The sequence below is a fragment of the Vulcanococcus limneticus LL genome, assembly GCF_002252705.1.
In the GTDB taxonomy this organism is placed as follows: domain Bacteria; phylum Cyanobacteriota; class Cyanobacteriia; order PCC-6307; family Cyanobiaceae; genus Vulcanococcus; species Vulcanococcus limneticus.
The window spans coordinates 161,364-216,851 of the sequence record NZ_NQLA01000001.1; the positions used below are offsets into that span (position 1 = coordinate 161,364).

Consider the following 55,488-nt stretch of genomic DNA (forward strand, 5'->3'; position numbering starts at 1 on the left):
TCGCCCCAGCAGCACCATGCGGCGCTTATGGATCCGCATCTCCTGGTGCAGGGGCTCCCGTTCGGTGGGGTCGCCGCCGCTCGCCTCGCTGCGACTGAGCTGGTCCTGCATGGTGCGGGCCCGGTCCACCACGCGAGAGAGCCGGCCGGCCAGCACCCCCAGCAGGCCGGAGATGCCCGTCAGCAGGAACACCGGGCCCACGGAGAGCTGGATCGCCCGCGCCAACCCCAGCACCGGCGCATTGGCACTGGGCTCGGCGATGAAGGCCAGCAGGGCGAGTGGATCGGGCAGTGGCGGCATGGGCAGGGCGGCTGCTGGGCGACGAACGGTGGCGGTCAGGGCGTGCTCGCGGGTGCCCGCCCGCCTCGGGACCCAGCGCACCTGGAATGGCTGCTGCCAGTGTGGAGCCCCCGTCCCATTGCTGCCGGGCCAGGGGGCTGCAGCCCCTCGCCGCACCCTCCTGCCCCCCGTCCCGCCCCCGCGCCCATGACCACGATCGACACCCGCTACGACGGCCAGCTGCGCTGCCATGCCGTCCATGGCCCGTCCGGCTCGGAGCTGGATACCGATGCCCCCACCGACAACCAGGGCCGCGGCGAGCGCTTTTCCCCCACGGATCTGGTGGCCACGGCCCTCTCGACCTGCATCCTCACGGTGCTCGGCATCACCGCCGAGCGCCAGGGCTGGCACCTGGAGGGCGCCACCGCCCGGGTGGAGAAGACCATGACCCGCAGCGGCGTGCGCCGCATCGACCTGCTGGAGGTGTGGATCCAGTTGCCGGCGGATCTCAGCGCCGAGCAGCGCCAGCAGCTGATCCGCGCCGGTGAGACCTGCCCCGTGAAGGAGAGCCTGGAGGGGGCGGTGCCGATGCGGCTGCACTGGAGCTGAGGCCCCGGCCGGCCAGCCGCGCCGCCAGGCCTAGGGTCGCGCTATGGACCCCTCTGCGAGTGCGCCACCTGCCGCCAGTGGCACGCGTCCCCTGCCCCGCACCGGCGCGGTGAGCGGGATTCTGGAAACCCTCGCCTTCTTCCGCGATCCCGGCTTTGCCGAGCGCCGCTTCGATCGCCACGGCGACGTGTTCGAGACGGTGCTGCTGGGTCAGCCGATGGTGTTCATCCGCGGTGGCGCGGCGATCGGCGATCTGCTGGCCCAGGGGGAGGCGGTGGAGGGCTGGTGGCCCGAAAGCGTGCGTCAGCTGCTGGGGAGCCGATCGCTGGCCAACCGCAACGGTCCGGCCCACCGGGCCCGGCGGCGGGTGGTGGGTCAGCTGTTCTCGGCGGCGGCCCTGCGGCGCTACAGCCTGCAGATCGTGGCGCTGGTGGATGAGCTGGCCTCGGAGCTGCGGGGCGCTGGCCAGCCGCTGCCCCTGGCCGGGCGGATGCGGCGCTTTGCCTTCTCGGTGATCGCCACGGTGGTGCTGGGCCTGGAGGGCCCCGATCGCGACGCCCTCTTCACCGACTTCGAGATCTGGACCCGGGCCCTCTTCTCGTTGCCGCTGCCCCTCCCCGGCAGCCCCTTCGCCCGGGCCCTGGCGGCCCGCGCCCGGCTGCTGGCGCGGCTGCAGCAGGTGCTGGAGCAGGCGCCCCAGGGTCGCGGCGGGCTGGACCTCCTGGCGGGCGGCCTGGATGAGGCCGGCCTGCCCCTCGGCGATGCCGACCTGGTGGAGCAGCTGCTGCTGCTGCTCTTCGCCGGCTACGAGACCACGGCGTCCTCCCTCAGCTGCCTGATGCGGGCGCTGCTGCTCGATCCGGCTCTCGAGGACTGGCTGAGGGTCGAGCTGGACGCCCTGCCCTGGCCGCCGCCTGGGACGGAGGCCCCCACCGCCTACGACCCCGCCCAGGCGCCGCGGCTCGATGCCCTGGTGCAGGAGGTGCTGCGCTTCACGCCGCCGGTGGGCGGTTTCTTCCGCCGCACCGTCCGGCCCGTGGCGCTGGCCGGGGTGGCGGTGCCGGCTGGGCGGGTGGTGCAGGTGGCCCTGGCCGCCTCCCATCGCCATGCCGACGGACCGGAGGCTGGCGACGGGGAGGGCTCCCGCAAGGAGCGGCTTGATCTGGAGACGTTCCGACCCCAGCGTCACCTCGAGGCTGACGGCGGCGTCACCCTGCTGCCCTTCGGTGGCGGCGAGCGGGTGTGCCTGGGCAAGGCCCTGGCGGAGCTGGAGATCCGGCTGATGGTGGTGGGGCTGCTGCGCCAGGTGAGCCTCGGCCTGGCCCCCCACCAGGACCTCAGTCTGCAGCGCCTGCCCAGCCCCTCGCCCCGGGATGGGCTGCTGGTACAGACCCGTTCCTGATCTGTAAAACAGTCGTCAACATCCATTCGGTCAGCTGTCCTGCCCGGGCCTAGTATCCGATCGAAAAGTGTGGCCGTCGCGAGCCGCGAGACCCGATGGCCCTTGACCTGACGACTCCTTGGCTGTGAACCGCCAGGTCACGGCTCGTCTGCTCCTGATGGCTGGAGTGGTGGCGGCGTTTGTTGCTGCCTGGCAGCACTACAGAACCATCCCGCTGCTGGTCCTGGGTCAGCCCCAGTCGGTGGGTCTGCTGCAGCGGGACCAGGAAGCTCCCTTTTTTCGCCATCTGGCAGAAACCACGGATCTGCCGTTGACGATCACCTATCAAACGGCTGATTCCTTTGGCTTGAAGGATACCCACCAGCTGGAGGCCCTGCGTGATGGGCGTGTGGATATCGTGTCCCTGCGTTTCATGCAGAACATCGCCAAGGAGCCGGCCTTGGAGGGCCTGGATTTGCCAGGAATGATTCCAGATTTTCAGAAGGCCCGACGGGTTGTTGAGGCCTATGCCCCAACGCTGGACCGCTATCTGCAGGACAGCTTCGGAGCCAAGCTGCTTGGACTCTGGAGTTTCGGTCCCCAGGTCATGGTCTGCCGAAGCCCTCTAGGGAAGCTGAGCGATCTCAAGGGACGCAAGGTGAGGATCGCCAGCCCTGGCTTGGCGCAGTTGATTGCAGCGATTGGCGGAATCCCCGCGATTCTTCCCTTTGAAGACACCAAGAAAGCCCTGGAGCTTGGTCTGGTCGACTGCGCCGTGACCAGTGCCGCCTCCGCCAACTTCGCCGGCTGGACGGAGCACACCCGCTACTATTACCCGCTCGCCTTTCAATTCGGCTTCAACGGCTATGCCATCTCCCTGGCCAAGTGGAAGGCGCTGCGGCCTGAGGAGCAGGATCGCCTGACGAAGGCCTTCAGGGCGTTCAGTGTGAAACTGTGGCGCTACTCCGAGGACCTGCAACGGGAGTCGGAGCGCTGCATTCTGGGCGGACCCTGCCGTCAGCTGCGACCCTCTGCCCTGCGCCGTGTTCCGGTCAGCAGCCAGGACGTTCAGCTTCTCCAGCGGCTCTCCCGGGAGGTCGTCCTGCCCAGCTGGTCCGCCCGCTGCGAAGCGCATCGTCCGGGCTGTCGTGCCACCTGGGACGCGATCGTGGCGCCCGTGACGGGATTCGACCGTCCTGCCCGGTCCATGCCGTGATGCCCAGTCGCCTTGCCGATGGGAGCCCTGCGGAGCGCCGCTCCATCACCCTGCCGCTTCAGAGTGCGGGCCTGCTTTCAGCGTTGATCTTCCTGATCAACGCCATCTTTGAAGTCCTGGTGATCAACCATCTGTATGGATCCCAGTATGTCCTGATTGCCCTGCTGCTGGCCGTGCTCTCGCTCTGGGCCTTCCTGGAGGTGGCCCTGATCGGCCGACGGGCCGTCGTGCCACCTCTGCGGCTCCTCAAGCTGCTGCTGGCCAGTCAGATCGTCTTGAGCCTGGTCCGTCATGCCGGCGACTTTTCGTCCCGTTCCGCGGCTTTGTCAAGTGCTGCGCTTCCGGTTCAGTCTCCGCAATTCGGCCTGGCCATCGTGTTCCTGCCGATCGATGTGCTGCTGTTTCTGGCGATCAGCCGCTGCCTGATCGATGCGTTCGCCGACGCGGAGCGTCGCCGCGCGAAGCAATTGCAGCGCCAGATGGCGATCCTCCAGCAGACCAAGGCAGAGCTGCAGGCCAGTGAACGGCGGTATCGGCTGATTGCCGACAATGTGGATGATGTGATCTGGACCCTGGATTCCCAGGGACTCTTCACCTTCATCAGCCCCTCCTTGAAATCCCTTCTGGGCTATGGGGCCGAGCAGTGGATCGGCAAACCCCTGAACAGTCTGCTGACTCCAGCTTCGGCCTCCTCCCTGCAGGGTGCCCTCGCGCAGTGGCTCCAGCAGCGGCAACCGGTCGATCCCCTCCTGCCGTCCTACCGGGCGGAACTCGAGCATCTCCATCGGGATGGTTCGCGGCTCTGGACCGAGATCACCATGACGCCGTTGCGTGAGAAGGACGGGCCGCTGATGGGTTTTGTTGGTGTCACGCGGGATATCCGCGTTCGCAAGCTCTATGAGCGCAATCTCAGCGAAGCTCGCGATGCCGCCGAAGAGGCCAACAGCGCCCTGCTCTCAGCCAACGCGTTGCTGCACGGTCGTGCCACGACCGATGGGCTCACAGGCCTCTTGAACCGCCGTCATTTTGAGGACATTCTGCGGGCGCAGATGAAGACGAGCCTAGAGCATGGGAAGAGCCTGTCTCTTCTGGTGATTGATGTGGATCACTTCAAGGAGATCAATGATGGTCTGGGTCACACTCTGGGTGACAAGATTCTGATTGAGGTGTCCCACTTGCTTGCAGCCAGCCTGCGTGAGTCGGATCGAGTGGCTCGCTGGGGTGGGGATGAATTCATCATGGTGATGCCGCGGGTGCAGCCTGACGAGGCTCTCCAGGTGGCGAACCGTCTGTGCGCGAGCGTCTCCAGCCACCCATTCCCCGGGGGATGGGTGGTCACGCTGAGCATCGGCGTGGCGGAGCTTCGTGCCCACGAGAGCCTGGAGCAGTGGTTCGACCGCGCCGATGCCGCGCTCTATGCCGTGAAGAACGCAGGGCGCAACGCCGCCAGGCTCAGCACCTGATCCAAGCCTGGTTCGGGGTTCCGAGACGGCTCGGCTCCCTTGGCTGGGGCGGCATGCTGACGCCATCGCTGCTCCGGCCCCATGGCAGTTTCGGCATCCGCCCTCGATCGGCTGCATCAGCACCTGCACCAGACGCGGTTGCTGGGCTCGATCAGCAGCGCCCTCTACTACGACCAGAACACCGTGATGCCGGCGGCCGGTGCGACCTGGCGGGGCGAGCAGCTGGCCCTGCTGGCGAGCCAGCTGCATGGGCGGCAGAGCAGCAGTGCCTACGCCGAGCTGGTGGCGGCAGCGGAAGGCGAGCTGGGCGCCGATGCGCTGCCTGAGCAGCGCCGCAACCTGCAGCTGCTGCGCCTGGAGCTGGAGCGCCAGCGCTGCCTGGATCCCGCCCTGGTGAGCGCCCTGGCCAGGGCCCAGTCCCGCGGTAATGCCGTGTGGCAGGAGGCCCGCGCCAACAACGACTATGCCGCCTTTGCCCCGGCGCTCCAGGAGCTGATCGACCTGCGCCGCCAGCAGGCCAGCCAGCTGGCCGCCGCCGAGCCGGTGGCCCGCAGTCCCTGGGAAATCCTGGCCCAGCCCTTCGAGCCCGACATCAGCAAGGCCCGCCTCGAGGAACTCTTCGCCTCCCTCAAGGCTGAGCTGCCGCCCCTGATCGCCCAGGTGGCCAGCGGCAGGGCCGCCGCCGCTGCCACTCCCCAATCCTCGGACCCCATGGATCTGCCGGAGGCCCTGCAGGAGCGCCTCTGCGCCGATCTGCTCGACAGCTGGGGCTACGACCCACGGCACTGCCAGCGCTCCCGCTCGGCCCACCCCTTCTCCTGCACCCTCGGCCCCCAGGACTTCCGCATCACCACCCGGGTTGTGCCGGGCCAGCCCCTCTCGGCCTTCCTGGCCACCGCCCACGAGTGGGGCCACTCCCTCTACGAGCAGGGCTTGCCCCGCACGGATGACCACTTCTTCCCATGGCCCCTCGGGGAGGCCACCTCGATGGGGGTGCATGAGTCCCAGTCGCTGTTCTGGGAGTGCCGGGTGGCGCGCAGCCGGAGCTTCGCCGAGCGTTGGCATGGGCGCTTCGCCGCTGGGTTGGCTGCCGACCCATGGGGCGGTGCCCCTGGGTTCTGGCGGGCGCTCAATCCGCTGAAGCCCGGCCTGATCCGGGTCGAGGCCGATGAGCTCAGCTACGGCCTGCACATCGTGCTGCGCTTCGAGCTGGAGCTGGCCCTGCTCGAGCAGGGGATGCCGGTGGACGAGCTGCCGCAGCAGTGGAACCAGCGGATGCGCGATCTGCTCGGAATCCAGCCCAGCACGGATGCGGAGGGATGTCTGCAGGACATCCACTGGGCCGAGGGGCTGTTTGGCTACTTCCCGTCCTATGCGCTGGGGCATCTGATCAGCGCCCAGCTCTCCGAGGCCATGGAGCAGGACATCGGGCCCATTCAGGGCCTGATTGCCTCGGGGCGTGAGGACGCTCTGCAGGGTTGGCTGGGCCGGCATGTCTGGCCCCTGGGTCGCCTGGTCAATGCGGAGGAGCTGGTCCACCAGGTCACGGGCAGGCCCCTGAGCGCCCGGCCCTTTCTGGACTACCTCGGTGCCAAGGTCGCGGACCTGGGCGGTCTTGGCTGAGGTGGCGCCGCTGGAGTGGGGCCCCCGGGCCGCGATCCGTAGGATGCCCCCCAGCTGTTTTTCAGTCGCTTCATGGCGAACATCGACCACGCTCCGAGCCGCACGATGCTCAACCTGCTGCACGTGCTGCCGGCCTTCGCCGATGAAGCCGAGCTGCGCCTCAACGCAATCGTGGAGCTGAACTCCAACACGATCAACAAGTACGAGCTGATCACCGAGACCGGCCATCTCAAGCTCGATCGCGTCGGCTATTCCTCGCTGGCCTATCCCTTTGCCTACGGCTGCATCCCCCGCACCTGGGATGAGGACGGCGACCCGCTGGATATCGAGATCGTGAATGTGACCGAGCCCCTGGTCCCGGGCTCGGTAGTGGAGGCCCGCATCATTGGCATCATGACCTTCGACGATGGCGGTGAGGTGGACGACAAGGTGATCGCCGTGCTGGCCGACGACAAGCGCCAGGACCACATCACCAGCTTCACCCAGCTGGGTGAGCACTGGATCAAGGAAACCCAGTACTACTGGGAGCACTACAAGGACCTCAAGAAGCCCGGCACCTGCCGTGTGAATGGCTTCCTCGATGTCGCCGAGGCCGTGCGGATCATCAAGGAGTGCGAGCAGCGCTACCTCGACACCATCGAGGCCAAGCTGGTCAACTGAGCCCTGGGTGGTGGCCGCTGGTTCTGGGACCCATTCCCCCAGGTGGTCTTCCAGCGACTGGCGTTGGCGATTGGGTGTTGGCGGCTAGCGTGAATCCACGCGTCACGCAAGCCCTGTCCATGCTCCGTCTCTCCCTGCGCAGTGCCGTGGCCAGTTCCATGCCCCTGCTCGTGGTCGGGGGCTTTGCCCTGCCCTTGACGGGATCGCTGGATCCGGCAAGCGGTGCCAGGGCCGCCGAGTCTGGCGGCCCAGCCCCGGCCCCCACCGTCGAGTCGGCGCCGGCAGCCGGGGTCGTGCCGGCCGCGCGTCAAGCTCCAGCAGCTGCCGTGGCCACGGGTTCCGACGCCGCGGACAGCAGGACCGAAATCAGGTTGGTGCTGAGTAAGCGTGAGATCAGCTTGCTCCGCGACGGCAAGGTGGAGGGCAGATGGCCCGTGGTGATCGGCGCTCCCAAAACCCCCACCCCCACCGGCACCTACAAGGTGATGACCAAGGTCGTGAACCCGGTGTATCGCAGCACCGTGAGCGGCCAGGTCAAGGGTGCCGTGGGTCGCAATGGTCCCCTGGGGCACCGCTGGATCGGTTTCCTGCGCGCCGGCCAGGACGACTACGGCATCCACGGCACTCCCTGGCCCTGGTGGGTGGACGCTCGGGCGGCCGTGAGCCAAGGCTGCGTGCGCATGCGCAACGAGCACGTGGAGAAGCTCTTTGAATCCGTGAGCATCGGCACGCCGGTGGTGATCAAGCCCTAGGGATGGCTCGCCCGTCGGGCCAGGGCCCGGGCCATGCCGTCGCGGCTGGCCAGGCCCTGCAGGCTGCCCAGGGCCAGGCCTCCGCCGGGCAGCCCGGCCGGCAGCTTTGGCAGGCTGGGATCGGGCACGGCGAACACGGGCAGCTGGCGCAGGCCGTTGGGGCGCAGTTGGTCCTCCAGCTGGGCCAGGTTGGCACTAGCCGGCAGCCAGACCATGTCGCTGCGCCGGCAGTCCGCCAGGCTGAGGCTGCTGCCATTGGCAGCTGTCAGGCCCCGCTGCAGATCTCCCAGGGTCACCAGGCCGATCACCCAATCGTCCTGGCTCACGATCAGGCAGTGCCCATGGGCCGCAAGCAGCTGCTCCAGGGCCTCGCTGGCCGGCAGCGTGCCCGCCAGCACGAGCGGAGCCTCGGGTTCCAGGGCCTCCCCCACGCCAAGGGACGTCAGCTCACGCCGCCGCTCCTCCTCCAGCGCGTCGGGCCCCAGCAGCCCGGGATCGCTCAGGCCCTGCCAGCGCTCCACCAGAGCGGCGCTCAGGCCAGCCGCCGCCATCAGGGGCAGCACGATGCGGATGTCGCGGGTCAGCTCAAACAGCAGCAGCAGGGCCGTGAGCGGTGCCCGGGCGCTGCCCGCCAGCACCGCAGCCATGCCCACCATGGCGTAGGCCGGCGGCTCGGCCACCGGCAGGCCGAAGCCGCTCTCGCCCAGGAGCTGGCCATAGACATTGCCGAGCACCGCCCCCAGAAACAGCGAGGGCGCAAAACCACCGCCCACAAAGCCGGTGGCGCTGCTCAGGCCCGTGGCCAGCAGCTTCACGCCCAGCAGGGCCAGCAGGGTGGTGAGGGCGATGCCGCCGTCGCTGCCGAGCAGGGCCTCGATCGTGTCGTAGCCCACCCCCAGCACCTGGGGAAAACCGAGCGCCATCAGCCCCACCCCCAGGCCCCCCAGGGCCGTGAGCAGCCAGGTCGGCACCCGACTCAGGGCCCGCTGCACCGGTCCGCTGCGGCCAGCTGAGAGCACGCTCACCAGGGCCCAGCTCACCAGGCTCGCCACCAGGCCCAGGCCCAGATACAGCGGCAGCTCCAGGGGTGAGCGCACCTCGTAGGCCGGTAGCCGGAAGATCGGTTCGTCCCCCAGGCACAACTGGGTGACCAACTCGGAGGCCACCGCCGCCACCAGCACGGCGCGCACGCTGGGCCGGCCGGGGATGGTGCTGTAGCTGCCCTCGAAGGCGAAGAACACCCCGGCGATCGGCGCCTTGAAGCCCGCTGCCAGACCCGCCGCCACGCCCGCCGCCACCAGGGCCTTCTGGCTGCTGGGGGACAGGCCACCGCGGCTGCCCACCCACAGGCCGATGTTGCCGCCGCTCTCCACGCTCGGGCCCTCGGGCCCGAGGGAGGCGCCACTGCCCAGGCTCAGGGAGGCGGCCACCAGCCGCAGCAACGGCAACTTGGGGGCTGCCTTGACGGCGCCGTCGGCCATGGCGATCAGGCTGGGCAGGCTCGGGCCCAGATCCCGCACCAGGAAGCGCAGGATCCCCACCGCCAGGCCGCCGAGCATGGGGATCACCACCACGGGCCAGGAGGCCAGCCAGGCAGGCAGAGGCTCCCCGGGCAGGGGAATCGGCTCCGGAGGTGCGGGGGGGGGTGGCAGGAAGCCCAGCCCCCCCAGGCCGATCTGCAGCAGGGCCTTGAGGGGGGTGCCGGTGTCCGTCGGTGGGGCTGGCAGGGGCTGGGGGAGCGGCTCAGGGGCCGTGTTGCCCACCAGGTTCAGCAGCCCCTCAACGACGGGGCCGAACAGCACGTTGTTGATGAAGCCCAGCAGGTAGTGGAAGCCCACCACGGCGATGCCCGTGCATACCCCCACCAACGCGGCCCAGGCCAGCAGACTCCACTGGAAGGGCAGCGGTCGCGCCTCGCCCTCCGCGCTGCCAGGCTGCCCGGGGAGAGGCGTGGCTTGCCCTGGCTCCAGCCCGGCGGGTTGCGCCGGGCTGGAGGCCTCCACGCCCTGCTCAGGCCTCGGGCCGGACGCTTGCAAAGATCTCCTCCAGGATCTCGCCGGCTCCCCGGGCCTTGAGCGTGTGGGCCAGGGCGATCCCGATGGCCTCCGGATCCTCCTGTGGGCCCCGGGCCTCATCGCGGATCAGGCGCAGGCCATCGAGGCTGGCCACCATGCCCGTGAGTATCAGGGAGTCGCCCTCGAAGCGGGTATTGACGCCGATGGGCACCTGACAGCCCCCCTCCAGCTCCCGCAGGAAGGCGCGTTCGGCCAGGCAGCGGCGGGCGGTGGGCAGGTGCTCCAGGACCTTGATCTGGGTCAGCACGGCCTCATCACCCTCGCGGCACTCGATGCCGAGGGCTCCCTGTCCCACGGCGTGCAGGGAGATCGAGGGATCGATCAGCTCGTGGATGCGATCCCCCAGGCCCAGGCGGCCCAGACCGGCGGCCGCCAGGATCAGGCAGTCGAACTCACCGGCATCGAGCTTCTCAAGGCGGGTGATCACGTTGCCCCGCACATCCTTGAAGGTGAGGTGAGGAAAGTGGTGGCGCAGCTGGGCCAGGCGCCGCAGCGAGCTGGTGCCCACCACCGCACCCTCCGGCAGGGTGGCGAGGGTCTTGTCGGCGTGCTTGGCGTGCACCACCAGGGCATCGGCGGGATCCTCCCGCTCGGTGATGCAGCCCAGCATCAGGCCCTCGGGCAGGTTGGTGGGCAGGTCCTTGAGGCTGTGGACGGCGATGTCGGCCCGATCCACCAGCATCTGGGCCTCCAGTTCCTTGGTGAACAGCCCCTTGTCGCCGATTTTGGCCAGGGCCACATCCAGGATCTTGTCGCCCTGGGTCGCCATGGCCTCGATCGTGATCTCCAGGCCGGCGTGGGCCTTGGCCAGCTCATCGCGCACCCAGTGGGTCTGCACCATGGCCAGCTGGCTGCGGCGGGAGGCGATGCGCAGTTGGGAGGCGGCCATCAGATGCTTCGGGGGCAGCGGCGGCTGCCGAATCAGAGCCGCCAAGCCTAAGGAGTGGCCGGTCCGCTCCAGGGGCGGATGGGGGAGGTCGTGATCAGAAGAAATCGAGGGGCAGCGGTCCCCAGGTGGCCTCGGCGCCCGGATCGGCGGGACTGTGGCCGGTGATCAGGATCCCCTCCCCCAGGCCCGCCTCAGCGCGCACCAGGTATCGGCCGCTGTTCTGGTTGGCCTTGAGGAAGGCCGGCCCTTCGATCGCCTCGGGCAGGGCGCAGCCCGGATCCAGCTCCAGGGCCGGCCAGCCCAGGGCCGCCTCGGTGGCCCGCAGGGCCTGCGCGGCGGCGCTGGCCGTTGGGGCCATCACCCCCACGGTGAACCAGTCGCAGCGGGCGATGGCGGCGTCGAGCTGCTGGCGCAGGACTGCGCGCTGCTCGTTCGTGAGGGCGGGTGCGCTGCGCAGGCCACAGAGTTCGGCCAGCGCGGCCAGCTCGGCGGTGGCTTGGGGGGCGGAGTCGGCGGTCATGGGGGTTTCGGGAGGGAGGACGACGCGGAGCTGTGAATCGCACCGCTGCTGGGGGCTTGCGCTGGCAGGCAGCGTGGCATCAGGCGGGTCGCCGGCGCCGCTCCCACACCGCAAAGCCGGCCAGGCAGCAGCTCAGCCACACGTAGCCCAGGGAGGCCCCGGCCACGATGTCGGTGAGCCAGTGGGCGCGGCAGTAGAGGGTGCTCAGCCACACCAGCGCCACCCAGGCGCTCGAGCCGAGGAACAGGGGCCGGCGCAGCTTGGGGTAGTGGGCTGCCAGCAGCGTGCAGGTCAGGAAATAGAACACCACCGAGCCGGCCGCATGGCCACTGGGGAAGCTGCGGCCGCTGATGTTCTCGAGCAGCCGATCGCTGGGGCGGGCCCGGTCGAACAGGGGCTTGAGCCAGCGGTCCACGATCAGCAGGATGCCCGCCGTGCCCACAGCCAGACAGGCCAGTTCGGCCCAGAGGCGGCGCCAGGTCAGAAAGCCGAGCACCGCCAGCACCAGAAAGGCGGTCACGTGCACGCCGCTGAGCTGATACACCAGCAGCAACAGCCGGCCCAGCCCGTCGGGGATGGCGCCGTGGATCCGCTCCAGCACCGCTTCATCGAAGGCCGGGTGCCTGTCGCTGGCCAGCCGGGGGCCGAAGCCCGCCAGGGCGGCGGCCACCAGGACACCGAAGGCCAGGCGCCAGGGGCCCAGCTGCTGCAGCCATAGCCGCGCCAGGGACAACACCGTTCGCATCAGGAGTCCTGCAGCTGGTTCAGGCGGGCCAGGGACAGGCGGATCAGCCGGTGGGCCTGGCGCCGCGCCAGCAGCTCACCATCGCCTGGGCCCACCCCAAACTCCAGCAGTTCGGCGTCGTTGCCGAACAGCAGCAGGCTGGCTGGGGCCGCTCCGGGGCGGACCGGTCCAGGTTGTCCTGGGGCCCCCCGATCCGCCAGCTCCCGGCGGGCATCGTCGGCGCTGTGCACGAACAGCACCGGCCGGCCGCTGTAGTACACGACGCTGTAGCGCTTGTAGCCCACCACCAGCAGCGGCTCACCCGGCCGGGCGATCTCGCCCGCCAGGCGCGCCAGCTGGCGGATCGGCAGCTGGCGCTCACGATCCAGCAGGGGTGCCAGGCCAGGCAGCACCAGGGCCAGCAGGCCCAGGAAGGCGCCCGCATTCGGGAGCCACAGCCAGGCCAGGCCCCCGGGCCGCAGCAGCAGCAGGGCCAGGCCGAGGGTGGCCGCGGCCAGCAGGGCGGCCAGCAGCTGGGGGAGGCCCGAGGCCTGCAGCGCGGCGGCGAAGTCCGGATAGGCGGGATCGCTGGCCACCAGCCGGGGCGCCAGGGCCGCCGCCAGGGCCATCAGGCCGAGAACGGCCGCATTGACCCAGCCGCTGGCGGCCTGGCCGCGGCCCTGGGGCTGGGCGGTCTGCTCCAGGGGCTGGAACTGCAGGGCCAGTAGCAGGGCCCCTGCGGGGATCGACGGCAGGATATAGCCAGGCAATTTGGTGGCCGCGGCCGAGAAGAAGGCCACCACCACCACCAGCCACACCAGGGCCAGCAGCGGCAGGTCTGCGCCCGTGGGCGGTGTCCGCCAGCGCTCCAGTCGCCAGAAACGCAGCCGGGTCAGGGCTACTGGCAGATACAGCGACCAGGGCAGCAGCAGCAGCAGCAGCCAGGGCAGGTAGTACCAGGGCGGTCCCGGGTGGGAATACAGCACTGAGGTGAAGCGCTCCAGATTGCTGAAGCCGATGAAGTGCTGCAGGAACTCCATGCCATTGACCTGGGTGGCCAGGGCATACCAGGGGGTGGTCACCCCCAGGAAGAGGGCCGCCATCGGCAGCAGGGGCGCCCGCCGCAGCTGGGCGAGCAGCTGGCCCTTGAACAGCAGGAACACGATGATCACCAGGCCTGGCAGCAGCAGGCCCACCGGGCCCTTGGCGAGCGTCGCGATGCCGGCGAAGAGGGCCATGGAGCCGTGGCCTAGGCGCCGCAGCGCCACCCGCTCGGGCTGGGCGTAGGCCAGGGCAAAGCCGAAGAGTGCCAGCGCGATGGCGCTGGAGAGAAACATGTCCGTCACCGAGGAGCGGCCCCAGCCCACCCAGCCGGGCGAGAGGGCCAGCACGGTGGCGGCCAGGGTCGCGCGACCCACCCGCCGCCGCGGCAGCTCTGCGGCGGGGGCCAGCTGCCACACCAGGGCGGCCATGGCCAGCACCACGGCGCTGGCAGCCAGGGCCACGGGCAGGCGGGCGGCCCACTCGCTGAGGCCGAACAACCGGAAACTGAGGGCCACCATCCAGTAGCCCCACACCGGGTAGTCGAAGAAGGTGGCGCCGTTCCAGCGGGGGGTGACCCAGTCGCCGCTGTCCGCCATCTGGCGGGCCACCTCCACGAACAGGCCCTCGGTCTTGTCCATCAGCCCGAGGGTGCCGAGCTGCTGGAAGAACGCCAGGATGCAAAGCCCGATCAGGGCCGCCAGGCCCAGGGCCATCGGGCGACGCCCGTCGGCGTCCAACCAGCTCTCCAGCCGCGCCCTGGATCGCCTCAGCGGGCTGATCAGCCTCTCCATCGGGGGGATCTGCAACCGGGTGAGGCTACGGGGTGTTCCAGACGAACCTGGAGCTGGCGGCGTAGTTCCAGACGAACACCACCAGGATCCCGGCCAGCTGGGCACTGAGCGAATCGGCATAGGAGAGGCGCACCAGCACCTGGGCCACGCCCACGTTGGCCGCCAGCGGCAGGCTGGAGACCAGCAGGAACTTGAGCAGGCCCTGGAGCAGCGCCAGGCCCCGCAGCCGCGCGAAGCGGAAGGTGAGGGCGTTGTTGATCAGGTAGTTGGAGCTGGCGGCCGTCAGCGCCCCCACCAGGGCCAGCTCCTGGTTGCCCGCCAGGGGGCGGCCGGTGAGCCCCAGCAGCAGCTGGGTCATCGCCAGTTGCACCAGCACGCCGCTGGCCCCCACCAGGCCGAAGCTGATGGCGCGGCGGGGCAGCAGCCGCAGGCTGAGGCTGTGCAGGATCGAGATCAGGAAGTCCCAGAAGACCGCCAGATCCAGCTTGGAGGCGCCGTAGCTGCGGGGCTGGAAGCTCAGGGGGATATCGGCGGCCCGCAACCGGCCGCGGCTGACGGCCAGCAGCTCGTAGAGGAACTTGAAGCCGTTCACATCCACGGCCCGGATCAGGGGCAGGGCAGCCTCCAGCCGCAGGGCGAAGAAGCCGCTCATGTAGTCGCTGAGGTGCCCAAAGGAGCGGGGCAGGCTGCGGCGGGCGGCGGCGTTGGCCCAGGTGGAGCCGGTCTCGCGGCGGCCGCTGAGGCCATGGATCTCGGCCTCGGGGTGGAAGCGGCTGCCGATCACCAGATCCAGATCGCCCTGCTGCAGCGCCTGCAGGGCCCGCAGCACCGCACCGGGCTCGTGCTGGCCGTCGCTGTCCATCACCAGGGCCACGTCGCCGCTGGCATCCAGCAGGCCCTCCTTGATGGCGCTGGCCAGCCCGGCCCGGCCCACCCGGCGGATCAGGCGGATCGCCGGCTCGTCGTGGGCGAGGCGCCGCACGAGCTCGGCGGTGCCATCGGCCGAGTCGTCGTCCACCACCAGGATTTCCAGGTCGACGTGCTGCTGGAGCGGCAGCAGCTGGGCCAGCAGCGGCTCGATGTTGCCCCGCTCGTTGTAGGTGGGCAGCACGATCGACAGCCGCAGGCGCGCTGTGCTGGATGGGGGCGTGGGCTCAGGCAAGGTCGGAGGATCTCCGCGATGGGCGGGGGTCGTGCTGGCTGCAGGCACAGCAAAACCGGCGGGGAACTCCCGCCGGCCGCTGAACCGTAGACCGATGCACCTGGAGCCGGGCTCAGGTGCCGGAGCTCACTTGATGTATTCCTTGAGCACGCCGTTGCGGTTGGGGTGGCGCAGCTTGCGCAGGGCCTTGGCCTCGATCTGGCGGATGCGCTCGCGGGTCACATCGAAGATCTGGCCGATCTCCTCAAGGGTCTTCATGCGGCCGTCATCGAGGCCGTAGCGCAGGCGCAGCACGTCGCGCTCGCGGGGGCTGAGGGTGGCCAGCACGCCCTCGAGGTCTTCGCGCAGCAGGTTCTTGGCCACGTCCTGCTCGGGGTTCTCGATGTCGGCCTCGATGAAGTCGCCGAGGCGGGAATCCTCCTCCTTGCCGATGGGGGTTTCCAGGGAGATGGGCAGCTGGGCCGATTTGGCAATGAAGCGCAGCTTCTCGATCGTCATCTCCATCGATTCGGCGATCTCCTCCTCGGTGGGCTTGCGGCCGAACTCCTGGCTGAGCACCTTGGTGGTCTTCTTGATGCGCGAGATGGTCTCGTAGAGGTGCACCGGCAGGCGGATGGTGCGCGACTGATCGGCAATGGCGCGGGTGATCGCCTGGCGGATCCACCAGGTGGCGTAGGTGGAGAACTTGTAGCCCTTCTCGTGGTCGAACTTCTCGGCTGCGCGGATCAGGCCCAGGGAGCCCTCCTGGATCAGGTCCTGGAAGCTCAGGCCCCGGTTCATGTACTTCTTGGCGATCGAGACCACCAGGCGCAGGTTCGACTGCACCATCTTTTCCTTGGCGCGCCGACCCAGCATCAGGCGACGCCGGAACTTGATCACAGGCATGTCCACCAGCACTGCCCACTCCTTGGTGTCCGGGTAGTGACCGTGGTCGGTCTCGAACTGTGCAGCGAGCTCCTCGAGCTGCAGCAGATCGGCGATCTTGCGCGCCAGCTCGATCTCCTCATCCGGGCGCAGCAGCCGGATCCGGCCGATCTCCTGGAGATACACCCGGATCGAGTCCTCGGTGTAGACGCCCTTCGGACCCACCTTGATGCTGGCCAGGGCCTTGGCCTTGGCGTCCTTCTCGGCCTTGGGGCTGGCGGCGCCGGCCTCGGCGGCGGCGAGCAGCTGGTCGGCGGTCGCATCGAGGTCTGCGCCGGCCTCAGCGGCGGCCTGGCCCTTGGCGACGGACTTCTTGGCGGTGGTCTTGGCCGCCGCCGCCTTTGTGCCCGTGGCCTTGGCCGCCGGGCTCTTGGTGGTGGCCTTGGTGCTGGCGGCCTTGGTGGTCTTGCCTGCCGCGGCCTTGGTGCCCGCCTTGGTGGGGCTCACCTTGTTGGCCGGTTCGGCGCCGGCGGCATCCGTGGCGTCGCTGGCATCGGCCGCGGCCTTGGGCTTGCTGCGGCTCGCCTTGGGCTTGGCGACCTGGATGGTTTCGCCGGCCTGGTTGGCCACCATCAGGATTTCCAGGGTGGCTTTCTTGGGCTTGGGAGCGGCAGCAGGGCTCATGGAGAAGGAGGCGCGGGAACGGCGGGAGCAAGACGGGGCTGACGCCAACGCGGTTGCGGGCGGAAGGCGCGAGGTGGCGCGCAGCTCAGTCAGCGAGGTCGAGGGTGAGATCGGGGGGAGACGTCAGCAGGCGCAGTCGGTCGGTGGCGACATCCGTCGGCGGCATCAGGCGTTGGCAGGGGCCAGGGGGGCAGGCGAACGGGCGGAACGGCGCGGAGGCGGCAGAGCCACCGGGGCGACGCCTTCTCCACGCTGGGAGCGAGACTCCAGCTGGAAGACTGCCCAGGTGTCCGCCGGGACGGATGAACCGTTCGATGGTGAACAGTTCAATGATGAACAGTTCAATGATGAAAAGTTCGGAGATGAAGTGTGTAGGGAGTGGGGCGTAGTGACAGGGGAGGCCTGGACCGAGGGCGGGTGATCCGCAGTCGGTGGGATGGGGCAGGTGGGGCGCTCAGTGAACCGCAGGGGGCAAACCCAGGAGCGTGGGGCAAGAGGGGACGGGCCCGAGAGGGCGATCCCACGGGGGTTGGGCATGACCCGCGGCGGCAGGACCTGGGTGGAGATCCGGCCATGGGAGCGGGTCCGGGGGGGGGACGTCCGAGGCGAGAATCCTTGCAGGCGAAACCGAAACGGTGGGCAGAAGCCCGGGCAGTGCTGTCAGGGGTGGTCGCAGATCGGGGGCACAGGGTGGACCTGGCACGGCCTCGAATCTTCCCGCTGGTGCGGAACCTTGCCGGGTTCCGACAGCAGCCCATCGGACTGCTCAACAGGCTCATTGTAAGAAACGCCCGTGAGCTTTGCAACAGTCGCAGCCTCGGACGCTGCTGCGAATCCCCCTGAAGGTCTTCCCGAGCGGGGCGCGCCCTGGCTGCAGGTCTGGCTGGAGGCGGGCCGGGAGGGGCAAGTGTTCACTTACGCCAACCCCGAGGGTTGGCCCCTGGCCAGCGGTGATCTGGTGCGCCTGCGGCTGCAGGGCCGGCGCCACGTGGGTCTGGTGGTGGAGCCGCTGGCGGAGCTGCCGCCCGAGCTGGCCGGCCGTCGCATCCTGCCGATCGAGGCCGTGCACCAGAGCGCGGCGGTGGACCCCCACTGGCAGGCCCTGCTGGCCCAGGTCGCCCGCGACTGCCACACCAGTCTGTTCCGCACCCTCAAGACGGCCCTGCCGCCGGGCTGGCTGGGCCAGCGGGCCGAGCGCCACGCCAGCGCACCGCGTCGGCGCATTCGGGTGGAGGCACGGTCTGACGCCGCAGTTCCCGCGGACGCCACCGCAGGCCTCACGCCGCGTCAGCTGCAGGCCCTGGAGCTGCTGGAGCGCGCCGGTGGTGCGGCCTGGCTGAGCCCGTTCAGCGCCGCCACGGGCATCGGCCGCTCGGTGCTGGAGGCCCTGGAGCGCCGCGGCCTGGTTCGCCTGCGACGGATGGCCGACGGCCTGGAGGAGGGTGCGGTGCTGCTCCCTGGCTCGGAAGGCGTGGCGCCGCAGCTGGAGCGTCCCCAGGTCCTCACGCCCCAGCAGGACGAGGTGCTGGCGGCGATCCGCGCCGCTGCCCCCGGCCAGGCGCTGCTGCTGTGGGGCGTCACCGGCGCCGGCAAGACCGAGGTCTACCTGCAGGCTGCCGCCGATGCCCTGGCGGCGGGCCGCTCCGCCCTGCTGCTCACCCCCGAGATCGGCCTGATCCCCCAGCTGCTGGAGCGCTGCCGGCGTCGCTTTGGTTCGGGGGTGCTCGAGTACCACAGCGGCTGCAGCGAGGGCCAGCGCATTCGCACCTGGCGGCGCTGCCTGGCCAGCGGCTCACCGGTGCTGGTGGTGGGGACCCGCTCGGCCGTGTTCCTGCCCATCCCCCAGCTGGGGCTGATCGTTCTCGATGAGGAGCACGACAGCTCCTATAAGCAGGACAGCCCGATGCCCTGCTACCACGCCCGCGACGTGGCGCGACAACGGGCGCTCCGCAGCGGCGCCCGCCTGGTGCTGGGCAGCGCCACCCCCTGCCTCGAGACCTGGCTCAGCTGTCAGGGTTCCCAGCCCAGCACCACTCTGCTGCGGCTGCCGCAGCGGATCGGCAGCCGGCCCCTGCCGCCGGTGCGGCTGGTGGACATGCGCCACGAGCTGGAGGAGGGCCACCGGCGTCTGATCAGCCGGCCGCTGATGGAGCGGCTCGCAGCCCTGCCCGCCTGCGGCGAGCAGGCGGTGGTGCTGGTGCCCCGCCGCGGCTACAGCAGCTTCCTCAGCTGCCGCAGCTGTGGCGAGGTGGTGCAGTGCCCCCACTGCGATGTGGCCCTCACCGTGCACCGCAGTCGGGCCGCGGGCGGCGGCGGTGCGGGCCGGCAATGGCTCCGCTGCCACTGGTGCGATCACCGCCAGGAGATCGGCGAGCGCTGCGGCGCCTGCGGCTCCACCGCCTTCAAGCCCTTCGGCGCCGGCACCCAGCGGGTGATGGAGCAGCTGGAGGCCGAGCTGGAGGGGCTGCGGGTGCTGCGCTTCGATCGCGACACGACCCGCGGCCGCGAGGGCCACCGCCGCCTGCTCGATCAGTTCGCCGCAGGCGAAGCCGACGTGCTGGTGGGCACCCAGATGCTGGCCAAGGGCATGGACCTGCCCGACGTCACCCTGGCGGCCGTACTGGCCGCCGACGGCCTGCTGCACCGCCCCGACCTGCGGGCTGGCGAGCAGAGCCTGCAGTTGCTGCTGCAGCTGGCGGGCCGGGCCGGCCGGGGCGACCGCCCGGGGGAGGTGCTGGTGCAGACCTACTGCCCCGAGCACCCGGTGATTCGCCACCTGGTGGATGGGCGCTACGAGGCTTTTCTGGAGGAGGAGCTGGCGCTGCGGCGCAGCGCGGGCCTCGTGCCCTTCAGCCGGGCCTGCCTGCTGCGCCTCGCGGGACCCTCTGCCAGCGGTACCGCGACGGCGGCCGCGGCCCTTGCGGAACGGATCCGGCCTGGCGTGGTGGCCGCCGGCTGGCTGGTGATCGGTCCGGCACCGGCGCCCGTGGCCCGGGTGGCCGGCCGCAGCCGTTGGCAGCTGCTGCTGCACGGCCCCACCGCCTCGGTTCTGCCCCTGGCCAGCGAGGCGGAGCTGCGGGCCGGCCTGCCCCAGGGGGTGAGCCTGGCGATCGATCCCGATCCGCTGGAGCTATAGCGCTGGGATACCCCCAGGCCCTCAGGCCGGCAGCTCGGGCAGGCCAAAGCCGGCCCGCAGCCTCAGCCGCTGCAGCAGCAGCGCCAGGGCCAGCAGGGCTCCGATCGCCAGACTGCCCAGCCCCAGCCGGCTCCAGCGCCAGCAGCGCAACTCCAGCCGGTTGAGGGCCCCGGGTTGCAGCGTCCAGACCACCCTGCGCCCGGGCAGGGCGCGGGCGGGCAGGGGCTCCGCCTGACGGACGGCCCTGGGCCCGACGGGCTCCAGGTGCAGGTGCAGGTCCAGCCCCGGCAGGGCCGGAACGGCCCGCAGATCCAGGCTCATGCTGAAGTGCTGGCGCACCCCCAGCAGCCAGTTGCGCTCCTCGAGCTGCAGCTGGGGCGGCGGCAGCTCCAGGCCCGCCAGCTGGGCGGCCGTGGCGACGCTCTGGCCGAGCAGCTCCAGGGCCTGGGGAGCCGGCAGCACGGGACTGCTGAGGGTCTGCAGGCCGTGGTCCTGGCGCCGGTGCAGGGGGGTGGTCTGCAGGGCTGCGGCCAGCTGCCGCTGCCAGGGCAGGCTGTGGCCGCTGGCGCTGAGGCTGGTCTGGCTGATCTGCAGGCGGCCGGGGGCGGGGAAGCGCAGGGTGGTCTCCAGCTGCACGCAGCCCCCCAGCAGCACCGTCAGCACCAGCACCAGGCCCACCAGCAGGGCCAGGCCCCAGGGCGGACTGGTGGGGCCTGTGGGCGGCGCCGGCGGCGCCGGTGGCTTGGGGCGCCGGCGCCGGACCAGGGGCTGGCTGTTGCCCTCCAGGCTTTCCAGTTCCGCCAGGCTGGGCAGGGTCATCGACCACTCCCGGGGCCGCTCCAGGGCCGGAGCGTCTAGCACCTCCTCCAGTTCGCGGGCCTGGGCCCGCAGGGTGGCGTCGCGGCAGGCCCGCAGGCTGCGGCAGACGGCGGCGGCCTCGGCGCTGCGGCCCTGGCCCATCAGGGCCGTGGCCATCAGCAGCCGCAGCCGGCCCCCGAAGGCGCTGGCGGCACCGTGGGCCGCCGCCAGCGCCTCCAGCTGGGCCAGGGCACGCCCGTAATCGCCACGCTCCACGGCCCTTCGGGGGGGATCGAGCAGGGCGTCCTGGGCCGCCGGCTCGGTGCTCGGATCGTCCGGCTCGGCCGCGGGCAGCGCGGAAGCTACGGCCGCCGGGGGCACGGCGGAGCTCGGCGGAGAGTCGGGCGCGTCTGCCACGGGGTCAGGCGGGAGGCTCAGAGAACGGCGCGGGTGCTGCCCACCACCATGGTGCCGATCCCGGCATCCGTGAAGACCTCCAGCAGCAGGGCGTGGGGCGTGCGGCCGTCCACGATGTGGGCCGCCGCCACCCCCTGGGCGAGGGCTCGGATGCAGCACTCGGTCTTGGGGGTCATGCCACCGGCCACCACGCCGCTGGCGATCAGCTCGCGGGCCCCGGCCAGGCTCACCTGGCGGATCAGGGTGCTGGGGTCCTCCCGGTTGCGCAGGATGCCAGGGGTGTCGGTGAGCAGGATCAGCTTCTCGGCCTGGAGGGAGGCGGCCAGCTCGCCGGCCACGGTGTCGGCGTTGATGTTATGGGCCTGGCCCTCGGCGTCCGCCGCCACGCTGGAGATCACCGGGATGTAGCCGGCGTCAAGCAGGGGGAAGAGCACGGCCGGATCCACCGCCGCCACCTCCCCCACCAGGCCGTTGCAGCCCTCGCCGTAGGTGCGGGCCCGCACCAGGGGGCCATCGCTGCCGCTGAGCCCCACGGCCCTGGCGCCCAGGCGGTTGAGGCCGTTGACGATCTGCTTGTTGACCCGGCCCACCAGCACCATCTCCACCACGTCCATGGTCTCGGGGGTGGTCACCCGCAGGCCATCGCGGAACTGGGGCTCGATCTGGAGACGCCCCAGCCATTCGTTGATCTCGGGGCCCCCGCCGTGCACCACCACCGGCTGCACCCCCACGGAGGCCAGCAGCACCAGATCGCGGTAGACGGCATCACGCAGGTCGGCGCGCACCATGGCCGCGCCGCCGTACTTCACCACCACGCGGCGGCCGGCGAAGCGCTGGATGTAGGGCAGGGCCTCACTGAGAACGGAGACCCGCAGGGTGTCGTCGGGGTGGATGGCGGAATCGAAGCTCAAGGCCGGGCAGCGGGGGAGGGAACGAAGGGGGAAGAGGAGCTCAGCCGTGGGGCGGCGCCACTGGGGTCGGGGCGTTGGCGTTGGCCTCGGGCGCGGCGGGTACCAGCTCCAGCAGCAGCTCCCCAGGGGCCGGCCGGCCCAGGCGGGCCTCCAGACCCGGTGCGAAGAAGCGGCCGAGCCGTTCCTGCTTGGCCTGCCAGCGCTCGTAGGGCACGCCGGCGGTCTCGAAGCGCAGGGCCACGCCATAGCCCCCGTTCACCTGCAGCTCCCGGACGCTCAACAGCTGGGGCGGCTGGTCCTCATCCCAGAGCTTGAGGGCCTCCAGCGAGCTCTCCAGGTGGGCCTTCTGGCCGTAGCGCCAGCGGTTCACATCCTTCACCAGCTTGCGCAGGGTGAGATTGGCGGGATCGTTGCGCAGCGCCTCGGCGCCGGGGGCAGGCGGCAGAAGCTCGGCCGGGGCCAGCTCCGACGACTTGAGGGCCAGGCCCCCCAGCAGGATCGGGATGCCGTAGAAGATCGTCGGCAGGCTGAGGTTTGGGTTTTCGGTGGCGTATCCGATCCAGCCGATCACCGAGAGAAGGGCTCCGGCCAGCGTGACTAGGCTGCCGGGGGACGTGAGTGCTTGCATGGCGCCATCTTCGGCCAACGGGGCGCAGCCGCGCGATCCGGATCCCCATCCTGGTGCGCAGCTCGGTGCCAGCGGCGGGGCGTCAGGGCCGGCCGGCACTGACGCCGCGTCTGCCCGTGCGAACGGGGCTGCGGCCACGCCGGCCCCAGCTGAGAGCGACGCGGCGAATGACGTCGGGAGTGACGCGGCCATCGGCACAGCGGAGCTGCTGGAGCTGCTGGGGGCCGACCGCCTCTGGCTGCTCCAGCAGATCGACGCGGGTCACTGGCCCGAGCTGCGCCTCGACCTGGCGGCCCTGGAGCGGGAGCTGGGTCAGCTGCTGGACCAGGCCGCTGAGCGCCTGCCGAGCCCTTGATCCGCCGGAGCCGGACCCACTGAGCGTGGAGCGGACAGGCCCAGAACCCGGTGCGGATCGGCTGGCTGCCGGCTCAGAACGGAATCTCGTCGTCGCCCTCGGGCAGATCGGGCACCAGGGGCGAGGTGTTCCAGCTGGGGGGCTCGGGGGCGGCCTGGCGGGCGGGGCTCGGGACCTGGCGGGCCGCACTGGCCGGCGTCGGCCGGGGCGCTGGGCCTCGGGCCGGTGCCCCGCCGCTTGGGGCGGGTGCGGCTCCGTAGCCGGCTGCCGACGGTGCTGCGCTGTAGCCAGCGCTTGGCCCGGCGCCGGCGCCGATGGGGTGCAGGCGGGCCAGGGTCAGCTCGGCCCGCTTCTCCTTGACGCCGTCAGGGCGGGTCACGGTGTTCATCCGCAGCCGCCCCTCCAGCACGACCCGCTGCCCCACCTGCACCCGGTTCTGCAGGTCCTGAGCAAGATTTCCCCAGCCGACCACCTTCAGCTGGCCCGGTGGATCGTCGGGGCGCAGGCCCTCGATCTGCACGGCCATCTCCGCCACCGGGGTCTGGTTGTCCTGGGTGTAGCGCACCTGGGGCGCCTCCAGCACCTCCGCCTCCAGCAAGCAATGGTTCACAGGTTCGATTCGGCTCCGGGGGCCACATCCTGATGCACGGCCACCCGTTCCACCAGGGGGACGCCCCGCCGGAGGGGGGCGGAACGCGCCCGCCGGCGATCTGGCTGCTGAGCGGCACCGGGGAGGGGCCGCCCCTGGCGGCGGCCCTGCTGGCGCGGGGCTGGGGGCTGCGGGTGAGCGTGGTCAGCGTCGCTGCCACCCGCGCCTACAGCCCCCACCCCCAGCTGGAGCTGCAGGTGGGGGCGCTGGGGGGCATGGACGCCATCCGCGCCCAGCTGCGGGCCGAGGGTGCGCCGCGCTTCCGCTGGGTGGTGGATGGCACCCACCCCTTCGCCCGCCGCATCAGCGCCGACCTGCAGGCGGCCTGCGCGGCGGCGGGCCAGCCCCTGCTGCGGCTGGAGCGCCCGGGGTTGGCGGAGCCGGAGCCGCGGCGGGGAGTGGTTCGGCTGGAGGCTTTGGTGCAGCTGGCCCAGCAGCCCCTGGCGGGGGATCGGCTGCTGCTGGCCATCGGCTCCCGCGGCCTGGCAGAGGCGCTGCGTCACAGCCAGGCCGCCGCCCACTTCGCCCGCATCCTCGACAACCCCCTCAGCCTGCAGCTGGCCCGGGCCGCCGGCCTGGCCGATGCCCAGCTGGCCTGCCTGCGGCCCGGGAAGGGCCTGTCGGTCGCTGGAACGGGGGGCCTGGAGCGGGCCCTGTGCCGGCGCTGGGGCATCACGGCCGTGCTCTGCCGCGCCTCCGGCGGCTCCACCGAGACCCTTTGGCGCCAGGTCTGCGCGGAGCTGGATCTGCGCCTGCTGCTGCTGCAGCGACCTCCCGAGTCCGCTGCGGGCTTGTGCCCCGCGGCCCTGCTGGCGAAGCTGGGGCACCCCTGAGCGCCGCGCCATGGCCGCCGATCCCGCGCTCTGCGTGCTGGTGGCCCTGACCACGGAGGCGGACCTCGAGCGTGCCGAGGCCCTGGCGACGGCGCTGGTGCAGCAGGGGCTGGCGGCCTGTGTGGCCCTGGAGCCCCAGCGGTCGATCTACCGCTGGCAGGGTCGGCTCGAGCGGAGCGAGGAGGTGCGCCTCACGATCAAGGGCCATCCCGCCCGGCTGGCCGCGCTGGAGGCGGAGGTGCGGCGCCTGCACAGCTATGCCACGCCGCAGTGGATCCACTGGATCGCCTCAGCCAGCGGGGCCTATGGGGACTGGGTGGCCCAGGCCTGCGGGGAGGGGGTACTGGACTGAGCCCCTGGCGTGATGCCCGGGCGCGGGCGTGCCCTCAGCCCAGATGGGCGGCCACCAGCTCCCGCAACGAGCCCTGGGGCCGGGGTCCCAGCTGGGTCACCACCTGGCCGGCGCAGAGGGAGCCGAGGCGGCCGCAGGCCTCCAGGTCCTGGCCCTGGGTGTAGGCGTGCAGGAAGCCGGCGGCGTAGAGGTCGCCCGCGCCGGTGGTGTCCACCAGGGGGCCCAGCGTGAAGGGCTCCACCGCAAGCGTCTGGTCGCCGCTGAGCACCACCGAACCGAGCGCGCTGCGGGTGAGGGCGGCGATGCGGCAGCGGCCGCGCACCTGCTCGGCAGCCTCCTCGAAGCTGTTGGCCCGGTAGAGGGCGGTGATCTCCATCTCGTTGGCGAACAGGATGTCCACGTGCCCATCCACCAGCTCCAGGAAGCTGTCGCGGTGGCGCTCCACGCAGAAGGCGTCCGAGAGGCTCAGGGCCACCTCACCGCCGTGGGCGCGGGCCACCTCGGCGGCGGCGATGAAGGCCTTCTTGGCATCGTCGCTGTCCCAGAGGTAGCCCTCGAGATAGAGCACCTTGGCCTGGGCCACCAGCTCCAGGTCCAGGTCGGCCGGATCGAGCCCCACTGAGGCCCCCAGGTAGGTGCACATGGTGCGCTGGGCGTCTGGCGTCACCAGGATCAGGCAGCGGGCCGTGGAGGGCCCGGCGGTGGCGGCGGGGGTCTCGAAGCGGGCGCCCACCGAGCGGATGTCGTGGGCGAAGATCACGCCCAGCTGGTCGTCGCGGACGCGGCCGATGAAGCCGGCGCGGCCCCCCAGCTGGGCGATGCCCGCCAGGGTGTTCGCAGCGGAGCCACCGGAGGTCTCCAGGCCCGGCCCGACGCTGGCGTACAGGCCCTCGGCCTGCTGTTCATCCACCAGGGCCATGGTGCCCTTGGTGAGGCCGTGATCGCCGAGAAAGCGCTCGTCGGCCTGCACGAGCACGTCGACGATGGCGTTGCCGATGCCGACAACGTCGAGGGTTTTGGCGGTCATGGCCGGGGATGAGGAGGTGGGCTCGGGGCTCAGACGCTGAGCAGCGCCCGCTTGGGACCGTGGATCGGGTCTTCCACCACGATGGTCTGGTCGCGGTTGGCGCCGAGCGACACGATCGCGATCGGCACCTCCATCAGCTCGGCTAGGAAGCGCAGGTAGCTCATGGCCGTGGCCGGCAGGTCGTCAAGGGTGCGGCATTCGGCCGTGGAGGTCTGCCAGCCAGGCAGGGTCTCGTAGATGGGCTGGCAGCGGGCAAAGGCCTCGGCGCTGCTGGGGAAATACTCGATCCGTTCCCCGTCCAGCTGGTAGGCCACGCACACCTGGATCTCGTCGAGCTCATCGAGCACGTCGAGCTTGGTGATCGCCAGGCAATCGAGGCCGTTCACCTCCACGGCGTAGCGGCCGATCACGCCGTCGAACCAGCCACAACGGCGGCGGCGACCGGTGGTGGTGCCGTACTCGCCGCCCCGGTCGCAGAGGTGGTCGTTGAGGCTGCCCTCCAGCTCGGTGGGGAAGGGCCCTTCACCCACGCGGGTGGTGTAGGCCTTGGCCACGCCGATCACCCGGTCGATCAAGGTGGGGCCCACGCCGGCGCCGATGCAGGCGCCGCCGCTCACCGGGTTGGAGGAGGTGACGTAGGGGTAAGTGCCGTGGTCGAGGTCGAGAAGCGTGCCCTGGGCGCCCTCGAACAGGATGTTCTTGCGGGCCCGGGCCGCCTGGTGAATGGCGCGGGTGCAATCCACCACGTGGGGTGCCAGGCGCTGGCCATAGCCCACGTACTCCGCCACCACGGCCTCGAAATCGAGGGGCTCCAGGCCGTAGAGCTTCTGCAGAATCTCGTTCTTCTCGGCCAGCACGCCGGCCAGGCGATCGCGCAGGCGGGCCCCATCGAGAATGTCGATGATCCGGATGCCGTTGCGCTCGGATTTATCGGCGTAGGTGGGGCCGATGCCCCGACCGGTCGTGCCGATGCGGCGGTCGCCCCGGCGCTGCTCCATCGCCTGATCCAGCAGGCGGTGGTAGGGCATGGTCACGTGGGCTGTGGAGGCCAGCTGCAGGCCGCCCACATCGATGCCGTTCTCAGCAAGCATGTCGAGCTCGCCGAGCATCACCTTGGGATCGACAACGGTGCCCGAACCGATCAGACAGATGGTGTCGGGATAGAGAATGCCGGAGGGGATCAGGTGCAACTTGAGCACCTTGTCGTCCACAACGATGGTGTGGCCGGCATTCACACCGCCCTGATAGCGCACCACCACATCGGCGGAGCGGCTCAGCAGATCGGTGATCTTGCCCTTCCCCTCGTCACCCCACTGCGCACCGATGACGACAACGTTGGCCAAGGACACAGCGGCCCGCAGCCGCTTCTGAGCACAAACAAAGAGGATCTCAGATGGGGTGCCCCCCCGTCAAAGAAGCCGAACAAAAAAGCGGCCTCGCAGGGCCGCCGGTCGTTGGATCCCCAGTCGCCGAGCCCAAAGGGCAGCCCGGCTGGGGGTGCGGAGGGCTCAGGCGCCGCGGGTGACGCTGCTTTCGGCCTTCTTCAGTTCGCGGCTGAGGCGGTCGCGCAGGGCGTCCGGCAGGGGGCGGTTGGCGTAGTTGGCGTAATGGCCGGCCAGGGAGTTCAGGGCGGTCTGCATGGTGGTGAAGGAGCTCAGGCCGTTCACCGCCTTCTGGGGTCGGTAGCGGGACACGTAGTCGTTGATCAGGGCCCGCGCCTCGCCTTCGGCAGCGCCGCGGTCGGCGTCATCGGGGCTGAGAGCGATGGTGGCCAGCAGCCGGTCGGCCACCGCCACCGTGTCCTCCACGTAGTTGCCGCTGAGGCCCAGGCTGTCGTCGCCGCAGGCGGTGAGCAGCAGCGAGAGGCTCAGACACACCGCGAACAGGGCTGCCATCAGCCGGCGCCATCCAGCAACCATGGGAGTCAGGGGAGGAGATAAGTCAATCCTAGGAGTTGCCGGCGGCCCAGGCCGCCGCTGACGGCCCTGCCGTAGCCCCGGTTGCTGCTGCTGCCGGGCTCAGATCGCCAGGCCCGCCCGCTCCACTTCGAGGCGTCCCAGTAGCGCGTCCACCACGGCGCCGGCGGCCAGCTCCTGCTTGAGGCCTCCGGAGCGCTGCACCAGTTCCACCTGCCCATCGGCGGCGCCCCGGCCCACCACCACCCGCCAGGGGATGCCCAGCAGGTCGGCGTCCTTGAACTTCACCCCGGCCCGCTCGCCTCGGTCGTCGAGCAGGGCATCGATGCCGGCGGCCTGGAGGTCGGCATAGAGCTGCTCGGCCAGGGTCCGCTGGCCGTCGTCGGCCGCGTTGGCGATCACCACGATCGCCTCAAACGGGGCGATGGCGCTGGGCCAGCAGATCCCGTTGGCGTCGTGGTGCTGCTCCACCGCCGCCTGGGCCAGGCGCGACACGCCGATGCCGTAGCAGCCCATCCACAGGGCCTCGTCCGCCCCGGCCTCGTTGGTGAAGGTGGCCCCAAGGGCGCTGGAGTACTTGCGCCCCAGCTGGAAGATGTGGCCCACCTCGATGCCGCGGCTGGCCTCCAGCTGCTGGCTGGGGTCGTGCTGGCAGCGATCGCCGGGCTGGGCTGCGCGCAGGTCCAGGGTTTCCGGGCGCGGGGCCAGGGTGCCCCAGGCAGCCCCCACCAGGTGGGTGTCCGGGGCGTTGGCGCCGCACACGAAGGCGGGCAGCTCGGCCGCGGTGGCGTCAGCCAGCCGCAGGAAGGTCCTGCGCAGGGAGGGTTTGCTGTCGCCAGGCAGGGACGCGGCTCCTGCGAAGCCGGCCCGTGGGTCGCTGGTGTCTACGACCAGTCCCTGATTTTCCAGGACGCCGTCCGGGAGATGGGGACCGATCGATCCGAAGCTGATGGCATCCAGAGCGAGCGGCACAGCCCAGTCCCGCAGGGTCTCCCGGGTCAGGGGCTCCACCGCCAGCAGGGCGCCGTGCTCGGAGCCCAGGCGGCCCGTGAGGGCATTGGCCAGCTTCACCGCGTTGAGCTGCTGGTCGCCCCGCAGGCTCACCAGCACGGGCTGGACCAGGCCCGCCTCGAAGCGCGCCAGCAGCAGCAGCACTTTCACGGTCTGGCTGGGGGCGAAGCCGTGGCCGGCGCAGAGCTCCTCAATGCTCGTCTGCCCCGGCGTGGCCAGGGGTTCCCCCTGGCCGTCGGCCCGGGCGCCGCCCGGCAGGGGAATCGCCTCAGGCGCCAGCGACACGGCCCGCTCCTGGTTGGCGGCATAGGCGCCATCGGGGCTGGCCAGGATCAGGTCCTCACCGGCGTCGGCCGTGACCATGAACTCCTGGCTGGCCGAGCCGCCGATGGCGCCGCTGTCGGCTTCCACGGCCACGGCCCGCAGGCCGCAGCGGCTGAAGATGCGGCGGTAGGCCCGATCCATGGCCGCATAGGTCTCGCGCAGGGAGGCCTCATCGGCGTGGAAGGAATAGCCATCCTTCATGATGAATTCGCGACCCCGCATCAGGCCGAAGCGCGGGCGGATCTCGTCGCGGAATTTGGTCTGGATCTGATAGAGGTTCACTGGCAATTGCCGGTACGAGCGCAGCAGATCCGCAGCCAGCGCCGTGATCACCTCCTCGTGGGTGGGCCCCAGGCCCAGCTCCCGGCCCTGGCGATCCTGGAGGTGAAACATGATCCCCTCACCGGCCGTGTAGCCCGCCCAGCGACCGCTGCGCTGCCAGAGCTCGGCGGGCTGGAGCTGGGGCAGCAGGGTCTCCAGGGCGCCGGTGGCATCGAGCTCCTCGCGCACGATCGCCGAGATCTTGCGCAGCACCCGCCAGAGCAGGGGCAGATAGGCGTAGATCCCGGGGCTGAGGCGGCGGATGTAGCCGGCCCGCAGCAGCAGCTTGTGGGAGGGGATCTCGGCCTCGGCGGGGTCGTCCCGCAGCGTCACCAGCATCAGGCGGGAGACGCGCATGGCAGAGATCGGGGAAGGGGAGGCCGGAAGCTATCACCGAGCCGCCGCCCCCCCAGGGGTGAGACTGGAACCCGGCCCAGGCCATCCCGGTGGCCACCCCGTCCCTGGACTGCGCCAGTCTCGTTCGACCGCTTCGAGAAGCGCCACAGAGCGGGTCCGGACACCCCAGAATTCCCTTGGCAACTGGAAAAGCTCTGCTAAGGTCGGCGGCGTGAATCCCAGTTGTCGCAGCGTCGTCTCATGACCGCCCCCACGTTTGCAAACGGCGGCATGGGTGTCTCCAGCGGTTTGGCGGTGTCCGCCGGTCCTGGAGCTTCCGGCGGCCCTGGGCCAGCCGCAGGTCTGGCCTCGGCCCTGCACAGCATCAGCGAGGCGGTCGCCTCCGAGACTGCTGAGGCCCTGATCGGCATCGACGAGGTGCAGCGCTCTCTGAACCGCTCGCGGGCCTCCGTCTACCGCTACACCAACACCGATCCCCGCAACCTCAACCCGCCCTTCAATCCGCGCAAGCTCAATCCTGAGTACCGCAGTGATCAGAAGGAGCCACTGCTGTTCCACCCCAACGAGGTGGCTCGCTTCGCCCGGGACGTGCTGCGCATCAAGGAGGTGACGGTGGAGGTGCTCAACTCCCCATCGACCGCCACCCAGCAGCTCTTGGGCTCGATCCTGGAGGAACTACGGGCCATCCGCGAGCTGCTGGGAAGCTCCGCCACCCTGCCCACCAGCCTCAGCAGCAAGCGGGATCTGCAGGACCAGGCCCGTCCCGCGGCCTGATCCCTTTGGCAGCCATGGGCAAGCCCAGGCCGCACGGCCTGCTCCCTGCCCGACCGCTGATTGGTTGATGGGTTCTCCCTGCGCTGTGCCGCCCTGGTCCCATGGAGGGCGTGCCCCCGGGACTGTGTGGACTCCCCCTTGTCGCTCCCTTGCCGCGGCCACGGGTGTCAGGATGAGATCGGATTGCTTTGCCGGGGTTCCGCTCCGGCGGGTCGCTCGCGACCCCGTCCCCCCATCCCCGACCGCGGCCCCGGGCCCGGCCGGAGCCCCGCTGGCCCACCGGCTGCGGGGGAGAGCCCAGACCGCGCCGGCTCGGCCCGCCAGATCGTCCCCCTGATGGCCTCACGGCGATCGGTGTTCCGCGATCCCTTCACCGAGCTACGCGCGCAGCGGCCTGATCGCCGCAGCCAGCTCGCCGCGATGGGTGGTTCCCTTCCCTTCCTCCATGGACTCCGACCCCCCTCCCCGATCCCTCTCCGGCAGCCTGCCTCTCAGCGCCACCCGATCCGGCGCCCCCCAGACCGATCCAGGCGCCGACGCCAGCGAGGACCCGGACAGTTGCCTGGCCCAGTCCCCAAGTGACACCCTTCTCGACAGCGGTGCGCCCCTGATCGGCGCCCTGATCGCCCTGGCCACCCTGCTGCTGCCGCTGGCCAGCGTGCTCAGCGACAGGCCCGGCCTCGACACCGCCCCACCGGCCCTCCGACGCGATGGATCTGCGCAACCTGCCGGCCTCGCCGGCACCCGGCCTGGTGAACCTGGTGGTGGAGATCCCCGCCGGCAGCCGCAATAAGTACGAGTACAACGCCGAAGCCGGCCTGATGGCCCTCGATCGGGTGCTGCACTCCTCCGTGCGCTACCCGTTCGACTACGGCTTCGTGCCCAACACCCTCTCGGACGACGGGGCCCCGCTCGACGCCATGGTGATCATGCAGGAGCCCACCTTTGCAGGCTGCCTGATTGCGGCGCGGCCAATTGGCATCCTCGACATGGTCGACAGCGGCGCCCCCGATGGCAAGTTGCTGTGCGTGCCGGTGGCGGATCCGCGCCAGCAGGAGATCCGCAGCATCCGCCAGATCGCGCCCAACCAGCTGGAGGAGGTGGCGGAGTTTTTCCGCATCTACAAGAACATGGAGGGCCGCCCCACCAGCATCAAGGGCTGGTTGGACGCCGGTGCGGTGCCTGAGCTGCTGGAGCGCTGTGTGGCTGCGGCCCAGGCCGCGGCCACCAAGAACCCGTCGCCCTAGCCGCGGCGCTGCAGCAGGAAACCCTCGTAGCCCAGGGCCTGGAACACCCGGGCCGGATCGCCGAAGCCGGCCGCATTCACCAGGCTGGTGAGCCGGGCCAGGCCCACCGGGTTCAGGCCGTGGGTGAAGGGAGCCAGGTCCGCGGCGCTGGCCTTCAGGCCGCTGGCCCGCTGGAAGGCCAGCCAGGCTGCGGTGAGCTGCTCCTGCAGGGAGGGCAGCGACGGCTGCATCAGATCCACCAGCACCAGCTGGCCTCCCGGTTTCAGGCTGCGGGCCAGGGCCGTCAGGAAGCCCAGCTTGCTGCCGTCATCGGGCAGGGACTGCAGCACCAGCACGGACAGGGCGCCGGCAAAGCGGCCCTGGCAGCTCGGGTCGCCGGCGAGGGCCTCGGCCGTGCTCTGGCGCCAATGGATTGACCCCGCGGCGCCCTCCAGGCGGCTGCGGGCCTCGCTGAGCATGGCCTCCGAGGGATCGATGGCGGTGAGGCGCCAGTCGGGACGCTGGGCCACGGCCTCCTGCAGCTCGGCGCCGGTGCCGCAGCCTGCTACCAGCACCTCGGCGCCGGGGGCCTCCGCCAGGGGTGATACGGCCAGCAGGGCCACCCCCAGGCGGGCCAGACTGCCGTAGCCGGGGATCAGCTGGCGCTGCAGGTGGTCGTAACCGGCCGGATTGACCATGGCGCCAGGGCTCAGCCCACTCTGGAGGGATCGTAGGGACCCCAACGTCCTCCCCACCCCCGGCGGAGCCCGCCCGTTCCGTTTCAGCCGCCAACAGTCAGGGCCGAATCGGCCAGGAGATCGACGCCGGCCAGGTAAGTTGGTCGGCGCCGTGATCCCCCGTCCGACCGTGCCCACCATCCGTTTTGAACAGGAAGGCCAGCAGGTCGGTTGCATCGAGGGCGCCAACCTGCGCAAGGCGGCTCTGGATGCCGGCATCAACCCCTACAAGGGCCTGAACAACCTCAACAACTGCGGTGGCGTGGGCCAGTGCGGCACCTGCGTGGTGGAGGTGGTGGAGGGTGCCCAGAACCTCTCCCCCCGCAGCGATGTGGAGCAGGTGTACCTGGCCGACCGCCCCGCCAACTACCGCCTCAGCTGCCGCACCAGCGTCAACGGCGATGTGACCATCCGCACCCGCCCCGACGGTGGCGTTGGCAAGGGCTCCAACAGCCTGGTGGGTGCCCTTAAGGCCCTGATCGGCAAGTGAGCCTGCGCCCCTGATCCCGCCATGGTCCCGGCGTGAGCACCGCACCCCTGCGTCTCTACAGCTATCCGAAGTGCAGCACCTGCCGCAGAGCACTGCAGTGGCTGGCTGAGCGGGGCCTCACGCCCGGGACCGGTCTGGAGCTAGTCGATATCACGACCGACCCGCCGAGCCTTGCGGAGCTGCGGCAGGCCCTGGCGGCCCTGGGGGACCGCAAGCGCCTGTTCAACACCAGTGGCCAGAGTTACCGAAGCCTGGGGGCCGCCGCCGTAGCCGCCCTCAGCGACGAGCAGGCCCTGGAAGCCCTCGCGGCCGACGGCAAGCTGATCAAGCGCCCCTTCGCGCTCACTGCCAACCGGCAGGCGCTGGTGGGCTTCAAGCCCGAGGAGTGGTCGGTGGCCCTGGGCCTCTGAATCCCCCCCCCACGCCGGTGAGGGTCTTCTGTTCAGCTGCCCTGGGCTGAATTCTCCGCACTGGGACTGTCCGCTCCGGCGGGGGTGGTCAGCTCGTCCAGTTCGTCCATCAGGGCATCGATGCCAGCGCGGTTCACCTGGGCCAGGTAGGTGAGCTTGAGCTCCTGCAGCAGGGTGCAGAGCAGCTGCTGGCTGCGCTCCAGCGCCCCGCCACGCTCCAGGGCCGCGGCCAGCTCGTCCCAGAAGCGATCCCCGAAGCGCTGCAGCAGCTCCACCTGGCGGTTGTCGCGCTGGCCCAGGCGATCGGCGGTGCTGCGCGAGAGCTCCAGCAGGCTCTCGACGACCCCGCCCGCCAGCTGGCGGCTCAGGGCCGGCGGCAGCAGGCCCCCGCCGGGCACATCGCGCATGCTCTGCTGCAGGGCGTGGCCGAGCACCGCCTGCAGCTCGGGCGAGAGCCGCGGCGCCACCTGGCCCAGCACCATTGGGCCCCACAGGCGCAGCAGTTCCACCAGCTCCCGTTCGTCGCGTGTACTCACGTTCTGGTGGCTGCGCAGGCTGCGGATCCAGCGGGGCCACTGGGGCGAGCGGATCAGCGACTGGGTGCCGTCCACCAGCTGCAGTGCCAGCACCTCGAACAATTCCAGGGCCAGCAGTGACACCACCGCCCGGCTGATCACCGCCCGCAGGGGCTCGATGTTGATCAGCCCGGCCGTGCTCAGCCGCTCCAGCACTGGCACCAGCCGCAGCCAGCGCCAGAAGGGCAGCAGCAGGGGCAGATCGATCCAGCGCCGCAGCAGCGCATCCCGCCAGCTCAGGCCAGGGAAGCGGCGCCGCAGCCGCACGACCCGCAGCAGGATGTCCAGGGCGAAGACGCTCTGGAACAGCAGCAGATCGAAGCGCCAGAAGTGGTCGGTGGGGCGACCGTTCTCGTCGATCGAGCGCCAGTAGCCGGTTTCCACCAGGGGCAGGATCTGCTGGCGCCAGAAGCGCTCCTCCTCGCTCCAGCGGTGGCTGGCCAACCAGCGGTCGCTGAGCAGCAGGGCGGTGGCCTGCTTGGCGGACTCGTCGCCGGCGCGCTGGCGCAGCCGGTTCTTGATCTTTTCGAGGGTGCCGGCGTTGCCGGAATCGAGGAAGGGGTTCTCCTCGATCATCAGCACCGTGAGCGCCACCTGCTGGCGGCGCAGCGCCGTGTTGGCGGCCTGGTCACCGGGCTTGTCTCTGCCACCGGCGGCCTTGCCACTGGCCTCGCCGTCGAGGCCCCGATCCATGCGCTCGAAGCCCGCCAGCCAGTCCCGGGTTTCGCGGTGGTGCTCGATGCCCTTCACCGGGTCGTACACCCGGGTGAAATCCGGCAGGGCGGTAAGCGGGATCACCAGGGGCAGCGAGGGCAGCGGGTGAAGGTTGCGCTGCAGCCAGAAGGTGCGCAGCGGCACGTAGGTGAGGTCGAAGGCCACCCACACCAGGTTCACTCCGGCCCAGATCGCCACGGCCCGATCCCAGATCCGCCAGCCGCGGCCCACCGCCACCCTTGGAGTCAGGAGCCAGCGGGGGCGCACCATCGGCAAGCGGACGGGGGCCTTAAGGCCTGATCGGCCTAATCTGCCGGATCCTCCCTGCAGCCCGGCGGCCGCAAGCCTTGTCCCGACACGATCAGCCATCCCCGCTGGCGGACCCCGACCCTCTGCCTGACCCCGAGCTTCTGCCGGACCCCGCAGCCACAAGCCCCCCAGCCACCGGTCCAACAGCCACCGCCGCCGAGTCGCCCACCGAGGAGAGCCCCTGGCACTTCTGGCGTGGGGTGCTGATCACCCTGGCGGTGGCGCTGGGGATCCGCCAGGTGCTGCTGGAGGCCCGCTTCATCCCCTCGGGCTCGATGCTGCCGGGGCTGCAGATCCAGGACCGGCTGCTGGTGGAGAAGGTCAGCTACCGCAGCCGCGCGCCCCGGCGCGGCGAGATCGTGGTGTTCCATGCGCCCCACCACTTCGATCCGGTGCTCAAGGCCGACCACCAGGCCGGGCCGCTGCGCTGCGTGGTGGTGAACCTGCCCCTGGTGAGTTCGATTCCGGGCCTGCACGAGCCCGCCTGCGATGCCTACATCAAGCGCGTGGTGGCGGTGGCCGGCGATCGGGTGGTGGTCAACCCCCGCGGTGAAGTGAGCGTGAACGGACGCCGCCTCGTGGAGCCCTACGTGAAGACCTACTGCCCGGTGGATAGCCAGGGCATGGGGCCCTGCCGGCCGCTGAGCGGTGTGGTGCCTCCCAACCATGTGCTCACCCTGGGGGATAACCGGGCCAACAGCTGGGACGGCCGCTTCTGGCCCGGCGGCGCCTTCCTGCCCACCAGCGAGATCATCGGCCGTGCCTTCTGGCGCTTCTACCCCCTCACCACAGCGGGCCCCTTGGACAGCGCCGATCCATTGCCAGCCGATCCGCTCAGGTCGGCCCCCGCCACAGCGAAGCCCTGAGCCCGGTGGCCAGCACCTGGCCCTTCAGCTGCCGATCGCCCAGGGGCTGGTTGGCGGCCAGGGGCGCCTCCGGATCGCTGGAGGCCTGCCAGGGCTGTTGGGGATCAAACAGGATCCAGGCGGAGCCGCCCGTCGCGAGCCGCGGTTCCTCCAGGGCCAGGAAGCGGGCCGGCCCCCAGCAGAGGGCCTCCCAGAGTCGCTCCGGGCTCCAGCCGCGGCCCAGCACCAGCTCCTGCCAGAGGGCGGGCAGCACGAAGCGGTGGCCCGCCACCCCGGGCTTGCGCTGATCCAGGGGCAACAGCTGCTCCTCTGGATCCAGCGGCGCGTGGTGCACCGCCACGGCGCTCAGCACCCCGCCCGCCAGGGCGTCGATCAGGGCCGCGCGGTCGGCGGGGGCGCCCAGGGGAGGCTCGACCCGCCAGCCCTCGGCGATTGGATCGAGGCTGCCGCTGTCGGCCAGCAGGTGCCACCAGCTGACGCTGGCGGCGGGGCGCCCCGCCGCGGGCAGCGCCGCCAGCAGGTCCACGGCCGCGGCGGTGGAGAGGTTCATCAGCCGCAGCTGGCGCTGGGGGTGCTGGGCGGCCAGGGCCAGCAGGCCCTGCAGGGGCAGGGTCTCGCTCAGGGGGGGATCCATCGGCCAGCCGGCCCGCAGGGCCTCAACCCCCTCGCGCACCAGGCCCTGCTGGCTGAGGGCGCGATCCCGCGGCGCCAGCAGCACCGGGGCACCCTCCATTTCCCCCAGGGCCAGGCTGCGCTCCAGCAGGGCCAGCGGCGGCAGCTGGGGGCCCTCCGCCAGCCCCACGGCCCCCGCGGCCAGCTGCTCGGCCTGGGGGGCCAGCTCCTGGCCGTCCCCGCCCACCGACAGGCTGCCCCAGAGCCGCAGAGCCAAGCCGGAGTCGGCTGGGGCCGCCAGCTGCAGGGCCTCGGGGGCATCGCGCCAGCGCCGGGCCTGGGGCAGCAGGGCCACCCAGCCATAGCCGGCGGCCACGGCCGAACGGGCCAGGGAGTCGAGGGTCTCGGCGCGACCCGTGTGGGGATCCTCCAGAACTGAATGGGGATCGACCAACGGCGGGGCCAGCCACCAGCCACTGGCCTCCAGGGGCCTCAGGCCCAGGTCCGCGGCACGGGCGCGGGCCGCCTCCCCCTCCGCAGCCAGCCGCCCATGCTCCAGCAGCACATCGGTCCTGCGGGGCGGCAGGCCCGGCCCCTCCAGCAGCTGGACCTGGCTCAACAGGCGCGGGGAGGCCATCGGCGGATCGGGTGGGGGCTCAGAGGGCGCCGGCGGCGGTGCGGTCCAGCACCCCGCCGAGGTGGGCGGTCTGGTTGAGGCACACCACCACCGGCGGCTGATCCGGGCCGTGGGGGTAGTCGATCACGGTGACGCCGCCGTTGCCCTGCTTCACGGCCCAGATGTCGGCGGGGCTGAGGCCCAGCAGGGCGCAGAGGATGGTCTTGTTCACGGCGTCGTGGGCCACCACCAGGGCGGTCTCGTCGGGATGGAGGCTGGCGGCGATCCGGTTCCAGCCCTCCAGCGAGCGGTCCCACACGTCGTGGATGGTCTCGCCCTCGGGCATCTGCACGGTCTCGGGGGCCCGTTTCCAGTCGGCCAGCAGCTCGGGCCAGCCGGCGGCGATCTCCTCCTCCAGCTGCCCCTCCCAGGCGCCATGGCCGATCTCCACCAGGTGGGGCACGCTGGTGAGGGGCACGCCGGGGTGGTGCTTGAGGATTCCCTCCGCGGTCTGGCGCGGGCGGGCCATGGAGCTGGTGTAGGCCCGGTGCACGGTCACGCCCTTGAGGAAATCGCCGGCCGCCGCCGCCTGGGCCCGGCCGTTGTCGTTGAGGGGGATGTCGATCTGGCCCTGGAAGCGGCCCTGGCGGTTCCAGTCGGTCTCGCCGTGGCGCACCAGCAGCAGCCGCGGCCCAGGGCCCTTGGCGGGCAGCTTGGAGCCGCACAGTTCGGGGTGCAGGTGGCTGGTGCCGTTCAGTGACTCGATCTGCACCGTCACGGCGCCGCCCTCGGCCGGGCTGAGATTGAGCACCGAGAGGGAGGCGTTGTCGATGCGCAGGCGGCGGAAGCCGTTGGCGGGCAGGCCCAGCAGGCTGAGCAGCAGGCAGCGCAGGATCGCGTTGTGGCCCACCACCAGCACGGTCTGGGCTTCGGGGGCGCTGGGATCGTGGGCGCCCAGCAGTTTCGCTGCGAAGCGGCCTGCCTGCTCCATCAGCTCCGGGATCGGCGCGTAGCGCGTGCCATCCGGGCGCTGCAGGGTGATCTGCTCCGGATGGTGGTACCAGAGCCGGTGCTCGTGGGGGAAGCGCTCGCGCACCTCGGTGCCCAGCAAACCGCTCCAGGGCGCCAGGTCCACCTCCAGTAGGTCGTCGTCGACCGCGGCCACCAAGCCGGCGCCGTGGGCCTCCAGCAGGGCCCGCGCGGTGTCGTGGGCGCGGCTGAGGGGCGAGGTGTAGGCGGCGTCGATCGGCAGGTCCCGCAGGGCCTCACCGGTGGCGCGGGCCTGGGCGAAACCTTCCTCGGTGAGGGAGGAGAGGTCGTCGCGGCCCTGGATGCGGTGCTCCACGTTGAAGCTGCTCAGGCCATGGCGAACCAGCAGGATCCGGAGGGACACGGGCGCAGCGCTTCCACAGACCTGGATCGTATTGGAGCAGTCCGGGCCGACCGAACCGCCGCCGCCCCTTGCCGGGCGGAGTCCTGGCCCCCAGCGGCGCCGCACCGGCGGAGAGAATTGATCCACAACGGAGCAGGATGGGTGGGCGCAGGCGGCGGACCGGAGGGTGGAGCCCGGGCCAAGGGCGGGGCGGTTCCGGGCGGACCTGTCCGGGGTGGAGCTGAGCGGCGCGGCACGGATCATCGCGGTACCGCTCATCCCGGAACCGCTGCGCGCGGCCCGGCCACCGCTGGCTGGAAGGGGCTGCTGGCGCTGCTCTGTCTTGCCATCAGCCTGATGCTGTGGCTCAACGGCCTGCTCGCCAGCCTGGATCGCCCCTCCGTCGGCGATGACCTCACCCGCCGCCAGCTGGAGCTGGCGGTGCTGGCAGCACCGGAGTTGCCCCAACCCCTGGGCGAAGCCCTGGCCGGCAGCGACCCCGAGGTCTCGCTGCAGGAGCACCTCCTCCAGGAGATCGAGCGCCGCCAGGAGGCGGGCCAGCCCGCCGCGGCCGACCTGCTGCTGGAGCGGGCCCTGCTACTGCGCCGCCAGCAGGACCGCCGCCAGGGGGATGCCCTGCTGGAGCAGGTGGGTGCCCGCCCGGAGGACGACTCCCATAGCAGCGCCGCGGAGCGCCAGCTGGCCCGTGATCTGCTGGCCGCCACACCCAAGGGGCAGGCCGTCGCCCGCCCCCATCTCCACCCCTCCGAGGCCAGGGCCAGGGCTGCGGCCCTGGGCCGCGGGCCGCTGCTGGAGCAGCTCAGCTGCGAGGCCCTGGCGGGCAGCCCCGAGCCCTGTGGCGCCGCGCCTGCCGCCCGTCGGGCCGCGCGCCAGCTGCTGGTTGTGAATCTGCTGCCGGCCCTCATCCTGGTGCTGGGCCTGGGTCTCCTGGTGCGTCAGCTGTGGCTGCGCTGGCGCCAGGGTCCCCTGCCCGTGGCGCCCCTGCAGGGCCCGCTGCTGAGCGGGGTGGATGTGGTGCTGCTGGTGGCCGGTGGCTTTGTGGTGGTGGGCGAGCTGCTGACGCCGGTGCTGCTGACGCCTCTGGTGCAACGGGGGCTCGTGCTGCTGGGTCTGGGCGGCCCCCTGCGGGACGGCGTCTCGGTGGTGGCCCTCTACCTGGGGCTGATGGTCGGCCCGCTTGTGATCCTCACCCTGATGCTGCGGGGCCTGGGCACCGCCCCGTCGGGGGGCTGGCTGCAGTTCCGCTGGTTGCCCCTGACCGTCACGGTCCGCCGTGCGTTTGTGGGTTTCCTGATGGTGTTGCCCCTGGTGAGCGTGGTGGGCTGGCTGCAGGCCCAGCTCTGGAGTGACGCCGGCGGCAGCAACCCGCTACTGGAACTGGTGCTCAAGAGCCAGAACCTGCCGGCCCTGGCCTGCTTCGCCTTCACGGCGATCCTGCTGGCGCCCCTGTTTGAGGAGACGATCTTCCGGGGCGTGCTGCTGCCAGTGGCGGCCCGGGAACTCGGGGGGCGCTGGGGCGTGGTGGTGAGTGCGGCCGTGTTTGCCGTGGCCCATCTCAGTCTCGGTGAACTGCCTGCCCTGTTCGTGCTCGGGCTGGGGTTGGGCTGGCTGCGGCTGAGCAGCGGCCGCCTGGGGGCCTCGGTGCTGATGCACGCGCTCTGGAACGCCATGACCTTCAGCAACCTCGTCCTGCTGGGCAGCTGATGAACCGGCCGGCTCCGGCTGCCTTGCTGGGGTGCCCGGCCCGTGGTTCACTTGCGCAGTTATCCCCCCGGCACCGTGGTCGCCGTCCCCGTTTCCTCGCCCAGCCGGGCCAACCGGGCGCCGCGCCAGCGCTCCTTCGCCCTGATCCAGGGGTCGCTCTCCGCCCGCAAGGTGGAGCGACAGGCTCCCTGGCTGGCCAGCCTGCACCGGGTTGCCGATGGTGCCCTCAGCGGCCTGGGCCTGGCGGTGCTGGGTCTCAGCGCGCTCACTCTGCATTGGCAGGGCCAGTGGACTCAGGCCTACCAGCGCCTCGAGACGTCCCAGGTGCTGGAGCACCGCCTGCAGGAGTCGGCCGCGATCCTGGAGCAGCATCACCTGGGTGTGGCCCGCAAGCCGGGCCGGCTGGTGCCCACCAGCGCCGAGAAGCTCGTCTACCTGCCGGCTCCAGTGCCCCATCGCCCAGCCGCGATGGGGTCCCTGCTGGCCGGAGTGAGCCCCCGCCAGATCCTGGCGGGCTATTGAGGTGGTGAGCGGCGGCCAGCGCCAGCGGCCCGCCGGCCATGCCGTGCGGCCTCGTCCTGTCCGGATTGTCGACTTCCAGCCGGTCCCGGCCGGCCGCCTGGTCGCCGTCTACGCGATCCTCTGCGCCGGCCTGGTGGGCCTGGCTGCCCGGTTGGCGTGGGTGCAGGTGGTCCAGGGCGACCAGCTGCTCAACCGGGCCCGGGCGATCCAGACCCAGACGATCCAGCCCCTGGGCAAGCGCCGCACGATCGTCGACCGCCAGGGCCGACTGGTGGCCCTCGACGAGGAGCGCTTCACCCTCTGGGCGCACCCCCGCTACTTCGCCTTCCCCGGCGACGACCCCGGCACCGTGCGCCCCAGCCTGGATGTGGCCCGCAAGCTCTCGGGGGTATTGGCGGTGCCGATGGCGGACCTGATGCGCAGCCTTGGCGACCGCAAATCCGGCGTGAAGCTGGCCTCCGAACTGGACCCCGAGACCGCGCACCGCGTGCGCAGGCTCGCCATCAGCGGCCTGGATCTCGAGCCCTATCCCCAGCGCCTCTATCCCCAGGGCGGGCTGTTCGCCAACGTGGTGGGCTTCCTCAACCTGGAGCGGGTGCCCCAGGCGGGCCTGGAGCAGAGCCGCGACGGCGACCTCAAGCGCCATGAGGCCCAGCTGCTGTTGCGCCGCGGCGCCGATGGCACCCCCCTGCCCGACGGCCTCCGCCCCGGTGTGATCTACGGCGACGACCTGCGCCTGCAGCTCACCCTCGATGCCCGCCTGCAGCAGGTGGCCCAGCAGGCCCTGACCAAGCAGGTGAAGCAGTGGAAGGCCAAGCGGGGCGTGGCCCTGGTGATGGACGTGCGCAATGGCGAGATGGTGGCCCTGGCCTCCACGCCCACCTACGACCCCAACCAGTTCTGGAAGTATTCCCCTGGCCTGTTCCGCGAGTGGAGTGTCCAGGACCTCTATGAGCCCGGCTCCACCTTCAAACCGATCAACCTGGCCATCGCCCTGCAGGAGGGCGCCATCGATCCGGCCGGCAAGGTGAACGACACGGGCCAGCTCACGATCGGCGGCTGGCCGATCTTCAACCACGACCGCCGCGGCAACGGCCTGATCGACTTCCCCACGGTGCTGCAGGTGTCCAGCAACGTGGGCATGGTGCAGGCCATGCGCAACGTCAAGCCAGCCGCCTACTGGCAGTGGCTGCGCCGGCTCGGCATCGATGAGGTGCCCGACACCGACCTGCCCGGCGCCGTAGCCGGTGAGCTCAAGACCCGCGAGCAGTTCGTGACCCAGCCGATCGAGCCCGCCACCGCGGCCTTCGGCCAGGGCTTCTCGCTCACGCCCCTGAAACTGCTGCAGCTGCACGCCATGCTCGCCAACGGTGGCCGGCTGGTGAGCCCCCACATCACCCGCGGCCTGCGCTCCGGCGACGATCTGGCGCCGCCACCGCCTGCCTCCGGCGTGCAGCTGATCCGGCCGGAGATCGCCCAGACCGTTCTGAACTGGATGGAGACGGTGGTGCAGACCGGCAGCGGCAAGGGCACCAAGATCCCCGGCTACCGCATCGGCGGCAAGACCGGCACCGCCCAGAAGGCGCTCAACGGCATCTACATCCCTGGGGCGCGGATCTGCAGCTTCGTGGCCAACCTGCCGGTGGACGATCCCCGCTTCGTGGTGCTGGTGGTGGTCGACGAACCCCAGGGCGGCAACGCCTATGGCTCCACTGTGGCCCTGCCGGTGGCGCGCCAGATCATCGAGGCCCTGCTCGTGCTCGAGAAGATCCCTCCCAGTCCCCAGAGCGATCACCGCACCAAGACAAGCGGTTCTGCCCCTGGCCGCCCTGGCTAGTTTGAGGCCATCCGCCGGCTCCGCCGTGGCCAACCTGCTCGACCAACTCGCCGCCATGACCGTGGTGGTCGCCGACACCGGCGACATCGACGCGATCCGGCAGTTCACGCCGCGGGATGCCACCACCAACCCTTCGCTGATCCTGGCGGCGGCCCAGATCCCCTCCTATCAGCCCCTGATCGACGAGGCCCTCAAGGGCGCCCGCGCCGTGATCGGCCTCGAGGCTCCGGCCGAGCAGGTGGTGCTCGAGGCTCTCGATGAGATCTCGGTGATCTTCGGCACCGAGATCCTCAAGATCGTGCCGGGCCGGGTGTCCACCGAGGTGGATGCGCGCCTCAGCTACGACACCGAGGCCACGATCGCCAAGGCCCGCAAGCTGATCGGCCTCTATGCCGATCGTGGGGTGGGTCGCGATCGGGTGCTGATCAAGATCGCCTCCACCTGGGAGGGGATCCGCGCCGCCGAGCAGCTGGAGCGGGAGGGGATCCACTGCAACCTCACGCTTCTGTTCGGTTTTGCCCAGGCCGTGGCCTGTGCCGAGGCGGGTGTCACCCTGATCTCCCCCTTCGTGGGGCGCATCCTGGATTGGTACAAGAAGAGCACCGGCCGTGCCAGCTATCCCGGGCCTGAGGATCCGGGCGTGGTGTCGGTGAGCCAGATCTTCAACTACTACAAGACCTACGGCTACAAGACGGAGGTGATGGGGGCCAGCTTCCGCAACGTTGAGGAGATCATCGAGCTGGCGGGCTGCGATCTGCTCACCATCGCACCGGCCCTGATGGACCAGCTTCGCAGCACTGAAGGAGAGCTGGTACGCAAGCTCAATTCCTTCGATCCGGCTCCCACGGAGGCGCAGCTGCAATTGGACGCGGCCAGCTTTGCGGCGATGCTGGCGGCCGATCCGATGGCCAGCGAGAAGCTGGATGAGGGCATCCGCGGCTTCAGCAAGGCGATCGAGACCCTGGAGGCCCAGCTGGCCCACCGGCTCGCGGAGCTGGAGGGGGCCGCAGCCTTCCAGCACGCGGCCCAGGAGATCTTCCTGCTCAACGACCTCGACGGCGACGGCTGCATCACCCGCGAGGAGTGGCTCGGCAGCGATGCCGTGTTCGATGCCCTTGACACCGACCACGACGGCCGCCTGCTGCCGGCGGACGTGCGAGGCGGTCTGGGCGTGCCGCTGGCCCTGCAGGGCGTCTGAGGTCTGGGCCAGGCCTCTGACCATTGGCCTGGGCTTAACCCGGCTGTTGCACACTGGGCCTATCTGATGGACCGTGTGAACCGTTGAACGCCCTCGATACCATGCGAGCCCTGGCCAGCCAGGGCGAAGTGCTCAGCTTTGCCCCGGGCGACCTGATCTTTCGCTCCGGCGAGACGGGCGACTGCATGTTCGGGGTGCTGGAGGGCACCGTGGAGCTGAACTGGAACGATGGCCTGGGCCACGAGCAGATCCAGGCCGGCGATGTGTTCGGGGCCGGGGCTCTGGTGACCCCTGAGCATCGTCGCTACGGCAATGCCCGCGCCCTCACGCCCTGCAAGGTGCTGGTGATGAACCGCGAGAAGTTCCTGTTCGCCGTGCAGGAGTCGCCGATGTTCGCGATCGAGCTGCTGGGCGCCATCGATCAGCGCCTGCGCAAGCTCAAGGACTGCACGCGCATGGTGTGAGGGGCGCCCCCCTCAGCCCCGCTGGAACAGCAGCCGCTTGATCACCCGCTGGGCGATGTCGCCGTAGCCCATCTCGCCCGAGAGGATCTGGGCGATGCGTTGGGGCGCCGTGGGCCGCTTGATCCCGAGCTGGTAGCCCACCTTCGGCACCCGATAGAAGACCTGGGCGATCCGCCGCCCCCATGCCATCGAGTCGCCCCACTGCTCGCGCATGGCGGCGGTGTAGCCCGCCAGGGCCCCGCTCTCGCCGCCCAGATGCCGGTCGAGGGCCTCTGCGGCCCGCACGCCGCTGAGCAGGGCTGGCCGCAGCCCTTCGGCCAGGAAGGGATCGCACAGGGAAGCGGCGTCGCCTACTGCCACCACTCCGGGCGCGTGCAGCGCGTGGTGCCCATCCCACACCCGCAGGGGGGAGCTGAAGCGTTCGCCCGCATCGGCCGGCAGGCCCAGGCTGGGCAGCAGCCGCCCCAGGACCCCATCGGCATCGGTGGCTTCGCGGCCGATGAACGTGCCCACGCCGATGCTGTAGCCCCCCTTGCGGGGGAAGGCCCAGCAGAAGCCGTGGCGCACCAGGCCGAATTCGAAGCGGGCCGTGTCGGGCTCCGCCACCGGGGCCTCCACCTCCACCGCCACGGCGGAGGCGTAGCGGGGCCGCGGTGGACCCAGGCCCAGGGACGCGGCGAAGGGCGAGCCGGAGCCGTCGGCCACCACCAGGGCCCGGGCCGTGACCAACCCCGCAGGCGAGCCGCCCGCGGCGGCACCCCCCGGGCCGATGACCACGCGCCATAGCTCGCCATCCCGCGCGATCGACTCCACCGGCGCGCCATCGCGCAACTCGGCTCCGGCCAGGGACGCCTGCTCGGCGATGTAGCCATCGAGCACCGAGCGGCGCACGATCCAGAAGGGGGCATCCCCCGGCAGCACCGCCGTCACCGGGTCCTCCAGGCACCAGGTGAAGCGCACCTGAGCGATCACCTGGTCCACCGCCGGGGCCAGATCGAAGGGAAACCAGCGCTGCACCGACGCCGCCATGCCGCCGCCGCAGGGCTTGCGCCGCGGCAGGCGCTCCCGCTCCAGCATCAGCACCCGCCGACCCCGGACCGCCAGGTGGAAGGCGGCGGCCGATCCGGCGGCCCCGGAGCCCACCACGATCACATCGAAGTCTGCGGGCATGGCGGCGGGGGTTGGAGGGGCCGCTCAGAGTGAGTTGCCGCTCGGGGGTGGTTGCTGATCAGGGAGAGGTGGCGATCACACCTTGAGGATGTCGGCTTCCTTCTCGGCCAGGTGCTTGTCGATCAGGGTGATGAACTTGTCGGTCAGCTTCTGAACCTTGTCCTGCTCGTCGCGGCTCTGGTCCTCGGAGAGCTCGGCCTCCTTCTCCTGCTTCTTCACCCTGTCAATGGCGTCGCGGCGGATGTTGCGCAGCGCCACCTTGCCTTCCTCGGCATATTTGGAGGCGAGCTTGCACAGATCCTTGCGCCGGTCCTCGGTGAGGGGAGGGATGTTGATGCGGATGCTGCGGCCGTCGTTGTTGCAGGTGAGGCCCAGGTCGCTGGTGGCGATTGCCTTCTCGATCACGTTGATCGAGCTGGCATCGAAGGGCTGGATCTGGATTGTGGAGGAATCGGGTGTCGAGATTGTCGCTAGCGACTTGAGGGGCGTCTCGGCGCCGTAGTACTCCACGCTGATCTTGTCGAGCAGGGAGGGGTTGGCCCGGCCGGTGCGGATGGTGTTGAAGGTGCGCTGGGTGGCGTCCACCGACTTGCGCATGCTGGCTTCGAGATCCATGGCGGGACTCAGGCGGGGATGACGAACGGGAACGGGGCCAGCTTGCTCCGGCGCGGAGCCGCTGGGCTCAGGTCGACGGGGTGATGCGGGTGCCGATCGGCTCGCCCGCCACGGCCCGGCCGATGTTGCCGGGGCCGAACAGGTCAAACACCACGATGGGAATGGCGTTGTCCTTGCACAGGGCGATGGCGGTGCTGTCCATCACGCCCAGCTCGCCGCTGAGCACGTCCTGGAAGGTGAGGCTCTCGTAGCGGCGGGCATCGGGGTACTGGGCGGGGTCGCGGTCGTAGACCCCATCCACCTTGGTGGCCTTGAACACCACGTCGGCGCCGATCTCGGCGGCCCGCAGGGCGGCGGTGGTGTCGGTGGTGAAGAAGGGGTTGCCGCAACCGGCTCCGAAAATCACCACCCGGCCCTTCTCCAGGTGGCGGATCGCCTTGCGGCGGATATAGGGCTCCGCCACCTCCTGCATCGAGATGGCGCTCTGCACGCGGGTGGGCACCCCGGCCCGCTCCAGGCCGTCCTGCAGGGTGATGGCGTTCATCACCGTGGCGAGCATGCCCACGTAGTCGGCGGTGGCCCGGTCCATGCCGGCGGCGCTGCCCTTGAGGCCGCGGAAGATGTTGCCGCCGCCCACCACGATCGCCACCTGGGCGCCGGTGGCCACCACCTGGGCCACGTCACTGGCGATCGATTGCACGATGGCGGGGTCGATTCCATACCCCTGATCACCCATCAGGGCCTCGCCGCTGAGCTTGAGCAACACGCGCCGGTAAGCCATCGGTCTGCGCTCGCGGCATCATTCGGCCGAACAGTAGCAAGCGTGGGATCCGCGGCTGAAACCGCCGCTGGATGCTGCTTTGGCGCCTCAGTACTCGATGCCGGCCTGGGCCTTCACCCCCTGCTCACGGAAGGGGTGGCGCAGCAGCTTCATCTCGGTCACCAGGTCGGCCCGCTCCAGCAGGGCGGGCGGGGCGCCGCGGCCGGTGAGGGCCACGTGGGTGAGCTCCGGCCGCAGGGCCAGCCCCTCCAGCACCTGCTCCACCGCCAGATAGCCCAACTTGAGGGCCACATTCACCTCATCGAGCACCACCAGCTTGCGGCGCCCGTCAGCCAGGTAGTCGAGCGAGCGCCGCCAGGCCCGCTGCACCAGCTCGCGGTCGCGCTCCCGGTCCTGGGTCTCCCAGGTGAAGCCCTCCCCCAGGGCGTGCCAGGCCAGGGCGTCGCCGAACAGCTCCAGGGCCTTGGCCTCCCCCGGCTGCCACCCGCCCTTAATGAACTGCACCACCGCCACCGACTCGCCATGGCCGAGGGTGCGCAGCACCAGCCCCAGGGCCGCAGTGGTCTTGCCCTTGCCGTCGCCGGTGAACACCAGCACGAGGCCCTTCTCCAACTTGCGCTCACCCACGCGCTGCTGCTGCACCTCCTTGCGGCGGGCCATCCGGCGCCTGTAGCCGTCCTGGTCGGCCTCGGGGGCCAGGTCACCGCCCGGGCCCAGCTCGGCGGCGACCTGATCGAGTTCGGTGTCCGGCACGGGTTGGGTGCTCAAGCGGTGGGGGCACTCTGGCGGGCTCAGGCGGCCTGTTGGCGAAGGACGGCCCCTTCCGGGTTGCTGTCCACGCGTGCTCGCTCTGAGTTGCTGTCCGCGCGTGCCCGCGCTGGGTTGCCGTCCGCGCGTGCCCGTGCTGAGTTGCCGTCCGCGCGTGCCCGCGCGAGGGCCGTATCCACCGCCTGCTGCTGGTCGCGGCGGGTGATCCAGTGGTGGTAGGTGCGCGTGTGGATCGCCACCGAGTGGCCCATCATCCGTGCCGCCACCGTGTCGGGCAGGCCGATGTGGATCGTGCGCACGGCCCAGGCGTGGCGCAGGTCGTAGGGGGTGAGGGGCAGGTCGTAACGGCGGAACTGCTCGGCCACCCGCCGGCCCACCTGCTGCAGGGTTGTGCGGCGCAGGTCGGTGCTCACTGGCGGAAGGAGCTCGCGGGCCTCCCCCAGACGCTCCAGGCCGAAGTGCTCCACCCACTCCGGCTGGAACGGCCACACCTGGTGCTCGCCGGTCTTGGAGGTGGGCAGCACCCGGATCACCCGATCGCCGCCGGGGGCCAGGGCGGAGAGGTCGCTGAAGAACACCTCGTGGTTGCGCAGGCCGTAGGTGGCCATCAGCCCGTAGGCCAGGCGCCAGCCGGGGTTGGGGATGGCCTCGAGCGCCCCCAGGATCTGGCGATCACTCGGCAGCTGGCGGAACTGGGCGGCGTGCAGGCCGTAGCCGCCGGCCCGCTCGCCCCAGTCAGCCGGCAGGGCCAGTCCCTCGGCCCTGGCCAGGGCCGCCAGGGCGGTGCCGCACTGCTGGCGGCCGCGGGAGGCCAGGGGATAGCTCTCCAGCACGGCCTCGAGCAGGGGCAGGTGCAACAGAGCCTGGCCCTCGGCCTCGGCCTGGCGGCGCAGGCGGCGCAGGTAGGGGAGGTAGGCGGCGGTCCATGTGGTGCGGCTGCCGGCGGGGTTGCGGCGCCGGCGTGGATCGGTGCCGAAGGCCCGCTCAAAGCGCTGCAGGGCCGGTTCCAGGGCGATCCCGGCGGGTCCGCCCCGACCCACGCCGCCGCCGGGTGCGGCAGCTCCAGCGGCCCTGCGGGCGGACGCACCGGCGCCCTTGCCGCTGGCCGCTACCCCCCAGGCCTCCCAGCAGAATCGCTGTTGCTGGAGCTGTTGCAGCACCTGGCGCAGCCGCTGGCGGGCCAGGTCCAGACCCGCAGCATCGGCCGCCAGGCCAAGGCTGAGGCGTTGCACCGGGCTGCGGCCGCTGCCGACCTTGCAGGGCAAGGGCCCCCGCAGGCCAAGGCGCTCGCCGCGGCGCTCCAGCCGCAGGGCCACGCCGCTCTCGGCCAGCAGGGCGTTGTGGCGGCGGATCTCCCCATCCAGCGGGTGCGGCGAGGGCGGCATCACGGGGGCGCTCGGTGCCCGGCAGGGGCCCGACCCTATCGAGCCCGCCCGGCGCGGTCGAGGCCCCGGCGGCTTCGGACAGCGGGCCCACGGCCTGCAGGGTTACGCTCAGCGCCAACTCCCAAAGCTGGAACGAAGCGGGCATGGCCAAGGTCGGCGTGGTGCTGCTGAACCTGGGCGGCCCGGAGCGCATCCAGGACGTCGGCCCCTTCCTCTACAACCTGTTCGCCGATCCGGAGATCATCCGGCTGCCCAACCCGGCCCTGCAGAAACCCCTGGCCTGGCTGATCAGCAGCCTGCGCTCCGGCAAGTCCAAGGCGGCCTACGAGTCGATCGGCGGGGGCTCGCCCCTGCGCCGGATCACCGAGCAGCAGGCTCGCGAACTGCAGAGCACACTGCGCCAGCGCGGCATCGAGGCCACCAGCTACGTGGCGATGCGCTACTGGCACCCGTTCACCGAGTCGGCGGTGGCCGACATCAAGGCCGATGGCATCGAGCAGGTGGTGGTGCTGCCCCTCTACCCCCACTTCTCGATCAGCACCAGCGGCTCCAGCTTCCGGGAACTGCAGCGCCTGCGCCAGGCCGATCCCGCCTTCGCCAGGCTGCCGATCCGCTGCATCCGCAGCTACTACGACGATCCTGGCTACATCGGCGCCATGGCCGAGCTGATCGCCCGGGAGATCCAGGCCTGCCCCGATCCGGCCACGGCCCACGTGTTCTTCAGCGCCCACGGTGTGCCCAAGAGCTACGTCGAGGAGGCGGGCGATCCCTACCAGCAGGAGATCGAGGCCTGCGCCCGGCTGATCATGGAGAAGCTCGAGCGCGACCTGGGCCATCCCAATCCCTACACCCTGGCCTACCAGAGCAGGGTGGGTCCGGTGGAGTGGCTCAAGCCCTACACCGACGACGCCCTGCACGAGCTGGGGGACCAGGGGGTGAAGGACCTGGTGGTGGTGCCGATCAGCTTCGTGAGCGAGCACATCGAGACCCTCGAGGAGATCGACATCGAGTACCGGGAGATCGCCACCGAGGCGGGGATCATCAACTTCCGCCGCGTGCCCGCCCTCGACACCACCGCCTCCTTCATCTCCGGCCTGGCCGATCTTGTGCAGCACGCCCTGGAGGGCCCGGAGGTCAACCTCGACCAGGCGGCGGCGCTGCCGAAGCGGGTCAAGCTCTACCCCCAGGACAAGTGGGCCTGGGGCTGGAACAACAGCTCCGAGGTGTGGAACGGCCGCTTGGCGATGCTCGGCTTTTCCGCTTTCCTGCTGGAGCTGATCAGCGGTCGCGGCCCCCTGCATGCGATTGGCCTGCTCTGATTCCCGCCGGCGGTGGGTGTGGACCGCTGCCCGGAGCGGTACCCGTTCGGGGGCGGCCGGTTTTGCTGCCCTGCTGGGGCTGACGGCCCTGGCCCTGGGTCCCCTCGCGCGGCCGGCCCTGGCGGAGCTGCGCTGGCGCCAGGGGGTGTTCCCGGTGGCCACCTTCCTGGGCTACACCAGCCACTTCGGCCAGCGGGTGGGCCCGAGTGGCCGCAGCGAGCCCCACTACGGCCTCGACATCGCGGCGCCGATGGGCTCGCCGATCCGCAGCTGGTGGGGCGGGGTGGTGGCCGATGTGATCGACGATGGCGCCTGCGGTGTGGGCCTGGTGATCACCTCGGGTCCCTACGAGCACATCTACTGCCACCTCTCGGGCTCGGCCGCCGGCGGGGTGTATCGCAGCGGCCCGGTGGCCCTTGGGCCGGGCATGGCCGTGCGTGGCGGCCAGCTGATCGGCCATGTGGGCATGAGCGGCCGCACCACCGGGCCCCACCTGCACTGGGGCATCCGCTACCAGGGCCGCTGGCTCAATCCCGGCGCGATTCTCAAGGCCATGGCCCGGGCGCGCAGTGCCCGCTGAGCCGCCCACTCCCCGAGCCAGACCTTAGGGTTGTTCCTATCGTTTCGATCTCCACCCGCTGAAGTCGTGACCGTTACGTCCGTTTCTCCAGCGGCCCCCGCCGCCATCCAGTCGTATCCCGCCCGCGTCAACGGCGGCTATGCCCTGATGGACGCGCTGCACCGCCACGGGGTGGAGCACATCTTTGGCTACCCCGGCGGGGCGATCCTGCCGATCTACGACGAGCTGCACAAGGCCGAGGCCCGCGGCTGGCTCAAGCACATCCTGGTGCGCCACGAGCAGGGCGGCACCCACGCGGCCGATGCCTACGCCCGCGCCACCGGCAAGGTGGGCGTGTGCTTCGGCACCTCCGGTCCCGGTGCCACCAACCTCGTCACCGGCATTGCCACCGCCCAGATGGACTCGGTGCCGATGGTGGTGATCACCGGCCAGGTGCCGCGGGCGGCGATCGGCACCGACGCCTTCCAGGAGACCGACATCTTCGGCATCACCCTGCCGATCGTGAAGCACTCCTGGGTGGTGCGCGACCCCCGTGACATCGGCCGGATCGTGGCCGAGGCCTTCCTGATCGCAGCAAGCGGCCGGCCTGGCCCGGTGCTGATCGACGTGCCCAAGGACGTGGGCGTCGAGGAGTTCGACTACACCCCCGTGGAGCCCGGCACGGCCATCCCCGCCGGCTTCCAGCTCTCGCCGGCGCCCCGGCCCGAGAGGATCGCGCAGGCGCTGGAGCTGATCCGCCAGGCCCGTCGGCCCCTGCTGTATGTGGGCGGCGGTGCCATCAGCAGCGGCGCCCACCAGGCCGTGAAACAGCTGGCCGAGCGCTTCCGCCTGCCGGTCACCACCACGCTGATGGGCAAGGGCGCCTTCGATGAGCTCCACCCCCTGGCGGTGGGGATGCTGGGCATGCACGGCACCGCCTACGCCAACTTCGCCGTCACCGAGTGCGATCTGCTGATCGCGGTCGGCGCTCGCTTTGACGACCGGGTCACGGGCCGGCTGGACAGCTTCGCCCCCCGGGCCCAGGTGATCCACATCGACATCGATGCCGCCGAGGTGGGCAAGAACCGGGTGCCGGAGGTGCCCGTGGTGGCCGACGTGAAGCAGGCCCTCGAGCAGCTGCTGGCAGCCTCGGAGGGTGATGGCTCCGCTGGCCGTACCGAGGCCTGGCTGGAGCGCATCAACACCTGGAAGCACCACTACCCACTGGTGGTGCCTGCCCCCGAGGGGGAGATCGCCCCCCAGGAGGTGGTGACCCTGCTGCAGGAGCTGGCCCCCAGCGCCTACATCACCACCGACGTGGGCCAGCACCAGATGTGGGCCGCCCAGTTCCTGCACACCGGCCCGCGCCGCTGGATCAGCTCGGCGGGCCTGGGCACCATGGGCTTCGGCATGCCTGCCGCCATGGGCGTGCAGACGGCTTTCCCCGATGCCCAGGTGATCTGTGTGGCGGGCGATGCCAGCATCCTGATGAACATCCAGGAGCTCGGCACCCTCAGCCAGTACGACCTGCCGGTGAAGGTGGTGGTGATCAACAACGGCTGGCAGGGGATGGTGCGCCAGTGGCAGGAGAGCTTCTACGGCGAGCGCTACTCCGCTTCCGAGATGACCGACGGCATGCCGAACTTCCCGGCCCTGGCCGAGGCCTTCGGCGTGCGCGGCGTGAAGATCAGCGAGCGCTCCGAGCTGCGCCAGCGCCTGGCTGAGGCCCTGGCCCACCCCGGCCCGGCCTTCATCGAGGTGCAGGTGCGCCGCAACGAGAACTGCTACCCGATGGTGCCTCCGGGTGCCAGCAACGCCCAGATGGTGGGTCTGCCCAGTCACCCCGAGCTGGCGATCGACACCACGCGCCAATGCAACAGCTGCGGCAACACCACCGTGAGCTCCAGCCTCTACTGCCCCAATTGCGGCGCCAAGCTCTGAAGCCCCTGGTGCCCACTCCCCCCAGGCGGCTGAACTGGCTTCTCGTCTTTGCGGCGGGCGGGCTGATCGGCCTGCTGGCCCTCGCACCCCTGCTGCTGCCACTGCCGGCTCTTGCGGCCGAAGTGCTGCAGGTCCGCAGCGGCACCCTGCTGCAGATCGGCGACCACAACCGCAGCTATTCCGTGGAGCTGGCCTGCGTGGCCGTGGCGCCCGCTGATGACGCGGCCGCCGCAGCCTGGCTGCGCCAGGTCCTGCCGCGCCGCAGCCGCGTCAACCTGCGGCCCCGCGGTTCCGACGAGGGCACCCTGCTGGCCTCCGTGCAGCGCCTCTCAGGCGGCAGTGGCTCCGAGCAGCGCCTGGACCTGGGGCAGGGCCTGGTGGCAGCGGGCCTGGCCACCCCCCTGCCAAACTGCGGCGGCTGAAGCCAGCTGCTGAGCTCAGCCCCCACCCGATCTCCATGGGCCTGAACCGCACCGCCAAGGGCATCGTGCTCGTCCCCAGCCTGCTGCTGGGGGGCGCCTTTCTGGCCGCGGCGGCCTGGGGAGAGGCCGGCTCCAACCGACCGCTGGCGATCGGCCTGGGGGCCGCGCTGATGGGGGCCGGTCTGCTGGCCCAGCTGTTACCGGAGCAGGCCCCCGAGAACCCGGAGTTCGACGAGGGGCGCTGATCCCTCCGGCCTGGGGGGGTCTCCCCCGTTGCCTATTTGCCCGGCGTGGGAGCCGCGGCAGGGCCGCCCTTGCCCTGGTTCTCGCGCACCAGGCGGAAGTAGTCCTGGGTCGGGAAGATCACGTAGCTGTCCTCGGGTGACTTGATGATTTCCCGCAGCACGGCGGTGAGATCGGCCACCTGGGGCTGAAGTTTGCTCTTGTCGGGCATCTTGGCCAGGGCCTTCTGCAGCTCGTCGTAGCTGAGGAAGAACACACCGCGGGGTCCCTTGGGCGTGTTGATCGTCAGGAACGGCTTGGCGAAGAACACCGGCACGCTCAGGCCCTCTTCGATCTGCTTGTCGTTGAGGCCCTGCTGCTTGAGCATCGCCACGGCCTGCTGCCGGTCGCGCGGGTTGACCACCACCGGCGCCACCAGCGGCTTGGTCTTGTCCTTGAGTTGCTTGTTGAGCTCGACCACCCGCTCGTTCATCACGTTCAGGGGGATCGCCAGCACCTGGGCCTTGGCCCCCGGGCTCGCCTTGCGCAGGTTGGCCAACTCCTCATCGGCCTTGGCGCGCTCCAGGTAGAGGGGCAGCAGGAGGGCCTTCTCGCGGGGGATCGGCAGGGGAATGCCCTTGTCATCCGCCAGCACGAAGACCGGGATCACCTCCAGCTTCTTGAGCGCCTCGGCCTCCGGGATCGCCAGGGCCCGGCCTGGGACCGTCAGGGTCAGCCCGGCGCCGAGCAGCAGGCCGAGCAGTCCCCGGGGGAACCTGCGGCACCTCCCACCGGAGCGGGCATGGGAGCGGCGGGCCTGCATACGACCAACTGTGGAAAGGGTGAGCCTAGTCAGGTGAATCGGCCTAGCTTGCTGCGGCTGGGACGGTGCACGGCATGACCACCGCCGAGGTCACGCCCGCCGCTGGAAGTACCGCCGCCAGGGTCACCATCGCCAAGGAGACGCCCCACGCCATGTCGCCCCTGCTGGCCAGCCGCCATCCCCGGTTCGGGCACCTGCTGCCCGGCCTCGGCCTGGCGGCGGTGCTGCTCGGCAGCCAGGGTCTGGCGGCCAGCAGCCCCCTGCCCAGCACCGTGCGCCTGCTGCTGCCGAGCGAGGGCCTGCTGGCCGGGCTGGGCGACGGACTGCGCCGCGGGTATGGCCTGGCCATGGAGCAGGCCCGCGCCTGCGGCCTGGAGCCGCCCGGTCTGGGCCTCGGCTGGTTGCCCCCCGGTGCCGATCCGGAGCGGGCCCTGGCCAGCCTGGCCCGCTCCCAGCTGGTGATCGCCCCGCCTGCTGCCCCCCTGGAGCCCTACGGACGCCTGGCGGAACAGCAGCGGCTCACGGTGTTGCTGCCCCTGCAGCGGGGCAGTTCCCTGGAGCGCCTGCCCCAGCTGCCGGGGTCTGACCGTCTCTGGCCCCTGGTGCCGGCCCGCAGTCTGGTGGCCGACCGCCTGGCCCAGGGGCTGCTGGCGGCCAACAGGGGCAGTGTGATGGTGGTGCGGGACCGCAGCGGTGAGGCCAGGGCCCTGGCCGAGCGCTTCAGTGCCAGCCTGCGCACCGGCGGCGGTCGCACCACCGGCGTGCAGGACGATCCCCTGGCCATTGACGCCAAGGACGCCAAGGCGCTCGCCCAGTTGCGGGCTGATGTGGACTGGTATCGCCCCCAGGCCCTGGTGGTGTTCACCCGCCCAGGCAGCGGCCTGGCCCGGGCGCTGCGCCAGGCGTCCTGGCCCGCCGAGCTGGTGCTGGCCTGGCCCTTCCCGCTGCAGTCCACCCAGGAGATCGGGCCGACGGCCCAGCTGGGGGTGGATCCCCAGGGCCGGGGCGAGGGCTGGCCGGCGTTCGAGCGCAGCTTCCAGGCCCGCTGGGGCTACCGGCCGGCCCTGGTGGAGGCCGCTGGCTACGACACCGGCCAGCTCACGGCCCTGGCCTCCCTGGCCCCGGACGGCCGGCCGGGCTGGGATCTGGCCTGGTTCCGGCCCCTGGGCCGCAGCCTGCCGCTGTGTGAGGCGATCCGGGCGCGGCGCAGCGGCCAGACCGTGCGCCCCCGCGGCGCGGCCAGCCGCCTGGACCAGACGGCCGCT

At 71.0% G+C, this 55,488-nt stretch carries 54 protein-coding genes (2 of these 54 running past the window's edge); 28 read left to right on the forward strand and 26 right to left on the reverse strand.

Going from position 1 to position 55,488, the window contains the following annotated elements; genetic code table 11:
* A protein-coding gene (locus CJZ98_RS00860; protein ID WP_094587607.1) for a DUF2721 domain-containing protein crosses the window boundary here: on the reverse strand, positions 1–300 show its 5' portion. Its footprint begins 201 nt before the window's first position; the window shows 300 of its 501 coding nt (coding positions 1–300); the start codon lies at positions 298–300; its stop codon lies beyond the left edge, outside the window.
* Between the two features lie 186 nt (positions 301–486).
* Here CJZ98_RS00860 and CJZ98_RS00865 point away from each other — a divergent pair, with 186 nt between their 5' ends.
* The 7 genes from CJZ98_RS00865 to CJZ98_RS00895 all read left to right on the forward strand — a co-directional run bounded on the left by CJZ98_RS00865 (position 487) and on the right by CJZ98_RS00895 (position 7,983).
* A complete protein-coding gene (locus CJZ98_RS00865; RefSeq protein WP_094587608.1) occupies positions 487–888 on the forward strand; it encodes an OsmC family protein in 402 nt (133 codons plus the stop codon).
* Positions 889–931: 43 nt separating this feature from the next.
* The gene (locus CJZ98_RS00870) at positions 932–2,290 is read left to right on the forward strand and encodes a cytochrome P450 (RefSeq protein WP_094587609.1); all 1,359 of its coding nucleotides are present in this window, start codon (positions 932–934) and stop codon (positions 2,288–2,290) included.
* Positions 2,291–2,531: 241 nt separating this feature from the next.
* Complete coding sequence (dctP, locus tag CJZ98_RS00875; protein ID WP_157910823.1) at positions 2,532–3,485, forward strand: TRAP transporter substrate-binding protein DctP; 954 nt, start codon at positions 2,532–2,534, stop codon at positions 3,483–3,485.
* Complete coding sequence (locus tag CJZ98_RS00880; RefSeq protein ID WP_094587611.1) at positions 3,485–4,948, forward strand: GGDEF domain-containing protein; 1,464 nt, start codon at positions 3,485–3,487, stop codon at positions 4,946–4,948. The genes dctP and CJZ98_RS00880 overlap by 1 nt, the downstream gene beginning before the upstream one ends.
* Before the next feature lie 81 nt (positions 4,949–5,029).
* Positions 5,030–6,571, forward strand: a complete 1,542-nt coding sequence (locus CJZ98_RS00885) for a carboxypeptidase M32 (RefSeq protein ID WP_094587612.1) — start codon at positions 5,030–5,032, stop codon at positions 6,569–6,571.
* A gap of 72 nt (positions 6,572–6,643) precedes the next feature.
* Positions 6,644–7,231 (forward strand): inorganic diphosphatase, encoded by a 588-nt coding sequence (locus CJZ98_RS00890; RefSeq protein WP_094587613.1) that lies wholly within the window; start codon positions 6,644–6,646, stop codon positions 7,229–7,231.
* A 119-nt stretch (positions 7,232–7,350) separates the two neighbouring features.
* Positions 7,351–7,983 carry a L,D-transpeptidase gene (locus CJZ98_RS00895; protein ID WP_232756079.1) on the forward strand — a complete coding sequence of 211 codons (633 nt, stop codon included), beginning with the start codon at positions 7,351–7,353 and terminating at the stop codon, positions 7,981–7,983.
* On the opposite strand, the gene CJZ98_RS00900 is transcribed toward CJZ98_RS00895, so the two are convergent.
* From CJZ98_RS00900 to rpoD, 7 genes are all read right to left on the reverse strand, one after another.
* Positions 7,980–9,986, reverse strand: a complete 2,007-nt coding sequence (locus CJZ98_RS00900; protein WP_232756080.1) for a chloride channel protein — start codon at positions 9,984–9,986, stop codon at positions 7,980–7,982. The genes CJZ98_RS00895 and CJZ98_RS00900 overlap by 4 nt on opposite strands.
* 7 nt (positions 9,987–9,993) lie before the next feature.
* Positions 9,994–10,947, reverse strand: coding sequence for a hydroxymethylbilane synthase (hemC, locus tag CJZ98_RS00905; RefSeq protein WP_094587685.1), 954 nt, complete (start codon positions 10,945–10,947; stop codon positions 9,994–9,996).
* Positions 10,948–11,041: 94 nt separating this feature from the next.
* Positions 11,042–11,467, reverse strand: coding sequence for a DUF1824 family protein (locus CJZ98_RS00910; protein ID WP_094587614.1), 426 nt, complete (start codon positions 11,465–11,467; stop codon positions 11,042–11,044).
* 79 nt (positions 11,468–11,546) lie between these two features.
* Positions 11,547–12,212 (reverse strand): phosphatase PAP2 family protein, encoded by a 666-nt coding sequence (locus tag CJZ98_RS00915; protein ID WP_094587615.1) that lies wholly within the window; start codon positions 12,210–12,212, stop codon positions 11,547–11,549.
* A complete protein-coding gene (locus CJZ98_RS00920; RefSeq protein ID WP_094587686.1) occupies positions 12,212–14,026 on the reverse strand; it encodes an ArnT family glycosyltransferase in 1,815 nt (604 codons plus the stop codon). Before CJZ98_RS00920 ends, CJZ98_RS00915 begins: the two co-directional genes overlap by 1 nt.
* 25 nt (positions 14,027–14,051) lie before the next feature.
* The gene (locus tag CJZ98_RS00925; protein ID WP_094587616.1) at positions 14,052–15,188 is read right to left on the reverse strand and encodes a glycosyltransferase; all 1,137 of its coding nucleotides are present in this window, start codon (positions 15,186–15,188) and stop codon (positions 14,052–14,054) included.
* A gap of 126 nt (positions 15,189–15,314) precedes the next feature.
* Positions 15,315–16,736 (reverse strand): RNA polymerase sigma factor RpoD, encoded by a 1,422-nt coding sequence (gene rpoD, locus CJZ98_RS00930; protein WP_094587617.1) that lies wholly within the window; start codon positions 16,734–16,736, stop codon positions 15,315–15,317.
* 871 nt (positions 16,737–17,607) lie between these two features.
* On the opposite strand from rpoD, the gene priA reads away from it, so the two are divergent.
* On the forward strand, positions 17,608–19,872 hold the full coding sequence (priA, locus tag CJZ98_RS00940; RefSeq protein WP_232756094.1) for a replication restart helicase PriA: 2,265 nt from the start codon (positions 17,608–17,610) through the stop codon (positions 19,870–19,872).
* Positions 19,873–19,893: 21 nt separating this feature from the next.
* On the opposite strand, the gene CJZ98_RS00945 is transcribed toward priA, so the two are convergent.
* From CJZ98_RS00945 to CJZ98_RS00955, 3 genes are read right to left on the reverse strand one after another with little or no spacing between them, the layout of a single operon-like run.
* A complete protein-coding gene (locus CJZ98_RS00945; protein WP_232756081.1) occupies positions 19,894–21,087 on the reverse strand; it encodes a DUF3153 domain-containing protein in 1,194 nt (397 codons plus the stop codon).
* A 17-nt stretch (positions 21,088–21,104) separates the two neighbouring features.
* Positions 21,105–21,998, reverse strand: coding sequence for an acetylglutamate kinase (gene argB, locus CJZ98_RS00950; RefSeq protein WP_094587620.1), 894 nt, complete (start codon positions 21,996–21,998; stop codon positions 21,105–21,107).
* A gap of 40 nt (positions 21,999–22,038) precedes the next feature.
* Positions 22,039–22,626: a DUF2854 domain-containing protein gene (locus CJZ98_RS00955; protein ID WP_094587621.1), complete on the reverse strand. Its 588-nt coding sequence runs from the start codon at positions 22,624–22,626 to the stop codon at positions 22,039–22,041.
* On the opposite strand from CJZ98_RS00955, the gene CJZ98_RS00960 reads away from it, so the two are divergent.
* The gene (locus CJZ98_RS00960; RefSeq protein WP_094587622.1) at positions 22,625–22,981 is read left to right on the forward strand and encodes a hypothetical protein; all 357 of its coding nucleotides are present in this window, start codon (positions 22,625–22,627) and stop codon (positions 22,979–22,981) included. The genes CJZ98_RS00955 and CJZ98_RS00960 overlap by 2 nt on opposite strands.
* A gap of 73 nt (positions 22,982–23,054) precedes the next feature.
* On the opposite strand, the gene CJZ98_RS00965 is transcribed toward CJZ98_RS00960, so the two are convergent.
* On the reverse strand, positions 23,055–23,591 hold the full coding sequence (locus tag CJZ98_RS00965) for a single-stranded DNA-binding protein (protein WP_094587623.1): 537 nt from the start codon (positions 23,589–23,591) through the stop codon (positions 23,055–23,057).
* A 32-nt stretch (positions 23,592–23,623) separates the two neighbouring features.
* Here CJZ98_RS00965 and CJZ98_RS00970 point away from each other — a divergent pair, with 32 nt between their 5' ends.
* Together CJZ98_RS00970 and cutA are read left to right on the forward strand one after the other, a co-directional pair.
* Positions 23,624–24,463: a precorrin-6A/cobalt-precorrin-6A reductase gene (locus CJZ98_RS00970; protein ID WP_094587624.1), complete on the forward strand. Its 840-nt coding sequence runs from the start codon at positions 23,624–23,626 to the stop codon at positions 24,461–24,463.
* A 10-nt stretch (positions 24,464–24,473) separates the two neighbouring features.
* Positions 24,474–24,815 (forward strand): divalent-cation tolerance protein CutA, encoded by a 342-nt coding sequence (gene cutA / locus CJZ98_RS00975; protein ID WP_094587625.1) that lies wholly within the window; start codon positions 24,474–24,476, stop codon positions 24,813–24,815.
* A 34-nt stretch (positions 24,816–24,849) separates the two neighbouring features.
* On the opposite strand, the gene CJZ98_RS00980 is transcribed toward cutA, so the two are convergent.
* The 4 genes from CJZ98_RS00980 to CJZ98_RS00995 all read right to left on the reverse strand — a co-directional run bounded on the left by CJZ98_RS00980 (position 24,850) and on the right by CJZ98_RS00995 (position 29,771).
* Positions 24,850–25,842 carry an adenosine kinase gene (locus CJZ98_RS00980; RefSeq protein WP_094587626.1) on the reverse strand — a complete coding sequence of 331 codons (993 nt, stop codon included), beginning with the start codon at positions 25,840–25,842 and terminating at the stop codon, positions 24,850–24,852.
* A 29-nt stretch (positions 25,843–25,871) separates the two neighbouring features.
* A complete protein-coding gene (locus CJZ98_RS00985) occupies positions 25,872–27,191 on the reverse strand; it encodes an adenylosuccinate synthase (protein WP_198537403.1) in 1,320 nt (439 codons plus the stop codon).
* 159 nt (positions 27,192–27,350) lie between these two features.
* Positions 27,351–27,761, reverse strand: a complete 411-nt coding sequence (gene psb27, locus CJZ98_RS00990; RefSeq protein WP_094587628.1) for a photosystem II protein Psb27 — start codon at positions 27,759–27,761, stop codon at positions 27,351–27,353.
* Positions 27,762–27,860: 99 nt separating this feature from the next.
* The gene (locus tag CJZ98_RS00995; protein ID WP_094587629.1) at positions 27,861–29,771 is read right to left on the reverse strand and encodes a proline--tRNA ligase; all 1,911 of its coding nucleotides are present in this window, start codon (positions 29,769–29,771) and stop codon (positions 27,861–27,863) included.
* Positions 29,772–30,011: 240 nt separating this feature from the next.
* On the opposite strand from CJZ98_RS00995, the gene CJZ98_RS01000 reads away from it, so the two are divergent.
* From CJZ98_RS01000 to CJZ98_RS01010, 3 genes are all read left to right on the forward strand, one after another.
* The gene (locus CJZ98_RS01000; RefSeq protein ID WP_315855775.1) at positions 30,012–30,545 is read left to right on the forward strand and encodes a hypothetical protein; all 534 of its coding nucleotides are present in this window, start codon (positions 30,012–30,014) and stop codon (positions 30,543–30,545) included.
* A gap of 445 nt (positions 30,546–30,990) precedes the next feature.
* Positions 30,991–31,338, forward strand: coding sequence for a hypothetical protein (locus CJZ98_RS01005; protein WP_094587630.1), 348 nt, complete (start codon positions 30,991–30,993; stop codon positions 31,336–31,338).
* Entirely contained in the window at positions 31,256–31,792 is a 537-nt protein-coding gene (locus CJZ98_RS01010) for an inorganic diphosphatase (protein ID WP_094587631.1), read from the forward strand. The genes CJZ98_RS01005 and CJZ98_RS01010 overlap by 83 nt, the downstream gene beginning before the upstream one ends.
* Here the strand turns inward: CJZ98_RS01010 and CJZ98_RS01015 are convergent.
* Entirely contained in the window at positions 31,789–32,469 is a 681-nt protein-coding gene (locus tag CJZ98_RS01015; RefSeq protein ID WP_094587632.1) for a class I SAM-dependent methyltransferase, read from the reverse strand. The genes CJZ98_RS01010 and CJZ98_RS01015 overlap by 4 nt on opposite strands.
* A gap of 169 nt (positions 32,470–32,638) precedes the next feature.
* Here CJZ98_RS01015 and CJZ98_RS01020 point away from each other — a divergent pair, with 169 nt between their 5' ends.
* Positions 32,639–32,998 carry a 2Fe-2S iron-sulfur cluster-binding protein gene (locus CJZ98_RS01020; RefSeq protein ID WP_094587689.1) on the forward strand — a complete coding sequence of 120 codons (360 nt, stop codon included), beginning with the start codon at positions 32,639–32,641 and terminating at the stop codon, positions 32,996–32,998.
* A gap of 32 nt (positions 32,999–33,030) precedes the next feature.
* A complete protein-coding gene (locus tag CJZ98_RS01025) occupies positions 33,031–33,408 on the forward strand; it encodes a Spx/MgsR family RNA polymerase-binding regulatory protein (protein WP_094587633.1) in 378 nt (125 codons plus the stop codon).
* Positions 33,409–33,440: 32 nt separating this feature from the next.
* On the opposite strand, the gene CJZ98_RS01030 is transcribed toward CJZ98_RS01025, so the two are convergent.
* The gene (locus CJZ98_RS01030) at positions 33,441–34,967 is read right to left on the reverse strand and encodes a hypothetical protein (RefSeq protein WP_094587634.1); all 1,527 of its coding nucleotides are present in this window, start codon (positions 34,965–34,967) and stop codon (positions 33,441–33,443) included.
* A gap of 140 nt (positions 34,968–35,107) precedes the next feature.
* Between CJZ98_RS01030 and lepB the strand changes: the two genes are divergently transcribed.
* Positions 35,108–35,872, forward strand: a complete 765-nt coding sequence (lepB, locus tag CJZ98_RS01035) for a signal peptidase I (RefSeq protein WP_094587690.1) — start codon at positions 35,108–35,110, stop codon at positions 35,870–35,872.
* On the opposite strand, the gene CJZ98_RS01040 is transcribed toward lepB, so the two are convergent.
* Together CJZ98_RS01040 and CJZ98_RS01045 are read right to left on the reverse strand one after the other, a co-directional pair.
* The gene (locus CJZ98_RS01040; protein ID WP_094587635.1) at positions 35,841–37,121 is read right to left on the reverse strand and encodes an amidohydrolase family protein; all 1,281 of its coding nucleotides are present in this window, start codon (positions 37,119–37,121) and stop codon (positions 35,841–35,843) included. The two genes, lepB and CJZ98_RS01040, sit on opposite strands and share 32 nt — an antisense overlap.
* Before the next feature lie 19 nt (positions 37,122–37,140).
* The gene (locus CJZ98_RS01045; RefSeq protein WP_094587636.1) at positions 37,141–38,493 is read right to left on the reverse strand and encodes a histidine phosphatase family protein; all 1,353 of its coding nucleotides are present in this window, start codon (positions 38,491–38,493) and stop codon (positions 37,141–37,143) included.
* 336 nt (positions 38,494–38,829) lie between these two features.
* Between CJZ98_RS01045 and CJZ98_RS01050 the strand changes: the two genes are divergently transcribed.
* The 5 genes from CJZ98_RS01050 to CJZ98_RS01070 all read left to right on the forward strand — a co-directional run bounded on the left by CJZ98_RS01050 (position 38,830) and on the right by CJZ98_RS01070 (position 44,218).
* Complete coding sequence (locus CJZ98_RS01050) at positions 38,830–40,197, forward strand: CPBP family intramembrane glutamic endopeptidase (protein ID WP_094587637.1); 1,368 nt, start codon at positions 38,830–38,832, stop codon at positions 40,195–40,197.
* Between the two features lie 75 nt (positions 40,198–40,272).
* A complete protein-coding gene (locus CJZ98_RS01055; protein WP_094587691.1) occupies positions 40,273–40,719 on the forward strand; it encodes a hypothetical protein in 447 nt (148 codons plus the stop codon).
* Between the two features lie 43 nt (positions 40,720–40,762).
* Positions 40,763–42,556: a peptidoglycan D,D-transpeptidase FtsI family protein gene (locus tag CJZ98_RS01060; protein ID WP_232756082.1), complete on the forward strand. Its 1,794-nt coding sequence runs from the start codon at positions 40,763–40,765 to the stop codon at positions 42,554–42,556.
* A gap of 25 nt (positions 42,557–42,581) precedes the next feature.
* The gene (locus tag CJZ98_RS01065; protein WP_094587693.1) at positions 42,582–43,754 is read left to right on the forward strand and encodes a transaldolase; all 1,173 of its coding nucleotides are present in this window, start codon (positions 42,582–42,584) and stop codon (positions 43,752–43,754) included.
* Between the two features lie 83 nt (positions 43,755–43,837).
* A complete protein-coding gene (locus CJZ98_RS01070; RefSeq protein ID WP_094587638.1) occupies positions 43,838–44,218 on the forward strand; it encodes a Crp/Fnr family transcriptional regulator in 381 nt (126 codons plus the stop codon).
* Positions 44,219–44,230: 12 nt separating this feature from the next.
* On the opposite strand, the gene CJZ98_RS01075 is transcribed toward CJZ98_RS01070, so the two are convergent.
* From CJZ98_RS01075 to CJZ98_RS01095, 5 genes are all read right to left on the reverse strand, one after another.
* The gene (locus tag CJZ98_RS01075) at positions 44,231–45,388 is read right to left on the reverse strand and encodes a geranylgeranyl reductase family protein (RefSeq protein WP_094587639.1); all 1,158 of its coding nucleotides are present in this window, start codon (positions 45,386–45,388) and stop codon (positions 44,231–44,233) included.
* A gap of 75 nt (positions 45,389–45,463) precedes the next feature.
* Entirely contained in the window at positions 45,464–46,003 is a 540-nt protein-coding gene (gene frr / locus CJZ98_RS01080; RefSeq protein ID WP_094587640.1) for a ribosome recycling factor, read from the reverse strand.
* 67 nt (positions 46,004–46,070) lie between these two features.
* Positions 46,071–46,784 (reverse strand): UMP kinase, encoded by a 714-nt coding sequence (gene pyrH, locus CJZ98_RS01085; protein WP_094587641.1) that lies wholly within the window; start codon positions 46,782–46,784, stop codon positions 46,071–46,073.
* Positions 46,785–46,871: 87 nt separating this feature from the next.
* Complete coding sequence (cobO, locus tag CJZ98_RS01090) at positions 46,872–47,552, reverse strand: cob(I)yrinic acid a,c-diamide adenosyltransferase (protein WP_261347807.1); 681 nt, start codon at positions 47,550–47,552, stop codon at positions 46,872–46,874.
* A gap of 23 nt (positions 47,553–47,575) precedes the next feature.
* Positions 47,576–48,937 carry a site-specific integrase gene (locus CJZ98_RS01095; RefSeq protein ID WP_094587642.1) on the reverse strand — a complete coding sequence of 454 codons (1,362 nt, stop codon included), beginning with the start codon at positions 48,935–48,937 and terminating at the stop codon, positions 47,576–47,578.
* Between the two features lie 143 nt (positions 48,938–49,080).
* On the opposite strand from CJZ98_RS01095, the gene hemH reads away from it, so the two are divergent.
* The 5 genes from hemH to CJZ98_RS01120 all read left to right on the forward strand — a co-directional run bounded on the left by hemH (position 49,081) and on the right by CJZ98_RS01120 (position 53,423).
* Positions 49,081–50,256 carry a ferrochelatase gene (gene hemH, locus CJZ98_RS01100; protein ID WP_094587643.1) on the forward strand — a complete coding sequence of 392 codons (1,176 nt, stop codon included), beginning with the start codon at positions 49,081–49,083 and terminating at the stop codon, positions 50,254–50,256.
* Between the two features lie 16 nt (positions 50,257–50,272).
* The gene (locus tag CJZ98_RS01105) at positions 50,273–50,836 is read left to right on the forward strand and encodes a M23 family metallopeptidase (RefSeq protein ID WP_232756083.1); all 564 of its coding nucleotides are present in this window, start codon (positions 50,273–50,275) and stop codon (positions 50,834–50,836) included.
* A 66-nt stretch (positions 50,837–50,902) separates the two neighbouring features.
* A complete protein-coding gene (gene ilvB / locus CJZ98_RS01110; RefSeq protein WP_094587645.1) occupies positions 50,903–52,756 on the forward strand; it encodes a biosynthetic-type acetolactate synthase large subunit in 1,854 nt (617 codons plus the stop codon).
* 8 nt (positions 52,757–52,764) lie between these two features.
* On the forward strand, positions 52,765–53,178 hold the full coding sequence (locus CJZ98_RS01115; protein ID WP_390625472.1) for a nuclease: 414 nt from the start codon (positions 52,765–52,767) through the stop codon (positions 53,176–53,178).
* Positions 53,179–53,213: 35 nt separating this feature from the next.
* On the forward strand, positions 53,214–53,423 hold the full coding sequence (locus CJZ98_RS01120) for a GIVxVP protein (protein WP_094587646.1): 210 nt from the start codon (positions 53,214–53,216) through the stop codon (positions 53,421–53,423).
* Between the two features lie 32 nt (positions 53,424–53,455).
* On the opposite strand, the gene CJZ98_RS01125 is transcribed toward CJZ98_RS01120, so the two are convergent.
* On the reverse strand, positions 53,456–54,223 hold the full coding sequence (locus CJZ98_RS01125; protein ID WP_094587647.1) for a Tic22 family protein: 768 nt from the start codon (positions 54,221–54,223) through the stop codon (positions 53,456–53,458).
* A 74-nt stretch (positions 54,224–54,297) separates the two neighbouring features.
* Here CJZ98_RS01125 and CJZ98_RS01130 point away from each other — a divergent pair, with 74 nt between their 5' ends.
* Positions 54,298–55,488, forward strand: partial view of an ABC transporter substrate-binding protein gene (locus CJZ98_RS01130; protein ID WP_232756084.1) — the 5' portion only. The gene runs 51 nt beyond the window's last position; 1,191 of the gene's 1,242 nt are visible here — the first part of the coding sequence; its start codon is at positions 54,298–54,300; its stop codon lies off the right edge, out of view.

What these genes read in the sequence shown, in the direction of transcription:
- CJZ98_RS00865 (WP_094587608.1), top strand. Translation starts at nt 487, where the DNA reads ATGACCACGATCGACACCCGCTACGACGGCCAGCTGCGCTGCCATGCC.
- CJZ98_RS00870 (WP_094587609.1), top strand. Translation starts at nt 932, where the DNA reads ATGGACCCCTCTGCGAGTGCGCCACCTGCCGCCAGTGGCACGCGTCCC.
- CJZ98_RS00880 (WP_094587611.1), top strand. Translation starts at nt 3,485, where the DNA reads ATGCCCAGTCGCCTTGCCGATGGGAGCCCTGCGGAGCGCCGCTCCATC.
- CJZ98_RS00885 (WP_094587612.1), top strand. Translation starts at nt 5,030, where the DNA reads ATGGCAGTTTCGGCATCCGCCCTCGATCGGCTGCATCAGCACCTGCAC.
- CJZ98_RS00890 (WP_094587613.1), top strand. Translation starts at nt 6,644, where the DNA reads ATGGCGAACATCGACCACGCTCCGAGCCGCACGATGCTCAACCTGCTG.
- CJZ98_RS00895 (WP_232756079.1), top strand. Translation starts at nt 7,351, where the DNA reads ATGCTCCGTCTCTCCCTGCGCAGTGCCGTGGCCAGTTCCATGCCCCTG.
- hemC (WP_094587685.1), bottom strand. Translation starts at nt 10,947, where the DNA reads ATGGCCGCCTCCCAACTGCGCATCGCCTCCCGCCGCAGCCAGCTGGCC.
- CJZ98_RS00910 (WP_094587614.1), bottom strand. Translation starts at nt 11,467, where the DNA reads ATGACCGCCGACTCCGCCCCCCAAGCCACCGCCGAGCTGGCCGCGCTG.
- CJZ98_RS00915 (WP_094587615.1), bottom strand. Translation starts at nt 12,212, where the DNA reads ATGCGAACGGTGTTGTCCCTGGCGCGGCTATGGCTGCAGCAGCTGGGC.
- CJZ98_RS00920 (WP_094587686.1), bottom strand. Translation starts at nt 14,026, where the DNA reads ATGGAGAGGCTGATCAGCCCGCTGAGGCGATCCAGGGCGCGGCTGGAG.
- rpoD (WP_094587617.1), bottom strand. Translation starts at nt 16,736, where the DNA reads ATGAGCCCTGCTGCCGCTCCCAAGCCCAAGAAAGCCACCCTGGAAATC.
- CJZ98_RS00960 (WP_094587622.1), top strand. Translation starts at nt 22,625, where the DNA reads ATGGCGCCATCTTCGGCCAACGGGGCGCAGCCGCGCGATCCGGATCCC.
- CJZ98_RS00955 (WP_094587621.1), bottom strand. Translation starts at nt 22,626, where the DNA reads ATGCAAGCACTCACGTCCCCCGGCAGCCTAGTCACGCTGGCCGGAGCC.
- CJZ98_RS00970 (WP_094587624.1), top strand. Translation starts at nt 23,624, where the DNA reads ATGCACGGCCACCCGTTCCACCAGGGGGACGCCCCGCCGGAGGGGGGC.
- cutA (WP_094587625.1), top strand. Translation starts at nt 24,474, where the DNA reads ATGGCCGCCGATCCCGCGCTCTGCGTGCTGGTGGCCCTGACCACGGAG.
- CJZ98_RS00980 (WP_094587626.1), bottom strand. Translation starts at nt 25,842, where the DNA reads ATGACCGCCAAAACCCTCGACGTTGTCGGCATCGGCAACGCCATCGTC.
- psb27 (WP_094587628.1), bottom strand. Translation starts at nt 27,761, where the DNA reads ATGGTTGCTGGATGGCGCCGGCTGATGGCAGCCCTGTTCGCGGTGTGT.
- CJZ98_RS00995 (WP_094587629.1), bottom strand. Translation starts at nt 29,771, where the DNA reads ATGCGCGTCTCCCGCCTGATGCTGGTGACGCTGCGGGACGACCCCGCC.
- CJZ98_RS01000 (WP_315855775.1), top strand. Translation starts at nt 30,012, where the DNA reads ATGACCGCCCCCACGTTTGCAAACGGCGGCATGGGTGTCTCCAGCGGT.
- CJZ98_RS01005 (WP_094587630.1), top strand. Translation starts at nt 30,991, where the DNA reads ATGGACTCCGACCCCCCTCCCCGATCCCTCTCCGGCAGCCTGCCTCTC.
- CJZ98_RS01010 (WP_094587631.1), top strand. Translation starts at nt 31,256, where the DNA reads ATGGATCTGCGCAACCTGCCGGCCTCGCCGGCACCCGGCCTGGTGAAC.
- CJZ98_RS01015 (WP_094587632.1), bottom strand. Translation starts at nt 32,469, where the DNA reads ATGGTCAATCCGGCCGGTTACGACCACCTGCAGCGCCAGCTGATCCCC.
- CJZ98_RS01030 (WP_094587634.1), bottom strand. Translation starts at nt 34,967, where the DNA reads ATGGTGCGCCCCCGCTGGCTCCTGACTCCAAGGGTGGCGGTGGGCCGC.
- CJZ98_RS01040 (WP_094587635.1), bottom strand. Translation starts at nt 37,121, where the DNA reads ATGGCCTCCCCGCGCCTGTTGAGCCAGGTCCAGCTGCTGGAGGGGCCG.
- CJZ98_RS01050 (WP_094587637.1), top strand. Translation starts at nt 38,830, where the DNA reads ATGCTGTGGCTCAACGGCCTGCTCGCCAGCCTGGATCGCCCCTCCGTC.
- CJZ98_RS01075 (WP_094587639.1), bottom strand. Translation starts at nt 45,388, where the DNA reads ATGCCCGCAGACTTCGATGTGATCGTGGTGGGCTCCGGGGCCGCCGGA.
- frr (WP_094587640.1), bottom strand. Translation starts at nt 46,003, where the DNA reads ATGGATCTCGAAGCCAGCATGCGCAAGTCGGTGGACGCCACCCAGCGC.
- pyrH (WP_094587641.1), bottom strand. Translation starts at nt 46,784, where the DNA reads ATGGCTTACCGGCGCGTGTTGCTCAAGCTCAGCGGCGAGGCCCTGATG.
- CJZ98_RS01095 (WP_094587642.1), bottom strand. Translation starts at nt 48,937, where the DNA reads ATGCCGCCCTCGCCGCACCCGCTGGATGGGGAGATCCGCCGCCACAAC.
- hemH (WP_094587643.1), top strand. Translation starts at nt 49,081, where the DNA reads ATGGCCAAGGTCGGCGTGGTGCTGCTGAACCTGGGCGGCCCGGAGCGC.
- CJZ98_RS01120 (WP_094587646.1), top strand. Translation starts at nt 53,214, where the DNA reads ATGGGCCTGAACCGCACCGCCAAGGGCATCGTGCTCGTCCCCAGCCTG.
- CJZ98_RS01125 (WP_094587647.1), bottom strand. Translation starts at nt 54,223, where the DNA reads ATGCAGGCCCGCCGCTCCCATGCCCGCTCCGGTGGGAGGTGCCGCAGG.